The sequence below is a fragment of the Nitrospirota bacterium genome (assembly GCA_040752355.1).
Taxonomy (GTDB): domain Bacteria; phylum Nitrospirota; class Thermodesulfovibrionia; order Thermodesulfovibrionales; family Dissulfurispiraceae; genus JBFMCP01.
The window spans coordinates 173015-223276 of record JBFMHE010000002.1 but is presented as its reverse complement, the minus strand read 5'-3'; the positions used below and the strand labels follow the sequence as shown (position 1 = coordinate 223276).

Sequence of the window (50262 nt, the reverse complement as noted above, 5' to 3'; positions counted from 1 at the left end):
AGCCTCTACGGCCCTCACCGCCCTGATTCGTATCTCTTCAAGTGCCGCATGCGATATTTTTCGTCCGTCCAGTTCTTTCATGAACGGTATTATACAATGTCGTCTTACCTATGTACACATTAGTAAATATTATACTGCATCGGACGCGAAATTGCCAACGGAACGCAGTGAGAAATAGGATAAAGGCGTCAGACGAGGGGAGGTTCAGATGAACCTCCCCTCGTCGTTTATTGGGGAGGGTGGTCTATTCCCAGCTCGCTATGTCTTTGTCTTCACCTTCGCCGCCGGGCTTCCCGTCCCTGCCGTACGAGAAGAGGTCGTACTCGCCATGCGTGCCGGGGCTCTGGTAGTTGTACGCTTTTCCCCAGGGGTCGAGGGGGAGCGTCGTCTTCTTCAGGTAGGGGCCCTCCCACTTCTCTTCGCCGGGATTGGTCACGAGCGCGTTGAGCCCCTGATCGGTGGTCGGGTAATTGCTGGTGTCGAGACGGTACTGGTCGAGGGCCTGCCCGAGCAGCTCGATCTGTGCCTTTGCCGCCGCCGTCTTTCCCTTGCCCAGCTTGGGGAAGAGGCGCGGAGCAACGAGCGCGGCGAGGAGCCCGATGATGACCATAACGACCAGAAGCTCGACCAGAGTAAATCCCCTATGATCGCCGTATATCCTGTTCTTCATTTTCATGCACACCTTCACTTGCGGATGGTAATGCCCGCCGCGTACAGCGGGCCAAACTTCTTTATGATACTACAAATGTTTGTTCTCTTCAACGTGCGCCGTCTTTTTGTTTTTTCTCTCTCGTGCACTGCCGTTCATCGGCGCTGTTTCGGCACATTTTTCCTTGACACCTCGTGGTAAATGCTTTATCTTAAAAAAGTAAGTAGAAGGAGGCATCTTTGCGGCTGAAGCAACCGTTTGCGATACACTGCGTCTTCCTTTTCCTCTCGATACTCGTGCTGTGCGCAGCCGCGCCCGCCTATGCCGCTCTCGGGACTTCGGAGCGCATGCCGCTCCTCACCCAGGCTCCGCCTGATGAAGGAGGAGCGCTTCCGCCGGATGGCATTCCCGAGCCGCCTCCGCCACCCGCTCCTGATACAGTACCTCCGGATATCCCTGCTCCAGCTCCATCACCAGCTCCATCACCAGCTCCTGCGCCGGCGCCGTCTCCGCCGTCTCCGCGCACGCCGCAACAGCCGCGGCAGCCTGCCCCCGCGGGTTCCAGCTTCTTCTTCGACGATGCCGATATCTTCGAAGTGGCGCAGACAGTCTTCGGAGAAGTGCTCAAGGTAAACTACATCATCGACCCCGCGGTAAAAGGCAGGGTGAATTTCAGAACGACCACTCCCATTCCCCGGGACAAGATACTGCCGGTCATGGAGATCATCTTCAGACTGAACGGCGTCGCGATCGTCGAGGAGAGCGGCCTCTACCGGATCATCCCCATCGGCGGCATCGCGAAGGAGCCTGCGCCCGTGCGCTTCGGTAAGGACCCGGAGTCGGTCGAGCTGAGAGGCACGGCCCTGGTGCAGGTCGTTCCGATCGAGTTCATGAACTCCGCCGAGATGGCGAGGATTCTGACGCCTCTGCTGACGCAGGGAGGAGCGGTGCTCGATGTGCCGAAGAAAAATTTCCTGATCATCGCCGACACCGATGCCAACGTGAGGCGCCTGCTGCAGCTCGTCAACATGTTCGACGAGAATGCCGCACAGGACATAACGCAGCCCAAGATTTATGTCTACCCGCTCCAGAACAGCAAAGCAGACCACATCTCGAAGATCCTCCAGCAGGTCCTGCTCGGCACGTCAGGAGCGGCAGCAGCCCCGCGCCGCACCGAGACCACACCTGCTGCAACCCCGGCAGGCCAGCGCCAGCCCGTAACGCCTCCTTCTCCTACTGCCCAGCCGGCAGGAGCCGGCGAGCCGCTCGTTGCGCCGGGAACGAAGATCATCCCCGACGAGGTCACCAACTCTCTCGTCATCTTCGCCTCACCCGGCGATTACGCGCTGATACAAGCGGCGATAAAGCAGCTGGATACGATTCCAAGACAGGTCATGATAGAGGCCGTTGTAGCTTCCGTAACACTTACCGATAACCTGAGTTTTGGCATGCGGTGGAATCTTGATACAGATATAAATATAACTAACATCGGCTCCCTGAAGAATGATGTCAATATTGGCGGAACTTTGGGCTTCCAAGGGCTGGCCAGGCCTGATTCAGGGTTTAGTTACTTTGCTGTCGACTCAAGAGGTAACGTCAGATTGCTTATAGAGGCGCTTGCTGGAGAAAGTAAAGCTAAAATACTGTCCAACCCTCATGTCCTTGTAGCTGATAATCGTGAAGCAAGAATACAGGTTGGAAGACAAATACCGATTGCGACCTCGACAACGACCACACCTCTCGGGACTGGGACTGGGTCGACTAATACAACAACCGCAACGATCCAATATAAAGATACAGGCACAATTCTTAAGGTAAAGCCTCAAATCAACGATAGCGGACTGATATCTCTTGAGCTTTCGCAGGAAGTTTCAAACTTTGAAAACGCGTCTGTCCTGGGCACCACGCAGTTCGTTATTATAAAGAATGAAGTAACAACTAACCTAGTCGCGCAGAACGGACAAACGATTGTTATCGGAGGACTGATCGATGAGTCAGGTAGAAAAACAAAATCGGGAGTCCCCTTTCTCAGCAAAATCCCGATTATCGGATATCTCTTCGGAACAACTTCTGATGATGTAACACGGCAGGAGCTCATTGTTCTCCTGACACCTCGCGTTGTTAGAAACCAAGATGAGGCCGAACAGATGTCTTCGGACTATCGTGAGCTACTAAGAAACGTCACGAGAGAACTGCAACTGGAAAGACGATTCCAGCAGTCGCGGCCTCCGCAAAAATAGCCGCACAACACAAATCAGCTCTCAGCCATCAGCCAGTCTCCAGCTATCAGCTATGATCATTTCGACCATTAGATAAAGAGGTCGGAAGACTATGCCTTCGGGCACTGAATTCTTTTTTTTCCTCGATGCTGAGGGCTGATTGCTGACTGGCCCTTACTTCCCCCACACAAGCTTAACCTGGTACAGAGCGATCAGGGGGTCTGACGTTATGACCGGCATATCTTCAAGCTGCGCCTGAACGACAAGCATCCGATCGAAAGGGTCACGGTGAAGAGCAGGAAGGTTGAACACATGAAGCGCATGGCTGGACTGTATGGGAAGGCTCTGGATGCCATTGAGAGCGAGCTGGTCTGCGATGAAGACCGCGGGCTTATCGGGAAGCATCAATTTGCCGAGCTGGGCCTTGATCGCTATTTCCCAGCAGCCTGCAGCGCTGAAATAGAGCTCGTTGCTCCCCTCGGCGATGATATCGCGTACAGCCTGCGGCAACTGAGGATCATCGGTAATCCACCATAGGAAGGCATGGGTGTCCAGGAGAGCTCTCAATCACTTCTCGAAATCGTTCAGTATTTCGTCAGGCAGCGGCTCGAAGAAGCTCTTGTCGATCACGATCCGTCCCCTGGCCGATCCGGGCTCCCGTTTTTTAACTCCTCCGGCCAAGGGGACTATGCGTGCGACAGGTTTGCCGGCCTTTGCTATGATGATCTCCTCCCCGCTCTCGACGCGCGTGATCAGCCGGGAGAAATGGGTCTTTGCATCATGCATATTAACGGTAGTCATGCCCCTATACTAGACTAACCATCGGACTAAGTCAAGGAAAAAATAGCTCTCAGCCATCAGCAATCAGCCACAATCAACTGAGATTACTGAGATAAATAAGCAGGCAGAGCATGTCTCTTATCTTTGCTTGAGGCTGACAGCTGATGGCTGAGAGCTGAGGGCTGATTGCCGACGGCTGCCGCTCTACTGCACCTTCTCTACTGCCGTCATTCTCTCGATGTAGGAGTGCAATGCTTCATTGTCGGGATATCTGTTCGAGGCGAGGGTGAGGATATGGTTCGCTCTCTCCGGGTTGCCCTCCTCGAAGTAGTAGTACGCCGCATCCTTGAGAAGCTCCGGTTTCATGGGGTGCTCTTCGGGAACCGACTCTATAAGCGCCTCGTATTTCACCATCTCGCCGAGATTGCGATAGACCATCCTGAGCGTCTGGAACGCCCCGATTTCGACTCCCGCCATGTTCGTGATCGATTCGGAAATAAGATTGGTGAGAATGTCCCGCGTCAGCTTCAGATGGCCCTCGCGGTAGAGCGTCTCCCCGAGGACAAGGCGGAGGTCGCCCTCGCAGCGCGCATCGGGCTCCCGCTCGGTGATGTAACGGCACATCTCCTCATCGCCGATCGAGTTGAAGAGGTCGCGGGCAGCAGGCCCGTAGTTGTTGTTGTAAAGCGCCTCGGTGAGCTTCAGCTTTGCCGTAATGTCGCGGTTCCCTTTCTGCAGGCCCTTCTCGATGACTGCCTGGATATCCTGCGGCGCAACACCGCTCATCGATGCTTCGTACTGGCTCACCAGGTTATCCTGCATGGCGCCCTCCGCGCCGCTCGCAACCGCTTCCCCCGGCTCTGCGACCGTCTCTTGCTGTTGCATATCACGCCCGGTCACCTCGATCCTGCTGGGGCCTGTCCAGTACAGATATATGCTTACGAGAGAGGCGATAGCCACAATGACTATCGAATATCTCTTTACTGCGTCCATCTTCTCCTCCTCTTTCTCTTTATCGGCGGTGCTTGTCACCAGTGGAGCAGGGCTCCGTAGTGACACCGCACTGCTGTCTGAAGCCGGACTCACTATCAGCAAGGCGCGTGCCAGGTAAAGGCGCATGATGAAAAGACCGTTGTTTCACAGACGGTTTCGAACAATCAGCAGCCCCCTGGTGAAGACAACCTGTCTGGATTGTCCTTCACCGTGATGACCGTTGCCACGATAAAACCGCTGGCGGTCGCACTTTTTACGGCACTTCGGCCTGTATGGTCTTTCCTGCACTGCGCGAAAAACGGAAGGGGTGGGACGCGCATGCGATAAATGAGATGGTGATGCGGGTTACCGGACTCGAGAGAAAGCCGGTCGTACTGAGAGGGACGCTAGGAGCCGTCGAGGACGGAGCGTATCTTCCTCAGGAGAGCATCGGGGGCGAGCGGCTTTCTGATGAAGCTGACGGGTTCGCCCGAAATGCCTCTGCTCTGGAGCATATCGGCCGTATACCCGCTCATGAAGATCGTCCTGATATCGGGCTTTTCCCTGAGGATGAGGTCAGCGACCTCCTTGCCGCCTTTCCCGGGCATCACCACATCGAGGAGAAGCACTCCGATACGTTCTTTGTGCTGTTCGAACGCCTGAATCGCTCCGTCGCCGTCAGCCGCCTCGATAACGGTGTATCCGGCGTCTTCGAGAACAGCCTTCGAGAGCTTCCTGACCGCTTCGTCGTCCTCGGCCAGGAGGACCGTCTCGCTGCCGCGCACGGCATCAACCACCGGCGCTGCCTCCTTCTTCGCCTGCTTGTCCCTGCTCAAGGGCAGGTAGATGCTGAAGGTGGTCCCTTGATTGCGCCCGCTCGATACGGTAACGAATCCTTTATGCTGCTTGACGATGCCGTAGACGATCGAGAGCCCGAGGCCCGTCCCTTTTCCCGGCTCCTTCGTGGTGAAAAAAGGCTCGAAGACCCTCTCCTGCGTCGCCTGATCCATGCCGGTCCCGTTATCGGAAACCGAAAGCAGCGCATACTCACCGGTATCATCGCAGTCGTGGGTCTTGAGCAATTCCCTCTCCGGTGCCGTCTTCTGCAGCGCGACCTGCAGCCTGCCGCCGCCGGGCATCGCATCCCGGGCGTTTGCAGCGAGATTCATGACGACCTGCTCGAGCTGGGAGGCGTCGGCAAGGACCGCCAGGTCGTCTTCAGGCATCGTGATCGTGAGCTCCACATCCTCGCCGATGATCCTGGCCAGGAGCCGTTCCATTTTGCGTACAATGTCGTTCAGAAATACCTGCTCCGGGTGTGATATCTGCTTCCTGCTGAAGGCGAGGAGGCGGCTGGTGAGATTCCCTCCCCGCTCCGATGCCATGATGATCTCGTCGATAAAGGGGACGAGCACGCCGTCGCGGCCTGTCTGCTCCCTGAGGATGTAGGCGCTCGCGAGGATGGCGGAGAGGACGTTGTTGAAGTCATGGGCGATGCCGCCGGCGAGGACGCCGACCGCCTCCATCTTCTGGGACTGGTGGAGCTGCTCTTCGAGCCTCCTCTTTTCGGTGATGTCCGTCAGCACCTCGATGGCGCTCACCACGGCGCCGCTCTCGTCCTTGAAGGGGAAGGACCTGGTCTCCATATAGAACGGCCGGCGGTTGCCGTCGTAATGCGTATGCAGGACCTCCTTCGGCTCGCCGGTCAGGAACGTATGCCTGACCGCGCACTCCTCGCCCTCAGTGAAGCAGGGAGCTTCGCGCTGATGGGTCACGCGGTAGCACTGCTTGCCGATGATATCCTGGGGTGCGGTCTGGACGAAGTTGCAGAACGCCCTGTTGGCCGAGACGATCCGGTAGTTCCTGTCGATGATGATGAAGCTCTCGTCCACCGTCTCGAGGATGTTCCGGGCGAAGTCCTCGGCGCGCTTCCGGTCCGAAATATCGATGACCGCAGAGCGGATGCTGCCGACCGTCCGGTCGGCCTCCAGCACGGCGATGCTCTCGATCTGCGCGGTGAATACCGTGCCGTTCTGTCTCCTGATCTTTATCTCGCAGGCGGTCCTCCCCTTCTTCTCCGTGATCTCGCGGCAATGGAAATAGAAGGTGTCCTGGAACGAGGGGAGTATGAAATGGGTAAAGGGTCTGTTGACGAGGGCCGAGCGGTTGGCCCCGAGCTGCTGCGCGCCGGCCAGGTTGATCTCGGTAATGGCGAGCCGGCGGTCGAGCGTAACATAGCCGATGGGGGCGAAGTCGTAGAGGTGGTTGTATTTCCGCACTGTCTCTTCGAGCTCGTACTGTATCCTCCGCAACTCCTCGTTCTGGAGCTCGAGCTCGATCTGGTGTATCTGGAGCTCGTGCACCAGTTTCGGCACCGCCTGCGCATCGGTACCGCCCAGCGCGACTTCGCGCTGCGCCAGGATCTCGAGCGCTTTCTTCCGGATGAGGTCCTCTTCCGGCAGCTGGCTGCTCATTCCGCCCCCGCCTTCCGCCAGCAGGTGTCGTTTATCGCGTCAGTGATATCGTCAATGCTGAAGACCGCGCCGGTCACCTCGCCGCGCTCGTCGAACTCAGGGGCGCCGTTCAAGAGCAGCCGCAGCCTGCGCCCGTCCGCCCCTTCCATGAAATACACGTAGTCGCGTATCGGGAGCTTCGTACCGATAATCAGCTTGAAGGGGTCCTTGTCGTCGGACAGCCGGGCCCCCTTTGCATCGAAGATCCTCCATGCGGGCATCGTATAGATACCCCGGATCATCATCGCCTTGTCCAAGCCGAGGATATCCCCGGCCCTGCGGTTGGCGAAGGTGACCTTTCCCTCGCGGTTCACCATCACCTTGCCGACCGGGCTGCTCTCGAGCACGCGGATCAGGAGGTCCCGTTCCCTCCGCAGCTGCTCTTCGAACTGTTTCCGCTCATTGATATCGATAAAGGTGATGACGATGCCGCCGACCGCGTTTTCGAGGGTCCGGTAGGGGATCACCTTGATCAGGTACCAGGTCTGGTTCTTCGTCTGCACTTCGAGCTGCCGGGGAACGAGCGTCCTGAGCACTTCCCCGATATCGTCGAAGAAGCCGTCGCAGCTGAAATTGTGGGAGATGTGGTGAACGGGCCTGCCGATGTCCATGTCCATTATGTTCATCACCGGGGAGACGGCAGGAGTATATTTCCGTATGTGCAGGTTATTGTCGAGGAAGACCGTGCCGATGCTGGTATTCCTGAGCAGGTTGAGGATATCGTTGTTGAGCTCCGTCAGCTCGTCGATCTTCTTCTGGTATTCCGAATTGACCGTGTAGAGCTCCTCGTTCGAGGTCTCGAGCTCTCCGATCGTCGCCTGGAGATTTTCCCGGGTATACCGGAGCTCCTGCTCCAGGTCCCGGATCCGCTGGTCCTTCGCGTCTTCGGCACTATACAGCTCCACGTCCTCCAGGGAGTAGACCTTGTGCGGCGCCGCGGGGTTCACCTTGAGCGACGACGTATCCCTCCGGAAGGTATGGGTCAGGGCCGGCGGGAACTGCCCTGCCTTGAAGGAGTCCTTATGCTGGTACACCTTCCCCTTGCTGTCCACCGGGAGGTAAACGGACGTGAGGTCCCCGATGGTTTCGCTGTTGCCGAGCAGCAGGCAGCCCCCGCGGTTGAGGGCGAAGTGGAACGACGAGAGCACCTTCTTCTGCATCACGGGCTGGAAATAGATCAGGAGGTTCCGGCAGCTGATCAGGTCCATTCTCGAGAAGGGCGGGTCGTTGATGATATTGTGGAGCGCGAAGACGACCATGCGCCGGATCTTCTCGTTGATCTGGTAGCCGCCGTCCTTCCGGGAGAAGAACCGCTTGAGCCGTTCGGGGGAGACATCGGCGACAATGCTCTCGGGGTAGAGCCCCACGCCGGCGTACTCTATCGACTCCTTGTCGATATCGGTGGCGAAGACCTTCACGTCCATGCTCAGCCCGGCCTCTTCGAGGTACTCCCTGAAGAGGATCGCGAGCGAATACGTCTCCTCGCCGGTCGAGCAGCCGACCGACCATATCCGTAGCGGCAGGTGCGCGCCGCCCTGCTCGCAGAGCTTGGGGATGACCTTCGTCCTGACGGCATCGAACACCTCCGCATCCCTGAAGAACTTCGTCACCCCGATCAGGAGCTCCTTATGGAGGGTCATCGCCTCCTGGCAGGACTGGGAGAGAAAGTCGATGTAATCCTCTATCTTCTCTATCTGATTGATGCTGATCCTGCGCTCGATTCTCCTGACGATCGTGTTCGGCTTATAGCAGGTGAAATCGACATTGGTGCGGTCGCGGATGATGCTCAGGATCTTCGAGAGCGTGTCTTCGTCCTTGAGGATCGGCGACTCTATCCTGTCGCCCTTGCGGATGAAGGGATGCTCGATGTATTTCAGCAGCTCTTCCGGCATCCGGCCGGGCGACAGGATAGAGCCGCCCAAGCCGGTCGATATGGCGCTCCGCGGCATGCCGTCGAACTTGGCCGATCCCGCATCCTGGGTCATCACGATGCCGCCGGCTGTATCATCAAAAAAAGGGTCGTCCATACATACTGCTCACTTTCCGAGACCGTGACGGTTCGTATGCATAGTGCATTATACGACATTACACAACTGATACATAGGGGTAAGGTCTTTCTGTCTGGAGCCCGGTCAGGGCTGAGAGGAGATTATTGAGGATCGCCTTCGTACCGGTACTCTATCGCGAGCAGCTTCCCGATCTCGTGCAGGAGCTCCTGCATGCGATAGGGCTTCCTTATGTAGCCGTCCGCCCCTGCGTCGATCGCCTCCTGCCGCCTGTCCTCGAATACGCTCGCCGTAACCATGATGACCGGCGTCGCCCTGCCCTCTTCCGAAGACTTGAGCGCCCGGGTAGCTTCTATGCCGTCCATTTCGGGCATTCTGCGGTCCATCAGCACCAGGTCGGGCCGCTGCTGCCGGAACGCCTCGAGCGCCTCCCTGCCGTTTACCGCCTCGGTGACGACGAAGCCGACCATCTCGAGCATCTCGCGCAGGACCTCCCGGTTGGTGCCGGTATCGTCTGCGACCAGCACCTTCGGTGCGGGCCGGCCGGTGCCTGCCAGGCCGATCACCCGACGATCGCAAGACCTCGGCGCCCGGCTCCCGGCAGAGGAGAGCGGCTTCGCGCCAAAGACGAACCGGAAGGTGGCGCCCCTTCCTTCCTCGCTCCGGACCGTGATATCTCCTCCCATCATCCTCGCGTACCGGCGGCTGATCGCCATGCCGAGCCCGGCTCCCTTATTGACAGCCTTCACGTTCTCCGCCTGCTCGAATATCTCGAACACCTTGCCGATCTCATCAGCCGGTATCCCCTGCCCGGTATCCTCGACCTCGATGCCGATGACCCAGTCCCGCGTGCCGTGTCTCTCCTTCTCCGCCGCGTCGAGGCGGATCACGATAGAACCCTTTTCGGTAAACTTGACGGCATTGCCCAGCATGTTGACGAGCACCTGCCGTATCTTGCCTTCATCGCCGTTGAGGCACCGCGGGACCTTCTCGAGCCCCTCCAGCCTGAATGCCAGGTGTTTCGCCTCGATGCGGGGCCTGAACATGGTATCGAGGTCGCCGACAAGGGCGTGGAGGTCGAAATCGGCATTCATCAGGCTTACACGTCCCGCCTCGATCTTGGACATCTCCAGGATATCGTTGATGAGGGCCAGGAGGTGCTCCCCGTTGGTGCAGATGGCATCGAGGTACTTCCTCTGCGCGGCTGTCAGCTCGGCGTCGCTCCCCATGATCTGTGCGAAACCCAGCACCGCGTTCATAGGGGTCCGGATCTCGTGGCTCATATTCGCCAGGAACTGGCTCTTCGCCCGGCTGGCCGCCTCGGCCCTTTCCTTGGCCCGCACCAGGTCCTCCTCCATCGCCTTTCGTTCCGATATGTCCTGGACCATCCATATCACTCCCTTGCCGAGGTCCTTCGGGTCCATGGCGCTGCCCGAGCATTCGCACCAGAATGCGCTCCCGTCCTTGCGCCTGAGCCGGTACTCCGTGACCACGACCCCGCCCGACGTCTTCTGGTAGAACAGGCGTCCGAACTCCTCGTACGCCTCCCGGGACCGGTGTATCAGCAGTACGGGCTTCCCGAGCATCTCATCGGCAGCGTAGCCGAACATCCTGCACAAACAGGGGTTTACCTCCGTAATGATCCTGTCGCCGGTCACAACAAGGATGCCGATCGAGCTGTTATTGAGTATGGAGTCTTTCCATGTCAGCGATTTCCGGAGCATCGCCACCATGCCCTCCCCGGTCTCATTGAAGACGAGGCGGGAGAGTGGGTCCGGACCGCCGGAGGCAGTATCCTGCCTATGATCATACTTTCTCATGCCCATGAAACGTTTATCGACGGGTTTCCCCATTCCCTTGAGCGCACTGTGTTCAGGGCCGCTATGCTGAAGGAGTCAGCCCCGTGTGATCACCCGGGTGATCAATTGAAGCGCCGGGGCGGCGGTGGTATCCTGTAATTACCTATGTATGCGAGGATCCTTGCCGCGGTAAACGAGTTCACCAATTCCGAAATAGCGGCGCGCTACGCCCTGGCGCTCGCAAAGGCATGCAGGGCAAAGCTGCTGCTCGTCTTTGTGGCGGAGGCGCCGGTCACTCCCTCGGCGTTCAGGCGTGCCGAATCGGCCCTCGAGCGCCTGTTTATCGAAGCAGAACGGCAGGGGATAGAGGTCGAGAGCATTACCGAAGAGGGCGATCCGGTACGAAAGATACGGGAGACGGTACGAGAGCAGGATGTCGATCTCGTTGTCATTGCAACGAGGAGAGAGGATATCGAACGCCGCTTTTTCATCAGGACCCGCGCGCGGGATCTCATGACGCGGCTGCCCTGTTCGGTGGCGATGGCGAGAGTCGTGCATATGGGGAAAGGACATCCACGGGATATCCTGGTGCCGCTCAAGGGACGCCTCTCCTATATCGACGAGCGGGCCTATTTCATTGGAAAGCTCGCCGAGGGGCTCGATTCCCGTCTGACGCTGTTTCATCTTCCTCGACCGCTGACCACCCTTTTTCGCGGGGAGGCGCCGCTCAGCGTCGCGGAGAGGGAGCAGCGCCCCTCCCGGGATATCGAGTGCTTTATCGAGCACCTGAAAAAGTACGGGGTCGTCCATGAACGCAGGACAGGGAGCGGCCGCATAGCCCGCTCGATCACGACCGAAGCTGCATTCAAGAAGAACGACCTCATTATCATGGGAGCGAGCGAGCGGAGCCTGCTCCGGAGCATGGTGAGCGGGAGCCCCGTGGAACAGGTGCTCAGGGAGGCGCCCTGCAACCTCATCATTTTCAAGCCACGGCTGAGGCCCCGGCAGAAAGAACGCAGGGGCAACCGGCCCCCCTGTCCATGAAGAAAATATACGCGTTGACAGCCGGCGAGGTTCTGCATGCGCTCATCACTTCAGAACAGGGACTTGCCGAAGACGACGCCCGGCGCCGCCTGCATGAGTACGGCTTCAACGAGATACAGGAGGTGAGGAGGACGCCTCTCTACCGGAGGCTCCTCTCTCAATTCACCCATTTCCTCGCCGTGCTGCTCTGGATCGCCGCAGGGCTCAGCCTCTTGTCGGAGTATCTCCGTCCCGGCGGGGGAATGCTCTTCCTCGGCCTCGCGATTATCGGCGTCATTGTCGTCAATGCGGTCTTTACGTTCATACAGGAATACCGCGCCGAACGGGCGGTGCAGGAGCTCGAAAAGCTCCTGCCTTACACCGTGAGGGTCGTCAGGAAGGGTGTCCTGAAAGATATCCCCGCACGGGAGGTAGTCCCCGGAGACCTTATTCTCCTCAAAGAGGGAGACAGGGTTCCTGCTGACGCACGGCTGATCCGTTCGATACGTCTGTCGGTAAACAACGCTCCGCTCACCGGCGAGTCCGAGCTGAAGCCGCGGAGCCACGAGCCGTTCGACGGTGACTACTTCGAAAGCCCCAATATCGTTTTTGCCGGCACGCTCGTCGTGGCCGGTTCAGGAACAGCAGCGGTCTTTGCCACCGGTATGGCGACAGAGTTCGGGAAGATAGCCCACCTGACCAGCAGTGTGGAGCCGGAGCTGAGCCCCCTCCAGCGAGAGATCGCGCGGGTAACGAGAATTGTTGCCGTTATCGCACTGACAACAGGAATAGTCTTCTTCGGGGTCGGCCTGCTGACCGGCAAGAGCTTCTGGCAGACGCTCCTCTTTGCGGTCGGCATCACCATCGCGAATGTTCCGGAAGGGCTCCTGCCGACTGTCACCCTGTCGCTCGCCATGGGGAGCCAGCGCATGGCAAAGAGAAGAGCGCTCGTAAAGAATCTCACCTCGGTAGAGACGCTCGGCTCGGTAACGGTCATCTGCACCGACAAGACAGGCACCATTACCCAGAATAGAATGGAGGCCCGCAGGGTGTGGCTCCCCGGTATCGGCTTTCTTGATGCCGGCGCAAAGGAATGGAACCGCTCCACCGAGAGGATGGATATGCTCATGACAACCTCCCTGCTCTGCAACAATGCACGGTACGAAAACGGCGCCTACCATGGAGACCCGACCGAGACCGCGCTGCTGAAGGCCGCACACGCGTGGGACGCAGCCCTCGCCGCGAAGCGTATCTACGAGATTCCCTTCGATGCGGAGAGGAAGCGGATGACCACCGTGAATAGTTTTCGCGGCACCCCCTACGTCTTTATGAAAGGAGCGGTCGAGACAGTCCTGCCGCTCTGTACCGCACTGAAGGTGAACAGCACCGTCAGCGCGCTGGATGAAAGACAACGGGCGGCACTGCTCGACGCTTCCGCAGCGTTGATGGAGGAGGGCCTGCGGGTAATCGCTTTTGCCTACAGGAGAAGAGATGATTTTGTACCGGAAAGGCTGGGCAGTCTCCCGGATGCGCAGCTCGAGTCGGAAATGATCTTTGCGGGGCTCATAGGACTCGAGGACCCGCCCCGGCCCGAGGTGTTCAAGGCGATCGAGACATGCCGCACCGCGGGCATACGGGTCATTATGATAACCGGTGATGCGAGCAGGACTGCAGCGGCGATCGCACGCCGGACAGGCATTGCAGGAGAGCACCCGCTCGTTATCGAGGGCCCCACGATGAGCAGCCTCACTGACGAGAAACTGGGGGAGATGCTCGGGTCCGGCGACGTGATATTCTCGAGGATGACGCCTCACCATAAGATGCGTATCGTCTCCGCCCTCATGGACAGGGGAGAGCGGGTGGCGGTGACCGGAGACGGGGTCAATGATGCACCTGCCCTCAAAAAGGCCGACATCGGCATCGCCATGGGGATCACCGGCACCGACGTGGCGCGTGAGGCTGCCGACGTCGTCCTGCTCGACGATAATTTTGCGACTATTGTCAATGCCATCGAGGAGGGGAGAGCCGTCTTTGAAAATATAAAGAAGTTCATCAACTATATCTTCGCCTCCAACATCCCGGAGATCGTCCCTTATATCGCCTATGTCCTCTTCAGGATTCCCCTTCCCCTCACGATCATCCAGATCCTTGCCATCGATCTCGGCACCGATATGTTCCCCGCCCTCGCCCTCGGTGCGGAACGGCCCTCACCGGAGATCATGAAGCAGCCGCCCCGGGGCCGCCGCGAACGGCTGGTGAATTTCGACCTGCTCGGCCGCGCCTACCTCTTCCTCGGTCCTATCGAGGCCTTTGCAGGACTCTACGGCTTTTTTTTCGTGCTGGACGCGGGGGGATGGCAGTGGGGCGAAACGCTCTCCCCTCACACCCTTCTCTATCTCGAGGCGACGACCGCCTGTTTCGCCGGAATCGTGATAACGCAGGTCGCCAATGTCTTCGCCTGCCGGACATTCCGCGAATCGGTATTCACCATAGGCCTTCTCTCGAACCGGCTGATCGTGATCGGCATTGTCCTGGAGATAGCGATCACCGTCTTCATTATCTATACGCCGTGGGGAAACGCGCTCTTCGGGACAGCGCCTCTGGGGCCGCACGTCTGGCTCACGCTCCTCCCCTTCAGCGTCCTCCTGCTCGCGGCAGAAGAAGGGAGAAAGCTCCTGGTGAGGAAGTTCGCTGTATGAGGAGCGGTGTCCGATCTCACGAGACAAAGAAAGCCGGGAAGAAGAGTTGCTGAACGAGCTGATTGCAGACTCCACAATAGCAGATGATATCGTCACCAATCTCAAGGACGCAGAGCTGCAAAGACTGCCCCTGAACGACCGGATTACCCTGTCAACGGCCATAGGCCATGGAGCCGATGCCTTCGTGACCGGCAACCATAAAGATTTTAAACGTCTCTACCATAAAAAGGTTCTCAACACGCTCATACTCAGACCTCTGGATTTCTTGAACAGGGAATTTTGAAAACTGCGCAGACATTCGCCCGCAGAATATGAGCTGCCGGGTAACCGAGAAACAATACCATCTGCGGAAGGTTTGACCTCCACTCCGAGCCGGAGCTTATCAGGAAAGAGCTCAAGGTCGCGATAGCCTCAGTTCTCAGGGACGTTGATGAATTAGTTGACTTGTTTAATGGATTGCATGCCACGGCAAGCGAGACTCGACTATCCCGGCACACTGCACCACGTAATATGCAGGGGAATAGAAAAGAAAGCTATAGTCTCTGACGACAGAGACAGAGACTATTTCATTGAGCGTTTTGGGAATCTTGCGGCAAAGACAGATACGGCGGTTTATGCCTGCGAAAGATACGGCATCCCCATGGCGCTGGTGGCACGTGAAACAGGGGGGCACCACTTCGGCTATTTCAAAACTCATGATCCAATGAATAGCTCAACTAATTCATCAACGTCCCCACAGCTCTACCTAATAGAGAGCAATACGAGAACAGGCAAAGAGCCCGATTGCAAGTCATTGAATAAAGAAAGCCGGGAAGCGGATTCGAACCGCCGACCTGCTGATTACGAATCAGCTGCTCTGCCAGCTGAGCTATCCCGGCATGATGGAAGGAATAGTATACACCAGATGCCCTTCCGAGATGAAGAAGCTATATTGTATCAAATTCCTGCCTGAAATAGCCAAGGGTCTGGTCGTCGAAGATGCAGAACTCGACGACCTCGAGTGAGGAGGCAGGATGCTCCTGGAGGAACTTCCGCGCCTCGGCCACAAGAATGCGGGCGCAGCGGTCTTTCGGGAACCCGAATATACCCGAGCTTATGGCGGGTAGCGATACGCTCCTGAACCCCTTCTCCGAAGCCAGGGTGAGCGTGCTGACGACAGCGTTCCTCAGCTTGTTCTCCTCATCGCCCTCCCCCATCCTCGGGCCTACGGCGTGGATGACATACTTCGCGGGCAGCGCGCCGGCGGCAGTGAGCGCGGCATGCCCGACCGGCACGAAACCGATCCTGTCGCTCTCCTCCTGGATGCTCCGGCCTCCCTTGCGGACTATGGCGCCGGCAACGCCGCCGCCGTGCTGGAGGCGCGAATTGGCGGCGTTCACGACCGCATCCACATCCCGCTCGGTGATATCTCCCCTGACGAGACGCAGCCTCTTACCATTCACCATACGCTCTGCGATCACGTGCATGGGACCTCCATAATTAGCACAACAGCCATCAGCTATCAGCTCTCAGCTTTCAGCTGAAGGATACGAGAGGCACGCAGCTCCGTAAAATGCCCCTTGTCTCAGGCTCGATCTCGGTCGTCATGACTGACAGCTGAACGCTGACTGCTGACGGCTGATGGCTTTCTTTATAAACAATACCTGCGGCGATGGTTGTTGTCAATCGTCTACTGCATAGAATATTCTCTTTGCATGCCAGACGCTTACCGTGTAAAATACGTCAATGCGGATAGCCTATTTCGACTGCGCCGCCGGTATAAGCGGCGATATGTGCCTCGGCGCCCTCGTTGATGCAGGGGTCTCTCTCGCATCCCTCAAGAGGGCGCTGAAGCACCTGCCCGTGGAGGGCTACAGCCTCCGTGCAAGGAAAGTAGTCCGCGCCGGTTTCGCCGCCACAAAGGTCGATGTCGTCATCGATAAGAAGAAGCCCGCCCGTGAGGTGCAGTGGAAGGACATCGAACGGGTCGTTGCGCGCTCCTCTTTCGATAGGAACCTGAAGGAGCGGGGGTTGAACGTATTCCGGAAGCTCTTCGAAGCGGAAGCCGCTGTTCATGCTGAGGCCTTCGATACGGTTCACCTCCACGAGCTCGGAGGGACGGACTGTCTGGTCGATGTGTTCGGCACCCTGATCGGGCTCGACACGCTCGGCGTCGGGAAGATTTACTCATCGGCTATAAATCTCGGCAGCGGCAGCGTCAGGACCAGGCACGGCACTCTCCCGGTGCCTGCTCCTGCCACTGCCGAGCTGCTGAAGGGCTTTCCGGTCTATGCGTCCGATATCCCCTTCGAGCTGACCACGCCCACCGGCGCGGTCCTTATCGCGAGTCTCGACCCTGCTTTCGCTCCCCTGCCCGCAATGAGCATCGAGCAGATCGGGTACGGAGCCGGCGCCAGGGACCTCCCGTCAATGCCGAATACCGTGCGGCTGATCCTCGGTTCGCCTGTGGAGATGTCGGGATATTCCATTGCCGACGACCGCGTGGCCGTGGTCGAGACGAACATCGATGACATGAATCCCCAGATCTACGAGGATGTCATGGACAAGCTCTTCGCCGGAGGCGCGCTCGATGTGTTTCTCGAAACGGTGATAATGAAAAAGAGCAGGCCCGCGGTGAAGCTGTCGGTCATCGTGAGGCCGCAGGACATCGACAAGGCGGCGGAGATTCTCTTCCGCGAGACGACGACGATCGGCCTCAGGTTCTCGATAGTCCACCGTAAGACGCTCGGGCGCGAGAGCAGGACCGTCACGACGCGATACGGCCCGGTGAGGATAAAGGTCTCCCGGACCGGCGGTGCGGTTGCGACCGCGACACCCGAGTATGAGGATCTCAAAGCCCTCTCCCGGAAGACGAAGCTCCCGATCAAGAGGCTGACGGAGCATATTCTCGAGGATGCCCGGGAGGATATCCGCTAGACGGATTACGGACCGCGCATTACGGCCGTACCGTCATTGACAGCGCGAAGAGGGTACAGTAGAATTGAAATGTGTTTTTGCGCCTTTCCTTATATTTACTAGAGGGATGAGCGCTCGCCGGTGCTGCATCGGCATAGTTTCTCGCGTGTGCGTGGAAAGGTAGGGGTCGAAGGTCGTGCATAGAAAAAGCATGCTGCTGTTCATCCACACCGTCTTGCTGGTCCTGGCGAGCGCTACTGCGCTCATCCCGGCCTTTGCCCTGGACGCTTCGCCGGAGGGCGCGCCCGTACCGGCGCCGTCGCCCGCCTTCGTCGCTCCTCTCACGCTTGACGATGCCATTACCCTGGCTGCCGAACATCTCCCCTTTTACCAGGCGGCACGGCTGCGGGTGGCATCGACCGAGGCGCTCTACAACGCCGCGCTCGGACCCTATTTTCCCCGCTTCGATGCCGCGGCTGCATACCGGAGGTTCTACACCTCCGCGGAGGATTTCGATACCAGGAATTATGAGCTTTCCCTCTCCTATCTCCTCTATGACGGGGGGGAACGGCGGGCGAACAGGACCCTTGCACGCCTCAATCTCGAGAACGACCGGCTCGAAGTGCGGAATACGCTCCTCGAGCTCTACTACGCGGTCCGGACGGCCTTTTATACCGCCCTCGCGCAGCAGGAGCTCGTGACCCAGCGAAGAGTTCAACGGGGAGATGCGCAGACCGACTACGAGGTCGCCCAGGGGCGGTACAAGTTCGGCGTAGCCAGGCTCTCCGACGTGCTCCAGGCGTCGGTACGGCTCGAGCAGGCCCGCTTCAACCTGATCCAGGCCGAGGGCGACCTCGTCAAAGCATTCTCCGACCTGAATTCGCTCGTCGGCAGGCCGCTCGAGAGCAGCTATGCGCTGGCGGGAACGCTCGATCCCGAGGTAAAGCTGCCGGAGCTCCGGTACTTTTACGAGGCGGCGCTCGACAAGCCGGAAGTGCTGCAGGCGGAGAACGACATCAGGCGCGCCGAGCAGAACCAGGCCCTGGTGCGGAGCACGTTCAAGCCCCTGGTCACCGCCGAAGCGGCCTATCAGAGGACGAGCGGCGGCATCTTCAGGACCTCGTTTCCCGATCAGCGGTTCGCCGGTCTGACGGCCACCTGGAATATCTTCGAGCTGGGCAAGTTCTTCAGGTACAAATCGGCACGGATCGAAAAAGACATCGCCGCGCAACAACTCAGCGAAGTCAAGCGGCAGCTCCTGCTCGCCGTGAACAGGGCTTATGAGGATGTGCAGATATCCTCGAACCAGATCGGGGTAGCGCGCCAGCAGGTGAAGCAGGCGGAACAGAACTATGAGCAGGCCTACGGCGAGTACAAGGTCGGGAAAGGCGACATCCTCTCCCTCGTTCAGGCCGAAAGCTTTCTCGCCGAAGCCCGCGAGCAGCTCATCACCGCCCGCCTGAACTTCATACTCTCGCTCTCCCTGCTCCAGCGTACTGCCGGCACCCCGTGGACAAGCAGATAATCGGCGGATACCATATCCTTGCGGCTATGATGGGCAGCAGATGAAGAAAAAACTCCTCCTGGGACTGCTCGCCGTCGCGCTCGTTGCAGGCGGCATTGTCATCTATAGGCATTTCTTCGCCGGGCCGGAGATAACGATTCTCGAAACCGCGAACGTCGAGCGCCGCGGCCTCAGAGGGGTGCTCGTCGCGACCGGCATCATCAAACCCCAGGTAGGCGCCCTGGTGAAAATAGGGACGCGGGCCACGGGGACGATCGTCTCGATGAAGGTAAAAGTGGGTGACCGCGTTGCCCAGGGGCAGCTCATTGCGCTCATCGACGACCGCGAAATACGGCGGGGCATCGAACAGCAGCAGGCTGCGCTGCAGTCGGCCGAGAACACCCTCGTGCAGGTGGAGCTCACCTATCCCGAGCGCATCAAGGAAGCGCAGGCGAACTATGACTACGCAAAGACGACCTACGAGCGGGAGCAGCAGCTCCTCACGCACGAGTATACGACGAGAGACGCCGTCGACCGGGCGAGGAGCCAGTTCGAGGCAGCCGAGGCGACGCTGAAGCGCCTCAGGGACGAGTACCGGACCCAGCTCAAGGTCGCAAAGGCCAATGTGGGAGACAGGAAGGCGCAGTTGGAGCAGCAGCACACGCGGCTCTCCTATACGCGGATCTACGCTCCGATCAACGGCGTCGTCTCCGACGTCACCGCGCAGGAGGGGGAGACCACCGTGGCGGGGCTCCAGGTCGCCAACCTGGTGACCGTCCTCGACCCCGCCCGCCTCGAGATGTGGATCTACGTGGACGAGACCGATATCGGGAGAGTCAAGCGGGAACAGAAGGTCGAGTATTATGTCGACACGCTCCCCGATACGCTCTTTCACGGGACGATCGAGCGCATCAACCCCCAGCCCGTCGTGAAGGACAACATCGTCTATTACCTCGCTATCGTCAGGGTAGCGCCGGACGACGCCCTCTTCCTCAAGCCGGAGATGACGACCCACGTAAAGGTCGTCTTCGCCGAGCGGCAGGGCATCCTCACGGTGCCGAACGCTGCCGTCAAGTTCGAGAGGGGCAGACAGATCGTTTACAAGGTGCGCGAGAAAAAGGATATCCGGAAGGCCGAGGTGAAGATCGGCATCCGGGGAGAGGAGCGCACCGAGATCGTCGCCGGCGCTGCCGAGGGCGAGGTGATCGCCACGAAGCTCATCCTCCCCGCGACGGAGCAGGAGCAGAGGCCGAACGGTCAGAAGAAGCGGTGAGGGAATGAAGATGTCCTTTTGCCTGATGGAAGACATACGAAAGACCTACCGGATCGGCGAAGAGGATGTCGAGGTCTTGCGGGGAGTCGACCTCCGGATCGATGAGGGAGAGTTCGCGGCGATCATGGGGACCTCCGGCTCGGGCAAAACGACTCTCATGAATATCATCGGGTGCCTCGATACCCCGACCTCGGGCCGCTATGAGCTGGCGGGCCGGGAGGTCTCCCGCCTCTCGGACGATGAGCTCTCGGTGATCAGGAACGAGCATATCGGCTTCGTCTTCCAGAGCTTTTATCTCCTGCCCTACGCAACCGTGCTCGAAAACGTCCTGCTGCCGACGCTCTATGTCGAGCGGCCGAAGGGCGATCGTGAAAAAAGGGCGATGGAGCTCCTCGCGCTCGTGGGGCTCGGGGAGCGCGCCCGCTTCAGGCCGAGCCAGCTCTCGGGAGGACAGCAGCAGCGGGTCGCGATCGGAAGGGCGCTGGTCAACGATCCCGAGCTGCTCCTCGCCGACGAGCCGACCGGACAGCTCGACAGCAAGACCGCGACCGAGATCATGCGCCTCCTCGCGCAGATGAACGAGCGGGGCAAGACGGTGATCGTGGTGACCCACGATCAGGCGGTAGCGGCGTATGCCAAGAGGATCATTACCATCAGAGACGGCGTGATCGTTAAGCGGTGATCAGCCTTCAGCTGCCGGTAATCGGCTAACTGCCGGGAGCTCCGAAAGATTTTAGTTGCGGAGGCCCCCCTTTTTCTGCTTTAATATTTCTAAGAGGACGGTTCTGCCTACCCTGTAAGTGATTAGGTAGAAATTGTTGATCCGACAAATTAGACCTTTAGGGAGCCGGAGTAAGGCATGCAGTGTGCAGGTCTCCCTCTGTGCAAGGGACGGAGAAAGCCTAAGCCGCCTTCGAGGCACCCACGTGACGAACGTTAGGATCTAATTTCGCTTACACGACAGGGTGGGCATTATTTTATAGAGAGAGGCCATGAGTGATTACCAGCGCAGAAGGGCTCGCTGCATTCTCCGGTGGCAATCACTGATGGTGGTGACGGGGCAGCAGCGCGTACTGTTGAAATAAAGGAGTCAGGGTCATAGCAAACAATGTATAATCAGCTCCATACCATACATTATTTCCTCACTGCCGTACATGGTTCCGCAGACAGCGTGTACGGTGATGGCCGTCCTGCTCCTCCTGTCTGTGTCTTTTAACAACAGCACATTCGGCTCATTGCTCTCTCCCGTCGCCTCCGCGCAGTTGTTGTAATGCGTCCGGAGCGCATGGTTGCGTTTCCGCCCTTCGGCCGCGCCACACTACTAAGAGAGGAGGGGGAACATACCCATGGAAAACATCGTAATCGCCGCACTCATCGCCGTCGTCGTCGGAGTCGCCTGCGGCCTGATCTTCTCACGAATTTATAAAAATACCCTGAAATCAGAGAAAGAGTCCATTCAGCGGGAGCGCGAACGGACGCTCGAGGACGCGAAAAGAGAGGTCGAGGCGATAAAGAAAGAGGCTGCGATCGCCGCGAAGGACCAGGCCTACCAGGCGAAGGTCGAGGCCGAAAAAGAGATCAGGGAGCGGACCAGGGAGCTCAACCAGCTGGATAAGCGGCTCCGCCAGAAAGAGGAGCAGCTCGAGAAGAAGATGGACCAGCTCGAAAAACGGGAACATGACTTCAACCGCAAGGAGCGGGAGTTCGGTTCCCGGGAGCGTGCGCTTACCGATAAAGAGAACCACTATACCCAGCTCATCAAGGAGCAGACCCAGGCCCTCGAACGCATATCCGGTGTCAGCTCGGAGGATGCCCGGCGCGAGCTCTTCCGGCGCGTCGAGGAGGAATCCAGGTTCGAATCGGCAAAACTGGCAAAGAGGATCGAGGACGAGGCGCGGGAGAATGCCGAGCGGAAGGCCAAAGAGGTCATCAGCATGGCGATCCAGCGCTACTCCAGCGATTACGTCGCCGACGCGACAGTCTCGGCAGTGAGCCTGCCCAACGATGAGATGAAGGGCAGGATCATCGGCCGGGAGGGGAGAAACATCAGGGCCTTCGAGGCTGCCACCGGCGTCGATATCATCATCGACGACACCCCCGAAGTGGTGACCCTTTCGGCACACGATCCGGTGCGGCGCGAGGTTGCGCGTCTTTCGCTCGAGCGGCTCGTCGGCGACGGGCGCATCCACCCGGCACGGATCGAGGAGATCGTCGAGAAGGTGAAACGCGAGGTCGACGGCACGATCAGGGAAGAGGGAGAAAAAGCGGTCTTCGATCTCGGCGTCACCGGCATGCACCCGGAGCTCGTCAGGACCATCGGCAGACTGCGGTACCGCTCCTCCTACGGCCAGAACATGCTCCAGCATTCGAAAGAGGTCGCCTACCTGGCGGGCATGATGGCAGGAGAGCTGGGCGTCGATATAAAGCTCGCCAAGCGCGGCGGCCTGCTGCACGATATCGGCAAGGCGATCGACCACGAGGTGGAAGGGTCGCACCAGGACATTGGCGCGGCGCTCGCAAAGAAGCACGGCGAAGGCGACAAAGTCATCAACGCCATACTCGCCCACCACGGCGAGACCGATTTCACCTGCGTCGAGTCCGCGCTCGTGGCTGCGGCCGACGCCCTCTCGGCAGCGCGCCCGGGCGTCAGGCGGGAGAGCATCGAGAACTACCTGAAGCGCCTCGAGAAGCTCGAGGAGCTCGCCATGTCCTTCAACGGCGTCGAGAAGTGCTACGCCATTCAGGCGGGCAGAGAAATACGGATCATCGTCAAGCCCGAGAGCGTGAACGACGAGATGTGCGCCGTCGTCTCACGGGACCTTGCGCGGAAGATAGAGTCGGAGATGACCTATCCCGGCCAGATCAAGGTGACGGTTATCCGCGAGGCGCGCTATGTCGATTACGCAAAGTAGCAGGCCGTGATGCGTAATGCGTGATGCGTGATGCGTAATGCGTGATGAGTTAAGAACTACTCTATAAGCCAATAAGCCATAAGCCATAAGAATGAAGGCGCTATCACATACCTCTCCTCTCACCGCTCTTCAGGAGAGTGAGGTGGGGGGAGAGATTCCAAGACAGATCACGCCGCATTACCTATGACGGTCTTTATATGAAAGCGCTCTTTATCGGGGACATCGTCGGAAAGCCGGGGAGGGATGCGGTCCGGGCCCTGCTCCCGAACCTCGTCAGCAGGTACAAGATCGATCTCGTCATCGCCAACGGAGAGAACGCCGCCGGCGGCTTCGGCATCACCGACAAGACGGCGGCGGAGATATTCGAGAGCGGCGTCCAGATCGTCACCACCGGCAATCATGTCTGGGACAAGAAGGAGACCGTCTCCTACCTCGCCAAAGAGCACAGGGTACTCCGTCCCCTCAACTTTCCTCCGGGCACTCCCGGCACGGGCAGTATCGTCCTTTCACTCGCTCCCTCCCTGCCCTCGGTAAAGGTCGCGGTCGTGAGTGTTATGGGCAGGGTCTTCATGGCGCCCCTCGACTGCCCCTTCAGGACGACCGACGCCGAGATCGAAAAGCTCAGGGAATCGACGAACATCATTATTATCGACCTCCACGCAGAGGCGACTTCCGAGAAGATCGCCTTCGGCTATTACCTGGACGGCAGAGTCAGTGCGGTCATCGGGACGCACACCCATGTGCAGACGGCGGATGAGAGGATCCTGCAGCACGGCACCGCCTACATCACCGACGTGGGGATGACCGGCCCCCAGGTTTCGGTGATCGGCATCGAGAAGGAGCAGATCGTCGAGCGGTTCCTTACCCAGATGCCCCGGAAATACGATGTCGCCGGCGGCAGGGCGATTCTCTCGGCCGTCGTTATCGAAATAGACGAACAGAGCGGCAGAGCCACCGGCATACAGAGAGTGCAGCTGACGTATCCTTGAGATAAAGAGAACTTTTCATTTTCCAGAGGAGGGCGTATGCTTCATGCAAAAGTAAAATGGGTCGAAGGGCTTCAGTTCGTGGGCGAGTCGGAGACGAAGCATGCCATAGTGATGGATGCCGACCCTGAAGTGGGCGGCGGCAACACCGGCATGAGGCCGATGGAGCTCCTCCTCGTCGGTCTCGGCGGATGCTCCGGAATGGATGTGGCGTCGATACTCCGGAAGAAGCGCCAGCAGGTGACCGGCATCTCGATCAACCTCAAGGGCGAAAAGGCGGACTCCTACCCCAAGAAGTTCACCGCGATAGAGGTGGAGTTCATCGTTGCAGGAAAGGACCTCTCCGAGGAGGCGGTGCGGAAAGCGGTAGAGGCCTCGATGGAGAAATACTGCTCCGTCAAGGCGACCCTCGAGGGGGTGGCAAAGATCACCCATAGTTACAAGATCGTCCCGGCGTAACGTAGTCAACCTCTAAAAGCGAAGTACGAAATCCTAACCCTCTTAGTCTTTGTCCAGCACTTCGCGGACTTTCCGCAGGAGGTCGCCCGGCGAGACCGGCTTTGCTATATACCTGAGCTCGCGATCGAGCAGGCCCCTCTTGTGGATGATCTCGTCCGTATAGCCGCTGATGAAGAGGGCCTTTATTGCCGGAACCTTATTTCGTATCGCTTCGTACACCTCTCTGCCGTTCATCTTCGGCATGATGACATCGAGGATGAGGAGCGCTATCCCGTCCTGCTGCTCATCGAACCGGGCAAGGGCGTCCTCTCCGTCGACCGCCTCTATGACGAGATAGCCGAACTCTTCCAGGATCTCCCGCGTGCCCTGCCTCACCTCCGGGTTGTCTTCAGCAAGGAGCACCGTCTCCTTGTTTCCCTTGGGGATCGCCTCTGGCGCCGCCGGCATCTCCTCTATCGCGGAAGCGCTGATAGGCAGGAGCAGCCTGAAGGTGGTCCCCCTGCCCGGCTCGCTCTCGACGGTGATGTACCCGTTGTGCTGCTTGATGATGCCGTAGACCATCGCAAGGCCGAGCCCTGTCCCCTTCCCTACCTCTTTGGTGGTGAAGAAGGGCTCGAAGATCCTCGATCTCGTCTTTTCATCCATGCCGGTCCCGGTATCGGCGACGGATATCAGCGCATAGGGGCCCGGTCTGCCGAAACCGTGCTTTGCCGTGAAGTGTTCATCGATAAAGGTCCGCCCGGTTTTAATGGTGAGGCTCCCGCCCTGGGGCATCGCATCCCGCGCGTTCGCTGCAAGGTTTATCAATACCTGCTCGATCTGAATGGAATCGGCCATGACTATGAAGTCCTCGCCGGCGAGATCGGTCCTGAGCTCGATATCCTCTCTGATGATCCGGGACATGAGCCTTTCGACGCCCCGTACGATACTGTTGGCGGGCACGGGCCGGGGGTCGATGATCTGCTTTCTGCTGAAGGCGAGGAGCCCCTGGGTGAGGTGGGCCGCCTTCTCTGCCGAGGCGAGTATCTGGCTCACGTACAGGCGCAGGGGGTCGCCGCCCTCCATCTTCATCTCGAGAAGCCCGCCGTAACTGATGATCGCCGTCAGGATATTGTTGAAATCGTGGGCGATGCCGCCCGCGAGCTGCCCTACCGCCTCCATCTTCTGCGACTGAATGAGCTGGGCCTCGAGCGTCTCCTTCTCGGCCTCGATCCTCCTCCGCTCGGTAACATCGATCAGCACCGCCAGGGAGCGGACCATCTCTCCGGCGGCATCGCGCTCGGCCACTGCTGAGAGGAGCACGTCGATGACCTCGCCGCTCTTCGTGACGAACTGATAGGGGATGTCCCTGCAGTACCCGTTCTTCATGAAGAGGGGCAGGCTCGTCTCCTCGGCATACCGCCGCGACGACCCGGTCATGAAGTCGGTAAGCCTGCGTCCTATCACTTCGCCCTGCTCGTAGCCGAGCTTCCCGAGCCAATACAGGCTCACGCTCACCAGCCTGCCGTTCCGGTCGATGGAATGGAGCATGACGGGAGTATGGTTATAAAGGGAACGGTACCGCTCCTCGCTCGCCTGGAGCTGCTCGTTGGCGAGGATCAGCTCCGCGGTGCGCTCCTTTACGATGTCCTCGAGATGGGCCCGGTAGTCGCGCAGCTCCCGCTCGCTCTGCTTCTGCCGGGTGATATCGAAAATGACGCCGACGATGCCTGCTATCTTGCCTTCGGAGTCAGTATAGGTGGCCTTGCTGAACAGGGCGTACCGGGCCGCCCCGCCGGGATCGAGAGAAAGGAGCTCGTACTCCTGCGTGCCGGGATAGGCAAACAGTTCCTTATCCATGACAACATAACGGTCGGCAATCTCTTTGGGAACGACATCGTGCGCCGCTTTTCCGATGATCTCTTCCTGTGGCACACCGGTGAATGCTGAAAAGGCCTTGTTGCACCCCCGGTAAACACCGTCGGTATCCTTGTAGAATATCGGCGTGGGGATGGCGTCGATGAGGTTCTGGAGGAAGCTGAACTGCTCACGCGCCCTGCGCTCGGCCTGTATGCGCCTCCCCAGCTCGTCGATGAACTGCCGATGCATGCGCCGGTGCCGCCGTAATACGAAAAGGGACGCGGCAGCCGCGACGACGGTGCTGAAGACGATGGTAACGATATGGGACCCCCAGAGCGAGATAGCGGGGAAAAGCGCCTGCTTGAGCGCCTCATAGGCGGTCATGCCGGCAAAGGTGATCAACGCCACCGCTGCCACACTCTTCATCACGGCGGCGCCGGAACGCCCGCCGGCTCCGCGTTCCGCTAACGGCTCCATGACCCCTGTTCACCGGCACGCAGCGATACGGAGCCCCGGGGCTCGAACGTGCTCCCCCGTGGAATAAAGAGAGGGGAGCCCGCTGCTTGGGGGGAGTATGCAGGGGCCCCCTCTCCGCAGCCTCCGGAGCGAGTCCGGAGGCTGCATCCTGTTATCGCCGGGTGAAGAGATGATCCTGCCACGTTATGGTACCCTGTCCGCCGCGTTATTTCCTTTTCTCATCCTTAACAGATACCTGTCTTCAAACTCTGAACTGTCCTACGATCTCCGCGAGCTTCGTCGAAAGCCGTGCCAGGTCGGAGGCGGACTGGGCGATCTGTCCTGAGCTCGACGAGGTCTCTCTCGATACCGAAGCGACCGCCTCTATGTCGCCGCTGATCTGCTCGGAGACGGTCGACATCTGCTCCGTGGCCGAGGCGATCTGCTGCACCATCGACTGCAGGCCGTTGACGCTCGCGACGATACCGCTCAGCGCCCCGCCCGCCCTGGTGGCGTAGTCGACGCCGATGCCGACCCGCTTGGTGCCCTCCTCCATGGAGGCCACCGCCTTCCCCACTTCGTCCTGAATAGCCGTTATCATGCCGCCGATCTCGGAGGTGGCCTGGGCCGTGCGTTCGGCGAGCTTTCTGACCTCGTCGGCGACCACGGCAAAGCCTCTGCCCTGCTCCCCTGCCCTCGCCGCCTCGATCGCCGCGTTCAATGCCAGCAGGTTCGTCTGGTCCGCTATATCCTGGATCGTCCTGACGATCTCGCCGATCTGCTTCGAGCGCTCGCCGAGGGAGGTCATGAGCTGGGCAGACTCACCCACCGTGGTCGCGATCGCCTTCACCTCGTCGACCGCCTTGCTCACGATCGTCTCGCCTTCCTGGGCGATCCTGGTCGTATCGAGCGCGGAGGAGGCGATCTCGGAAGCGTTCTTCGCTACGTCGACCACGGTCTGCGACATCTCTTCCGAGGAGGTGGCGATCTGCGATGAGCGGGAAGACTGCTCGGTGACGCCCCGCGACATCTGCTCCGAGCTGGCGCTCAGCTGCTGGCTCGCCGAAGCGACGTTATCGGCGGTGGATTTTATATCGGCGATGATATCTTTCAGCCTTTCCGACATGGCGCTCATCGAGGAAAGCAGCTGGCCTGCCTCGTCGCTCCCCTCGGCCACGATATGTACGCTCAAATCGCCCCCCGCCAGCTGCTGCGAGACCCTCGTCGCCTCGCCCAGAGGCGCCGTTATGCTATGGGCTATGTAGTATGCAAGGAACGCACCGACGGCGAGCGCGATGCCGCTTATGATGAGGAGGAGCATCTTCGCCCGGGTTGCACTCCTGTCCATCTGCTCCTCGGTCCGCCTGCTCTGCTCGGTCTGAAGATGAATGTTCTCTTCGAGCAGGTCCTGCAGCTTCTGGGTAGCGGGCCCTGCCTCCCGCAGGATGACCTGAACCGCCTCTGCGTCTCTATGGGAAAAAGCGAGGTCGAGCGCCTTATCCGTCAAAGGCCGCGCAGCGGCGAGCGCCTCTTTCAGCCGGACCCGCTGCTCCCTGTCCTGCGGGTCAGCCGGCAGCTTTTCGAGCTCTCCCCATGCCTTCTGGTATCGGCTGCGCGCCGCGTCGATCTTCTCTCTCTCGGCCCGCATAGCGGCATCGTCGTGCAAGAGCACTATTGTCCTCGCAACACGCGCGATGACATGCACCGATGCGGACATATCCTGCAGCAGGCCCATCTCCTTTACATGCTCATGGAGGACATCGTCCATCGCCTGCTGCATCCGGCTCATATCCATAAACCCTATTAGAGCGACTATGACCATGAGCGAGAGCAGCAGTGCGAAGCTCACTCCCAGCCTCTTTCCTATCCTGACCTGGTTGATACGCAGCATTACCTCTCTCCTTTGGGGTTTATTCGAGCCGGCGACGCCTCGGCAATACAGGCGCCCGGCAGTCTTCGATGAAGTGCAGGCATTTCATGCTGTCCTCCTTTGCCTCTTCCTTCCGACCTGACAGCGAAGGAATTGCAAAGAGGATGCCAGAAATCGTTTCTTTGGTTTTCAGGCAGTTATAACCGGGCACGATGAAGAGAGGTGGGGAGTTGTTCCAGAGATAGGGAATAATTCCAGAGGAGAGAGGCGCGGGCGCTCAGAGGCCGTACTCTTTTACTTTCGAAAGGAGGGTCTTGTAATCGATTTCGAGGAGCGCGGCGGCCTTCGATTTATTGCCGGCCGAGATGGTGAGCGCCTGCCGGACCGCTTTCATTTCGATGCCCTTCACCGCCGTCCTGAGCGGGAACAAAGGCGCCGCCTCGCCGGCGTCGCTGCGCTCGAAGGCGAGGAACTGGAGGTGTTCGGGACGTACGGTGCCGCCGGCAGCGAGCAGCGCAGCCCGCTTCATGAGCCCTTTCAGCTCGCGCACATTGCCGGGCCAGGAGTACCCGATCAGAAGCTCGAGGGCGTCCTCGGCGATCGTCTTCACCTCTTTCCCCAGGGCTCCCGCAGCCTCGCTCAGGAGCTGCTGCGCCAGGAAGGGGATATCCTCGCGCCGCTCCCTGAGGGGAGGAAGGGTGATAATGAATTCACCGATGCGGTAGAAGAGATCTTCCCTGAACTTCTTCTCGACAACGGCCCGTTTGAGCTCGCTGTTGGTAGCCGCGATGATGCGGACATCGACATCCACCGGCGTCGCCGTGCCGAGGGGAAAAATCCTCCGCGCCTCCACGGCGGTGAGGAGCTTGCCCTGCACCAGGCCGGACATGTTCTCGAGCTCGTCGATGAAAATCGTGCCCCCGTGGGCGGTCTCGAAATACCCTCTCTTCTTCCGCTCCGCTCCGGTGAAGGCGCCCTTCTCGTGGCCGAAGAGCTCGCTCTCGACGAGGGTCTCGGGGATCGCGCCGATATCGACGGCGACGAACGGCCGCTCCGAACGGCCGCTCACGCTGTGGATCGTCCGGGCTATCACGGACTTTCCAGTGCCGGTCTCGCCCTGAATGATGACGGAGAAATTGCTCGGCGCGACCTGGAGGATCTGCCGTATGATGCCCTGCATCGCCGGGCTCTTGCCCAGCCAATCGAAGGAGGAGCCGGCAGCATCCCGGACCTCGCGGTCAAGCTTCCGTTTCTCTATGGCTCGCCTGAGGACAACGGCGAGATGGTCGACAGCAGGCGGCTTGAGAAAGAAATCATGAGCGCCGCGCTTGATCAGCTCCACGGCGGTGGGCACATCGCCATGCCCGGTGAGAATGATGACCGGGAGCTCGGGGTCGATCTTCTTCAGCTCCTTCATCGTCTGGGAGCCGTCCATGCCGGGCATCTTGAGATCGAGCAGCACCGCTGCCGGAAGTTCCGATCTCGCGATTTCGAGGGCCTTCAGGCCGTCCCCGGCCCTGAACGAGGGGAGTCCGTGCGCCTCCAGCAGCTCGCCGAGACCGGCTCTCACGCTCGCATCGTCGTCCACGATCAGGATTCGATCCATGCGCTTCCGCTCCTCATCATCCACAGCGTTCAGAATAACGTTACCGTGACCTTTTCGCCTGCATCGAGCCCCAGCTGTTCGGGGGCTATCCTCACCACGCCGTCCGCCTTCACCAGCGTCGTGATGAGACCCGATTTCCCGAGGACCGGGACCGCGATAAGCGCACCCCCCTGCCTCTCGAGGGCGACCCGTATGTGGTCCTCTCTTCCTGCAGCCGAAGCGATGCTCTTCGCCATGGAGGCCCTGACGGTCCGTGCGTACGGACTGCACGGCGCGTGGCCGCTCAGGCGTTCCAGAAGGGGACGTATGAAGAGGTCGAAGCAGACGACGGCAGCGGCAGGATGCCCCGGGAGTCCCAGGACCGGCGTGTTGTTCACCACGCCCCCGATCATCGGCTTGCCGGGCTTCAGGGCAACGCCGTGGAACAGCACGCCCGGGGCGCCCATATCGTTGATGATGAGGGCGGTCATGTCTTTCGTGCCTGCCGAGGTGCCGCCGCTGACGAGCACCATATCCGCATCCTGCACCGCTTCCTGCATGGCCTTCCGTATCAGTCCATACTCGTCCCTGAATATCCCCTTTTTGACCGGGACGCCGCCGTGTTCGGCGATAAGGCCCGCCAGCGTATAGGAATTGATGTCCCTGACCTGTCCCGGCTGGAGGGGGCGGTCCGGCGGAACGATCTCGTCGCCGGTAGAGACGATCGAGACCACGGGCTTCCTGAAGACCTCTATCTCCGTTACTCCTATTCCTGCAAGGGCGCCGGCGTCCTGCGCCCGCAGCCGGCGGCCGCGTGTCAGGACCGCAGCGCCCGCGCGCACATCCTCTCCCCGCTGTATCACGTTTTCGGTCGGGGCCGCCGGACGGAGCACCTCGATCATATCATCAGACACCGTCTGGACGTATTCGAGCATGACCACGGCATCGGCGCCCGTGGGCAGCATCCCCCCTGTCGGGATCTTCGCCGCTTCTCCCCTCCTGAGCGCGAAGGCCGGCGCCGCGCCCATGAGCACCTCGTCCTCGAGGAGCGTCATATACGCCGGCGCGGTCTCCTTGGCGCCGAAGGTATCGACGGCGGCCACGGCATAGCCGTCGACCGTGGAGCGTGAGAACGCGGGAAGGTCTTCGGAGGATACGATGTCATCGGCAAGAATGCGGCCGTAGCACTGCGGGAGGCCGCACCGCTCCCGCTCCGGCGGGTCTCCCCGGAGGGAATCCAGAACGCGCTGCAGCGCTTCGGCGGGGAGGAGATACTGCTTATCGAACATCGGTCGACCGTGATACGTAATGCGTGATGCGTGATGCGTTAAAAAAACATACTGCGTCAAGAATAACACATGGCAGGTGACAATCGTGCTCTCTCTTGTGTGTTTTACGCATCACGCGGTACGCAGTACGGTAGTTTAGAGGGGGCTTTTCTTGAGCACCTCGGCATCTTCGCCGTTCTTCAGCAGGTCGATCATCCTCGTTATCGACTCGTCATGGAGCTGTACGATCTGCTCCTTGTCGATCCCGCGCTTCCGCCGTTTGTTCAGCAGCGAGAGGAACACGATGCTCTTGTAGATTCTCTTGTTCATATTGAACGAGAAGATATAGCTGTCGAGCGAGCCCGCGAGGAACTGGTCGTTCCGCTGCTGCACCGCCTTGCTGATCGTTACGGATTGGAGCCAGTAGACCTTGTCGATCATGCTGTCTGCCTTGAGCTCGAGCCAGGTATGCTCCACATCGAGGGCGTCTTCGGTAAGGGTCTCGTGGGCTACGGTATCGGCGGCGAGGTGGCTCAGGTAGCCGTAGGCAAAGGCCCGCTTGGGCCCCTTCTTCGCCTGGTCGAGCAGGCCGAGGGCGACGTCCCAGTTGTGTGAGCTCTTGTGGTCGGGGAGGTACTTCTTCCCGATGATCGTATCGGCCATCAGGTTGCCGTAGAGGAAATCCTGCCGGTATTTGCGTATGAGCGCGACCAGTCCCGCGGGAAGGAGCGGCGCATACGCGAAGAGCTCGTTTCCGAGGTACATGTGCGTCAGGGGACCCCAGGCAAAAGCAGCGGAAGGGACGAGCAGCACGCCGAGCACGATCAGTATATAATGCATCTTTCCGAAACCTCTCACCAGCCGGGAGCAGGCGCTCTGCCGGCGGTCGACACTCTTCGTTTTCAGGGGCGAAGCCCCGTAAGGAGATTGAGCAGCAGCCTGACGCCGATCCCCGAAGCGCCCTTCGGCAGATAGGGCTTGTCCTTGTCGTTCCAGGCGGTCCCCGCTATATCGAGATGCACCCAGGGGACATCGCCCGCAAACTCTTTAAGGAAATACCCCGCGGCAACGAGGGACCCCTTTCTTCCCCCGGCGTTCTTCATATCCGCCACATCGCTCTTCAGGTATTCCTTGTATTCGTCGTACAGGGGCATCTGCCAGACCCTCTCGCCTGTCTCGTCCGCCGAGCGCTTCAGGCGCTCCATCAGCTCGGCGCCGGTCCCCATCATGGCGATCGCCTCGCCGCCGAGGGCGATGGAGCAGGCGCCGGTGAGGGTCGCGATATCGATGATCCCCTGCGGCTTGTAGTATTTTATTGCATAGCCGAGCGAATCTGCAAGCGTAAGCCGTCCCTCGGCATCGGTGCTGATGATCTCGATCGTCTTGCCGCTGAGCGCCCGGACCACGTCTCCCGGCTTCGATGCCCTGCCGCCCGGCAGGTTCTCGGCGGCCGGGAGGATGCCGACCACGTTGACCGGCAACTGCAGCTCGGCAACGGCCTTCATCACTGCGAGCACCGCTGCGCCGCCGGCCATATCGTACTTCATCTTCTCCATCCCTTCGGCAGGTTTTATCGAAATACCGCCGCTGTCGAAGGTGACCGACTTGCCGATGAGGACGACGGGAGCGCCCTTTCCTTTTTTGTATTCGAGAACGACGAACCGTGCGGGCTCGTTCGATCCCTGGGCAACGGAGAGGTATGCTCCCATACCTTCCTTGATGCACTCCTTCTCATCAAGAATGCTGACCTTGAGCGCTTTTCCCCCCAGCTCCTTCGCGTATGAAGCGAGCAGGCGCGGTGTCAGGTCATTGGAAGGCGTGTTGACGAGATCCCTCGCCCGATCAACGGCTGCAGCGGCGACCTGGAGCTCCTTGAGGGGGAGCCCGCGCTCGTCGCTGAGGACGGTCACGGTTTTGATATGCCTGCTGCCGTCAGGGCTGCTGTCAGGCTTTTTATAGCGGGTAAACCGGTAGAGGCTCAGGAGGCCGCCTTCGAGGAAATAGAGGACCTGCGGATACTCCGCCTTCGTCGCCTGGCCGAACTCCCGGGCGGTCTGCCGGAAGAGCGCCGTCGAAAGCGCCGCATAGCGGACCCCCAGCGACCTGAGACAGGGGAAGGCCTTTCCTCCCGCCTGCCTGAGGCGTTCGGGAGAGAGGTCCTGCTGCTTGCCGAGGCCTACCAGGAGAATCCGCTCGGCGTTGATCGACGGTACATGGAGGAGGGACACCTGGGCATGCCTGCCGGTAAACTCCTTTGCGGCAACGACCTTCCGGATCAGGCCGCCGATGAGCTCGTCGAGAGATGCATAGACATCGGGAGACGAGCTCTCGAAAAAGGGGAGGACGAGCGCATCGGCCCTTACCGTCTCTTCGGCGATGTTCTTGGTGACGATTTCCATTGTCTATGCCTGACGCCTATAGCCGTGCTTTTCCGGGCTGCGCCGGGCGGTTATAGCGGTTCATCGCTGTATCGATTCCCTCGGTTACGATTACGGCAACCGCTTCTGCTGCCCTAATTATAGCATCTTTTATGAGACGCGATTCGGCCGGAGAGAAAGAACCGAGGACATACTTCTCGACCGGGACAGCCCTGTCGCGGCCGATACCCACCTTTACCCGTATGAAGTCTCTCGTACCCGTCTCCTGCATGATCGACTCGATCCCCCGGTGTCCGCCCGAGGAACCGCCCTTCCTGATCTTGACCACGCCTGTTTCGAGGTCGAGATCGTCATGCACCACGATAAAGGCGTCCCCTCTATTGTCGGACGAAAAGGCGGCTCGCTTGAGCACCCGCTTGACGGCTGTGCCGCTCCTGTTCATGAAGGTCAAAGGCTCCAGCAGTACCACCCGCTGTCCGTCGATAGTCCCCCTTCCCAAACGGTACTGTTCCTTTTCTTCGAGCGTCATGCCGTACGTCTCTGCGAGATGATCGATGACCTTGAAGCCTACGTTGTGGCGTGTGCGGGTGTATTTGGTTCCGGGATTGCCGAGTCCCGTGACGATCCACATATCGCGTTTATCGCGTTATGGCGTACAGCGTTATAGCGTAAAAGACGATGTCTGCAACGCGATAAACGCTATAACGCGATGAACGCTGTACGCTGTGAACGCTTATTTTTTCTCTTCCTCTTCGGTCTTCTTGCCCTTCTTTATGACTTCCGGTTCGACGGTTTCGGCAACCGCTTCTGCCGGCGCAGCTTCCTCTTTGACGCCGACCACCGAGACGAGGACCTCGTGCGGGTCGGTGAGCAGGCGGATACCCTCGCCCGGCTTCAGGTCGCTGACATGGAGCGCATGCCCGATGGTGAGGCTGGTGACATCCACCTCGAAGTGCCCCGGGATGTTCTCAGGCAGGCACTCGATCTCGACATCCCTGATGCCGTGCTGGAGCATGCCCTTATCTCTTTTGACGCCGATCGCCTCGCCCTTGACGATCACATGGACCCTGACCCTCACCGTTTCGGAGGCGGAGATCTCCTGGAAATCGACATGGAGCAGGCCGCCCGTCGTGGGATCGAGCTGGTAATCCTTCACGATCGCCTGCTTCGTGTCATCGGAAAACCTAAGGTTCACGATCACCTGCTCTCCCGCGGTCCTGGCGATAAAGGTCGAGACCTCCTTGCCCGAAAGCTGGAGGGGAAGCGAATCGCCTCCTTTATACATGACAGCGGGAATGCCGCCGCTGCTCCGCAGAGACCGTGCACCGCCCTTGCCCAACCGGGCTCTTTTTTCCGCATTCAGAGTTACCCTCTCCATTGTTCCTCCTTTTTCATTAGTGCGTCTATCGCGCTGGAGCGTCGAGCGCCAGGCTCCCGGCCTTCAGCGCGGCATTACTCCGTTTATACGAACAGCGAGCTTACCGACGACTCCTCGTGTATCCGTTTGATCGCCTCGGCGAGGAGCTTCGAGACGCTGAGCACCGTGAGCTTCTTGCAGGCGCTCACCTTGTCGTCGAGCGGGATCGTATCGGTCGTCAAGACCTCCTCCAGCACCGAGGCGGTTATCCTCTCGAGCGCCGGACCCGACAGCACCGCATGGGAGCAGGCGGCGAAGACGCGTCGGGCGCCGTTGTCGGCGAGCGCCTGGGCCGCCTGGGTGATGGTGCCGGCCGTATCGATCATGTCATCGAGCAGTATGACATCCCGGTCTTTTACGGTACCGATGACGTGCATGACTTTGGAGACGTTGGCCGCCTCGCGCCGCTTGTCGACGATCGCCAGCGAGGCGTCGAGCCGCTTTGCAAAGGCGCGCGCCCGTTCGACGCCGCCCGCATCGGGCGAGACGATGACGAGGTCCCTGAACTCGCTCTTCTTGATGTGGTCGAGGAGCACCGGCGCTGCATAGAGGTGGTCCACCGGTATATCGAAGAATCCCTGTATCTGGGCGGCATGCAGATCGATGGTGAGCACCCTCCTCGTCCCCGCAGCGGTGAGGAGGTCCGCGACGAGTTTTGACGATATCGGCACCCGGGGCTGCACCTTCCTGTCCTGGCGCGCATACCCGTAATAGGGGATGACGGCGGTAATCCGCTTTGCCGACGCCCGCTTCAGCGCGTCGATGATCAGCAGCAGCTCCATGAGATGCTCGTTGACCGGCGAGGAGGTGGGCTGAATGACGAAGACATCGCATCCGCGAATGTTCTCGTTGATCTGGACCATAATCTCGCCGTCACTGAACCTGTTCACCACGGTGTCCGTCAGGGGAACCCCGATATGCCCGCTCACCTGCGCGGCAAGGGGCCGATTGGCATTTCCGGTGAGCAGCTTGATCCGATCAGACATTGTTCCTCCTCGAAAGGAAAAGTTAAAAGCAAGAACTGAGAAGTGAGAAGTGGGAGCTGAGAAGTAGGAAATGAAGACAGGAGCCAGAATAAAAGAACTCCCCTAAGCTCCCCCTTCTTCTTACTTCTTACTTCTTACTTCTTACTTCTATTCTACTGGGGCGCCAGGATTCGAACCTGGGAATGGCAGATCCAAAATCTGCTGACTTACCGCTTGTCGACGCCCCAAAAGACCGTTCATCAAGACCGTTCACCGCGTACAGCGTTTATAGCGTTTATCGCGTTTGTCGCGTACAGCGTTATGGCGTAATTTATAATAAGCTCCTCAACGCGATGAACGCTATAAACGCGACAAACGCTATAAACGCTATAACGCTGTCGTCAGCGTCTCGGCAACCCTGCAAAAGTGCTGAGGGAAACGCCGGGATGCGCTGAGCGCCGTCTCCCGGTCCTCGAAGAGCCCGAACACCGTTGAGCCGCTTCCGCTCATGAGAGCGGGCAGGGCACCGCAGGCGAGGAGCCCCTCTTTGATCGCCCTGATTACGGAATACCGTTTAAATACAATTCCTTCAAAATCGTTATGCACGAGCGACGCGAGGCGCGCCCTATCGCCTGATTTCAGGGCTTCATAAATTAACTGGATATTATTAATGGTCTGGCGCTCCTTTGTCAATTCCTCGGCAGGCGACATCGCGCCCCCTCTACCGAGGGCGGATGCCGACAGCTCCCGGTAGGCCCATGCCGTCTCGACCGAGAGCGCGGGCTTTACCAGCAGGAGCGTATAGGAGCGCGAGAGGGACAGCGGGGTGAGCAGCTCGCCTCGTCCCTCTGCTATGGCCAGGGGAGCATCGAAGAAAAAAGGGACATCAGAGCCGAGCCGGCTCCCGAGGGCCTTGAGCTCCGCTCGTTCCATGCCGAGGCCCCAGAGCTCGTTCAGGCCCTTCAGCGCAGCCGCAGCGTCGCTGCTGCCTCCGCCGAGGCCCGCGCCGGACGGTATCTCCTTGACGAGGGTTATCCTCGCACCCCGGTCTGTTCCCGCGTGCGACCGGAGCAGTTCCGCAGCGCGATAGACGATGTTCTGCTCGGGAGGAAGCTCCATGGCGGAAACGAGCTCGATCGTACCGGTGGAGCCGGTATCACTGAACGTAAGCGTATCGCAGAGGCCGACGCAGTGCATCAGCGACCGGATAGCATGATAGCCGTCGTCCCGCCGGGTGAGGACATGCAGCGACCAGTTTATCTTGGCAGGAGCCTTTACCGTCAGCATAGGATGCAACGAAGAGGGTCCATTGCGCTTGCCGGAATCCTCAGGGAAGGATCATCGTCTTTCCGCGGGTGTTCCGGATCTTCAGCTCCACGCGCTCTTTCAGCCCCTCTTCCTTGCCGGAAAACTTCAGCGCCTCCTGCCACGCGCCGACAGCCTGATCGTATTTCCTCATCGCTTCGTAGACATCGCCGATGTGCTCATGGAGGACGGGATCGTCCTTTACCGAGGCAAGGGCCTTCAGGAGCGTCTTCAGGGAATCGTCCAGCCTCCCGAGCTTGAAGTAGACCCAGCCGAGGCTGTCGATGATATAGCCGCTGTCGGGTTTCAGGTCGAGCGCCTTCGTGATCAGGGAGAGGGCTTCGTCGAGATGCACGCCCCTGTCGGCATAGCTGTAGCCGAGATAATTCAGGGCGTCGGCATGGGAGGGGTTGAGCGCGATCACACGCTTCAGCGCCGCTTCCATCTCCTCGAATCTCCCCGTCCTCTCGTAGAGGACGGCCAGGTTGAAGTAGAGGTCATCGCTGTCAGCGAAGAGGCGCGTTCCCTCTTTGAGCACCTCCTCCGCCTTCTTCTCGTTCTTCAGCTGCAGGTAGGCGGCGCCCAGGTAGCCGTAGATTTCGGGCTTTCCCTTTTCGAAGCTGAGCACCTCCTCGTAGATATTCGCCGCGTCCTCGTAGCGGTTCTGGCGGGTATAGACGAACCCGAGATTTACGAAGGCGTTGATATTCTTGGGATCGATCGAGAGGATCCTCTTCAGCACGACGATCGCCTCGTCATAGCGCTTCAACTCCTCGAGAGCGAGCGTCTTGTAATACATAAGGGCGACATCCGCGGGCCGCGCTTCGAGGGCGATCGTGAATTCGGAGAGGGCCTTCTCGTGCGCGCCCTCCTGGAGGTAGAGCAGTCCGAGCTTGTAACGGATATCGACATTGCCGGGCAGCCGCTCCCGTGCGGCCTCGAGCTCCTGTATCACTTTGGCGAAGGCCTTCTGTGAGAGATAGAGCTGGATCAGCTTCTCTCTGGCAAGCGTGCTGTTCGGGTTCATTTCGAGGGCCTTCCGGTAACTCTCCTCGGCCCCCGGGATATCTCCTTTCAGCTCCCGGATGAGGCCCGCATTCAGGTAGGCGACATCCAGGGATGGCTGGACCTCGATCATCTTCCGGAAAAGCGCCTCCGCACGATCATATTCTTTATGCTCCATATAGATCGATGCGACGGAATAGAGGGCCATGATATTCTCGGGGTCCTTCTTCAGGACCTCCTCGAAGAGGGCATGCGCCTTCTTCGAGGCGCCCTGCGCGACATAGAGCGCGCCCAGGAGGAGCCGCGCTTCATCCCTCGACGGGTCGAGCGCTATGACCCGCTCGTAGATGCGGACTGCGTCATCGACTCGCTTCTCGGTGTTATACACATGCCCCAGCAGAACGAGGGCAGGGACATACTCCCGGCTGCCGCGCACCAGCTCTTCGAGGGCATCGCGCGCGTCGGGAATTCTTCCGAGCCTGATGAGGACCGCGCTGAGCTGGGTCTTCAGGTGCAGCGATTCCGGGTCATGCGAAAGCGCCTCACGGTAGTGCTGCAATGCCTCGTCCCACCGCTCTTCTCGTTCGGCCTCATAGGCCAGCATATATTCCAGGTAGGCCTTCTGGGTGGAGGCACTCCCCTCCTCTCTGCCCGAGACCGGGGCGGGGACGGCGAGGCACGATGCGCTGAACATGAGCAGCGCGGCAATGAGCGATGCTGCATACGATAGAGACATGGCTTATTATTGCATAATGAAAAATAAAAGTTAAAGAAAAAGGGAGGCGGCTCCGCCTCCCCTCTGCGGCATGAAAATGCCTCTACGCGCTCAGCACGATCCCTTGCATTTGCAGGTCGTTGCTCCCTTTTTGGAAACCTTCTTGATGACCATGGTGCGGATCCCCCTTTCAAAGGAGCGGTTCCCGGGCTTCATGTCCGGGCAACTGGTAGCTAAATTATATCATACGCATGACACCGGTAGAGGTCGCGCCGCATGCTGAGAGCGTCAGGGCGCTCTCCTGTGCCGGCATATGAGTCCTCACTGCCCGTTACCGCTGCCCGGTACCGGCATCCTCCCCTGCACTGCTCGATGACCGCACAGGAGAGCGCAGCGCACTCGAGATCCGCCAGCTTGACCGGGACGAGCCGGGACCAGCACTCCTGCAGCCCCTCGGCGAGCGTGCCGAGGGGGGCATCGGCGTAGAAGGCGCATTTGGCGATCCGCCCGTCGGCAAGGACCGACAGGAGGTGCAGACCGCAGGCGAATCCCTCCCCTCCGCCGTGCAGCCCCGCGCCGAACCCGTAGTTGAGATACCTGCCGGCCTCGCGGGGACTCACCTGCAAGAGTGAATGCTCTTTCAGTGAGCCCGCAGCGCACGGAGCATCGACGGTCCAGTCCTTGATGCCGAGAGCGGTGAAACGAGCTTCCATGGCATCGAACTCATGCAGGTTCCCTCGGTGCACCATGGTGGCGACCGAGACCGAAAACCCCTCTGCCAGCGTTTCCTCGACAGCCCGCATTACCTTCCGGTAGGCGCCCTGCCCTCGCAGCGCATCATGGCCCTGCTCCATACCGTCGACGCTGAACTGGACCTCCTCGACGGCGAGACCCCTCATACGCGCCCTGTCCAGAAGAAGCCCGTTCGTAAAGAGGACCTTCCTGAACGCGTAGCGCGGCAGGAGCCGGTTGATATCGTCGAACCTGCGGTGGAGCAGCGGCTCGCCGCCGGTGATGAGGAGGCGGAGGCCCTGCACTGTCTCGAATTCGTCCAGAACCCGCGTTAGGGCATCGAGAGGGAGCTCCCTGTCCCCGGACCTGCCGATATAGCAATGCCCGCATTGCAGGTTGCAGCGATCGGTGATCTGGAGCTCGAGATAGCGCAGCGAAGGCGCTGGAGAGGGCCTGACCGGCGGCCTTTCGCGCCTGCACGGCACAGCGCCGATAATCCCTTCCCCGATGCAGTAATCCAGAAAGGCCTTATCGACGGCGCTGCCGTCGCCGCCCCCGGGAGCAGCGCAGGCCTGGAGGAACGAGAAGGCCTCTCGATCGAGCTCGTAAAGCTCATCGGCGAACAGATCGTATACGGAAGGGGTTTCGAGCCATTTGAGCACGCAGTGCGGCGAAAGATAGCAGGTCATATTCTATTCTACTATACTGAAGCACAGCGCGCGGAACAGGAGCATCATGGCGATGCGGCAGCGTTCGGAAAGGGCGTCCCTTACGAAATCGCTATGCTCACGATCCTGTTCTTCCCGCTCCCCTTCGCCCGGTAGAGGGCATCATCCGCCCGCTTTATGAAGCTGTCGGTACTGTCGTTGCCGTGGTAGCCGGCCACGCCGATGCTCACCGTCACCCGTCCTATGCGGGGGAACAGGTAACTCTCTACGGCTTTCCGCACCTTATCGGCGAGCTCGTACGCTCCGTCGAGGGCTGTTTCCGGGGCGAGGATGATGAACTCCTCGCCGCCGAACCGGGCGAAGATATCCGACTTCCGTATGGCGCCCTGGACAATGGAGGCGATGGTGATGAGCACCATGTCTCCTTCGGCGTGGCCGAAGGTGTCATTCACCCTTTTGAAGTCGTCGATATCGAAGAGGATAAGCGAGAGGTGCTTGCGATAGCGCAGTGCCCGCTGGACCTCGGTGTCCAGCAGGTCGTAGAGCTTCCTGCGGTTAAGAATATTGGTGAGCGGGTCTCTCTCCGCAAGCTCCTTCAGCCGCGCCTCCATCATCTTCCGCTCGGTAACGTCACGGAATATCCCCCTGGTCGCGACGGGCTTATTGTCGTCGAGATTGCAGTTGACGCTCCCCTCGACAATGATCGTTTCACCGCTCTTGGTGACGAAGGTGACCTCGATGGAGCTGAAGCTCTCTCCCGAGAGAATACGCCGGAATATCTCGCTGCAGTGGTCATGGCAATCGGGATGAATGACATCGAAGATGGTCAGGGCCCGGAGCTCCTCACTCCTGTAGCCGAGCGCCCTCAGCCACGCCTCGTTGACGTATTGGAACCTTCCGTCGGGAGCAACGCACTGGATGAGATCGTCCGCATGCTCGAAGAGGTCACGGTAGCGCTCCTCGCTCTTCCTGAGCGCGTCCTCCGCCAGCGTACGTTCGATGATTTCCTGCCGGAGCTCGGCATTCGCCTTTTCCAGGGCATCGGTGCGCTCCTGCACTCTCAGCTCGAGAGTGCTCCGGGTGCGCTCCAGCGCTGCCCGCGAGCTCCGCAGCTGCCGGTTCAGCCTCAGCACTGCTATCGTCGTAGCGGCCATGATCACCAGCGCTGCGACAGCGAAGGCGAACCAGTGCCAGTACGCCAGCAGCACGTCTGCAGGACTCACCGTTCCGAGCTCCTTATAAGGCCCGGCCTTGAGCTCTCTCAGGCAGTCGTGAACAGGCTGATAGTCGAGGGGGATCGTCCATCCCGCGATGCCGGCCGCCCGTGCTGCGGGGCTCTCTTCGCGCATGGTGAGCAGGGCAAGGGCCACCGCTTTCGCCTGCTCGTCGGTGGTGTCCTTCATCTTTGCTATCGGCCACTCCGGGTAGAGCATGGTGCTGTGGAGAAAGGGAAAGCCGGCGGAGCTCCGGGGGTTGAGAATGCGAATGTCCCGGAGCGCTACACGTCCTTCCTTCGCCATCCGCTCGAGAATCCCGGTGCGGACGGTCCCTGCGTCGGCGGCGCCGCTCAGCACCGCCTTTACGACCGCATCGTGTGTTCCGCTGAAACGCACTGCCGCGAAGTGGCGGTAAGGATCGATCCCGGAGCGCTTCAGCTCGCGCTGGGCCATCAGCCAGCCGCCGAACGAGCTCCTTCCGACAGCCGTAAAAGTTTTCCCTTTAAGATCGGCAAGGTCCCTGATCCCGGAACGGTCCGCTCTCGTGAAGATCACCCCGCCGAAGCGCGTGTAGCTGCTGCCGTCCTCCCTATTCCTCAAGGTGAGAATCCTGCTGGCGCCGTACAGGGTCTCCATGGAGACATAGTCGGCGCTGTTGGTAATGACAAAATCGACCTTCCGGTCCCGCACCGCTTCCTTGACCTCATCGAAGGTGAGGGGCACGATGGCAAACGAGTGCTGCGGTATCCTGGAAGAGAGATACGCGGCGGTGGGAGACCACATGGCCAGAGCCCTCTCCGCGCCTCTATTGGCAAGAACTCCGATCCTGACCTCCTGCTTCGGTTCCGGTCGCGCTGCCTGGGCCCGCGACGATAGGAGCCCGGTGCAAAGAAGGACCGCCGCAGCGGCGAGGAGAAGGACCGACGCAGCGCCGCTCTTGCGTATCGGAACCGAAGCCCTTTTTATCCGAGAATGGTACAGTATGCCCTCCTGCGCTTCCCGTCATCAATCCGGTGAGAGGGCCGGCAGTTTCCCTCTGCAGCCGAACCTCCGTCAGCTCCCGGACGGGCCGTCACGTGCGGTGAACAGCATTTCCGCGGTATGCTGCTTGAAGCGGACCACCGCATCCATGAGCGGAAAGAGCTCCTTTTCGTCCAGAGCGACGGGTGTAATGAGGATGATTTTTCTATGCGCCGCCTTCTTCGCGACCAGCGCCGCGAGCATCCTCTTCGAGCCGGCGGCCATCTCGTCGAGATCGTCGACAATGACCACCGACGGGCGGTCCTCCGCACCGTCCAGGTCCGGGAGAGTCTCCAGGTCGGCTACCCTCACGACCCCCTCGCTGTACTGCTCGACAGGAATGCCGGGGCTCGCGGCCGACTCGCTGTAGTAGTATGCGGCCCCGATCCCGCTGCTCGACTTGAGGGCGGTGACGGTCTTTCCGGTCCCGGACCACCCTTCGACCATGACCGCCGCATGCGTCCTCACGACGTTCCTGAGTATCTCTTCCTTTACCGCCGACGCCAGCCGGGGGTCTACCGGTTCCATGCGCTGATTCTGCATAGGAGCCCTGCGGCTCAGTACCCTTGTTTCTGCCTGATCGCCATGACGGTCTGGTCACGAAGTATTTTCAGGTAGCTCAGGTGTCCGCCGGATATCCTCTGAAAACCCTCCCGCTCTCCTTCGACATAAAACATCCCGATGGGCTTGGAATTGATGATGATGGGAAGGAGCACGAGGAAGATGCCGTCCGCCGCCCTGCTCCGGTACCATGCGGGAAGGAGCTTCCGTATGTCGGGGGCGTCCATATCTTTGACCACGAGATCGTTCTGCTTCACGATCGCCATCGTAAAGATATCGCCCGCATCGCCGTAGGTGATCTTGAGCCACTTCTTCAGCTCCTCGATGTCCGAGCCGAACCCGAACCTGATCTGCATGAGCGAGGCATGGGGGTCCTTGATCAGGAACAGCGCCTTCGACCTTCCCGAGAGCTGCATGCCGCGGTACATGGTCTCGAGCACGATCCTGATGATGTCGTTCAGCGAGAAGTTGCTGAGTATGGAGTTGTTGATGTCCTGGATCCCCTTGGTGAAGATGCTCTCCGGGGTGTCGGCCCGCTCGGACTCGAAGATGACGTCGATGGTCTTCAGGGAGTCGGAGATGAAGTCGTCGCGCGGCGGCTCGGTGACGATCCTGGCGTCGCTCGGCGCGGTGGTGTCGGACCACTTTACGAGCTGCCTGTTGAAGGCGATGTCCTTCATCCCGAGATCGAAGATAGCGGAAAACTCCGTCATGTCCTGAATCGAAGCGCCGAGCCAGCTCATGACCTTGTCTTTCATCTCGCCGAAGTGGTTCCTGAATGTCTTGAGGAGCTCATCGATCTTCCGGTCGGCGTCCGTGCGGTCGGCGCTGGTCGCCAGGATCGCGGCGAGCTCGTTGGCGAGGGTAGCGATACTGTTCAGCTTGTCGAGGTCGCTGGGGTTGGGGAGGATCTCCTGGCCCCGCATCCGGTGCATGCTGTAGACGATCTTGTGCGGGAAGTGCCACTCCCGGGCAATCGCCATGCCGATATCCTCGAACCGTGCGCCGAGGAGGGCGAGGGCCGCGGCATCGCCGGTGCAGCGCCGCTCCCTGCTCATCTCTTTGATCTCCTCCATCTTGCGCGGCAGGGCGAAGGCGACCATGATCCTGCCGAAAGTGTGGAACAGGGCGCAGATGAAGGCCTCTTCCTTGTCGGGGAAATTGATACCGTAGGCGATCTTCTGTCCCAGCACCGCGCTGTAGAGCGACTGCACCATCGAATTGAGGTGTTCCGTGTGGGCGCTGTTCTTCTGCATGTGGTCGAAGAGCATCAGGGTGAGTGCGAGATTCTTGATGTTCTCGAAGCCGAGGAGGATGATGGCCCGCGAAATGGTCGTCACCTCGCCGAACTGCGAGTAGTTGACGCTGTTGACGATCTTCAGGATCTTCGAGGTGAGCGCATAGTCCCGCAGGATGACATTGGCGAACTCCGAAACCGAGGTCTCCTCGGACGATCTGAACTGGTTGAGCAGGCTGATGGTGCTCGACATGGCCGGGAAGTCGCTGTGCTGCTGAAGGCGCGCCAGGATGACGTCTTTTATGGTACTCTGTCTGCTCTCCTGCTGCACGGGGCTCTCCGACCTCTGTTGTATTGGTAACGGCGCTCTCGGGGCGCCGCGGGGAAGGGCCGGCGGGGGATAACGCACTGCCGGCGCCTCGTATACATTATCGGGGATACGGCGGGAAAGCTTACTTCTTTTTCCGTTTCCCGGTCAACCGCAGGCCGCCCCCCCTCCGCAGGCGCCCGAGGGCCTTTCCTCTGCCGCCCGTCAACAATTATTGTGAGGGTCTGTAGTATAATTCAGGATGTGCTTCCACGGGAAAGATCATCACGGTGTCTGAGCAAACCCCTTTGATGAAGCAGTATTTCGGCATCAAGGAGCGCTATCCCGATGCCATCGTGCTCTTCCGGCTGGGCGACTTCTACGAGATGTTCGGCGAAGATGCGAGGACGGCTTCGCGTATCCTGCAGATAGCGCTCACGAGCAGGGACAAGGGCAAGGACGACCCCATGCCGATGTGCGGGGTGCCCTATTTCTCGGTCGATGCCTACCTCTCGAAGCTCGTCAAAGCAGGGTATAAGGTAGCCCTCTGCGAGCAGATGGAGGACCCCAAGGCAGCGAAAGGCATTGTCCAGCGGGACGTAGTCAGGGTTATCACCCCCGGCACCCATGTTCCGGACCAGCCGAAAGAAAATGCCTATATAATGAGTATTTATTCGTACCAGGGGAAGGCCGGGATCGCCCTCGCCGACCTCTCGACCGGCGAGTTCATGGTCTACGAGACGGACAAGCCGATCGACGACGAGGTCGGCCGCTACGAACCGAAAGAGCTGCTCTGTCCGCGGAGCGCGAAGGACAACCTCCACTACCAGGAGGCCTTCAGGGGGCTTTTCGTCTCCTATTACGACGACTGGCACTTCGATTACCCCGAGGCGTACAAAGCGCTGCTGACCTACTTCAAGGTCTCGTCCCTCGACGGGTACGGCTGCAGCGGGCTCACGACCGCGATCTCCGCCGCAGGCGCGTTGATCAAGTACCTCGAAGAGACCCAGAAGGTCCTCTCCTTTAAAAGGATAGTCGTCCTCAACCAGTCCTCCTGCATGTTCCTCGATGCTGCCACGAAGCGGAACCTCGAGCTTACGCACAACCTGCGCGACGGCTCGGTCGAGGGCTCACTGCTCTGGGTGCTCGACGAGACCCTTACGCCGATGGGGGGCCGCTTCATGAGGAACGCCGTCTCGACGCCGCTGCTCTCCCTCGAGGATATCCGGCAGCGGCAGGCTGCGGTCGAGGCCCTGATCGAGGAGTACGAGATCATGGAGGGCCTCCGGACGCTGCTCAGAAAGATACAGGATCTCGACCGCCTCACGGCCCGCATCATCGCCCGATCGGCGAGCCCGAGGGACGCGGCGGCGCTCAGGAGCTCCCTCGAGCCGCTGCCGGGCATCAGGAAGTATCTCACGGCATCGGCGAGTGCGTTGGTCAAAGAGGCGGGCAAGGCGATCGCCGATTTCGGAGAGCTGATAGAGCTCATCGCAGCGAGCCTGGTGGATAACCCTCCCCTCACCCCCCGCGACGGCGGCATCATCAGGAAGGGGTTCCACCCCGAGATCGACGAGCTCAGGCATATCTCGACGAGCGGCAAGGACATCATCGCCCGCCTCGAGACCGAGGAGCGGCAGCGGACCGGCATCACCTCGCTGAAGGTGGGCTTCAACAAGATATCCGGGTATTACATAGAGGTCACCAAGCCCAACCTGCATCTCGTGCCCGGGGACTATATAAGGAAGCAGACCCTGGCGAATTGCGAGCGCTTCATCACCCCTGACCTGAAGGAGTACGAGACGAAGGTGCTGGGCGCCGAAGACAAGCTCAAGGAGCTCGAGTATACGCTCTTCCAGACGATCCTCGAGCGCATCCACAAGTTCTCCGGCCAGCTGCTCCAGACCTCGGCCCGGATAGCGCTCGTCGACTTCCTGCTCTCTCTCGCGGTGGTCGCGAAGCGGTACGACTACGTCCGCCCGGCGGTCACCGAAGAATGCTCCCTCGAGATCGTCGACGGGCGCCACCCCGTCATCGAACGGCTCATCACCACCCAGGGCCTCGCCCCCCTCGACGAGAAGTTCATTCCGAACAGCGCGGTCATGGACTGCGAGGACAACCGCCTGCTCATCATCACGGGACCGAACATGGCGGGCAAGTCGACCTATATGCGCCAGGTCGCGCTCATCGTCCTCATGGCGCAGATGGGCTCCCTCGTCCCCGCGGCGAGCGCCGTCATCGGGCTGGCGGACAGGATATTCACGCGCATCGGGGCATCCGATTACATTACCAAGGGACAGAGCACCTTCATGGTCGAGATGATCGAGACGGCGAATATTCTCAACAATGCCACCGGCCGGAGCCTGGTGCTGCTCGACGAGGTCGGACGGGGGACCAGCACCTTCGACGGCATCAGCATCGCCTGGTCGGTCGCCGAGCATCTCGCGGGCAGCATCAAGGCGCGCACCCTCTTCGCGACGCACTACAACGAGCTGACCGACCTCGCGCTCACCATGGACGGCATCAGGAACTACAACGTGGTGGTAAAGGAGTGGGGAGACGAGGTCATCTTCCTGCGGAAGATCGAGAAGGGGCCCGCGGATAAAAGCTACGGGATACAGGTCGCCCGTCTCGCCGGGCTCCCCGAAACGGTCATCGAGAGGGCGAAAGTCGTCCTCGACAAGCTCGAGAAGAAGGAGGCGAAGGCGTTGGTGCCGCGCCACGCGCAGATGGACCTCTTTTTCAGCGGCGACCCGGTCACCCGCGAGCTCCTCGGCCTCGACCTCGATGCGCTCACACCACAGAAGGCCCTCAAGGTGCTCGCTGCACTGAAGAAAAAGGCCGAGGGGGCGCAATGATCATCGTCGGCCTCACCGGTAACTACGGGATGGGGAAGAGCACGGTAGCGCGCCTCTTCAGAGAGCTCGGCGCGTTCACGATCGACACGGATGCCGTCGTGGGCGAGCTGCTGGGGGAGCAGCCGGTCATCGATGCGGTTAAAAATGCCTTCGGCGAGGAGGTCGTGCGGGACAGCACTATCGACCGGCAGCGGCTGGCAGGCATCGTCTTCCAGTCCGCGCCGCTGAGAATAGCGCTCGAAAATATCCTCCACCCGAAGGTGTTCGATGCCGTGAAGGAGAAGATCGCCGCCCTCGGCTCCCGGGCGGATGTCGTGATCATAGAGGCGCCGGTGCTCTTCGAGCGGAGCTACCAGAGCAAGTTCGACCGGATAATCACCGTCTTCGCCGATGAGGAGACCACGTTGAAGCGGCTTCAGGAGAAAGGGGTATCCGAGGAGGAAGCGATGAGAAGGCTCTCGAGCCAGTTCCCGATCGAGATGAAGGCGAACAGGGCCGACTTCACCATAGACAACAGCGCCGGACTCGAGAGCACGAGGCAGCAGGTGCAGGCTATTTACCGCAAACTGCAGGCGCTCTCCAGGGGAAGCGCGGGACATCCATCCCTGCCCGGCTCGACGCCGTATGGAAATAATTAAGACCCTCGATCAGACACTGAGCTTCCCGAACCCCGTGGTGACCATCGGGAACTTCGACGGTGTCCATCGCGGCCACCAGAAGATATTCAGGCGCGTTGTCGAGAAGGCCCGGGAGATCGGCGGCACTCCCATCGCCATCACCTTCACCCCCCACCCGGTGCGCGTGCTGGCGCCGGAGCGCGGGCTGAAGCTCATCAATACCCTCGAGGACAAGCGGGAGCTCATTGCCCGCACCGGTATCGAGGCCCTCATCTGCATCAGCTTCGACCGCGAGTTCGCCCGTACCGAGCCTGACTCCTTCATACGGGACGTTCTCGTCGAGAAGCTCGGCGCATGCTGGGTCATCGTCGGCCACAGCTACTCGTTCGGCAAAGGCAAGAAGGGGACGACCGCCATGCTCCGGCTCCGCGGAAAGAAGTATGGATTCAAGGTCTCGGTCGTGCGCTATGCGACCGTGACCGGCGATGTCGTCAGCAGCAGCAGGATCCGGAGCCTGGTGCTGCGCGGCCGGGTGTGCGAGACGGCCCGGATGCTGGGCAGGGCTTACCACATCAACGGCACGGTCATTAAAGGCGCGGGCAGGGGCGGACCACTGCTCCATACCCCGACCGCCAACCTCCTCACCCCGAACGAGCTGATCCCGAAAGAGGGGGTATACGCGGTGCGCGTATCGCTCTCCGAACCTGCGGCAGGAGACTGCATGCCTGCAGGCGCCGGTACGCCGGTCCGGGTCTGCGACGGCGTCGCGAACATCGGCGCCAATCCCACCTTCGGCGACACCGGCATGAGCTGCGAGGTGCATCTCTTCGACTTCAACAGGAACCTGGTAGGGGAAGCGATACGGCTTCACTTCATCGACTGGATACGGGACGAAAGGAAGTTCTCCGGCGCCCGGGAGCTGGAGGAACACATAAAGAGAGATATCGAAACGAGCAGAGAAATCCTCGCCCGAAAGACGCCCCCCCTATATCTTTAGCGGATCGACGTCGACCGCCACCTTTATTCCTTTTACAGCCTGGAGCTTCCGGAGCAGCGCCGCTGCCGCACGGTGGAGGAATATCCTGCTCTGGGATCTCATGAGCAGCTGCCTGCAGTGGCGATAGCCCTTGACAGTGCAAGGGACCTCGACCGGGCCGAGCAGCTCGACCCCGTGCAGCGCTGCCGCGGCGATGCTCTCGTCCAGGGAGCCCTGCAACTGCGCCGGCGCCCCTTTGGTCATGATATTCATGAGCACGATTTTCGAGAAGGGGGGATACCCCAGCAGCTTCCGCTGCGAGAGCTCATGGGCATACAGGCCCTCGAAATCGTATGTCTTGAAGAGCTTCACCACCCCGCTCCCGGGCATCGAGGTTTGAATGAGAATAATGCCGTCGGGCTTTACCATCTGGCTTATCTGCACGATCTCCTGGAAGGCCCGCTCGTACGCCCTGAAGTCGGGCTGCGCCCAGAGGGAGTCCATGGTGAGGAACGCGGCAGCGCCGAAGGACTCTTCGGCAGCGCCCGAGTATTCGAGACGCTTTGCGTACGCGGTG

General features: G+C 60.0%; 39 protein-coding genes, 2 tRNA genes and 1 other RNA gene (1 of these 42 running past the window's edge). 15 read left to right on the top strand and 27 right to left on the bottom strand.

Going from position 1 to position 50262, the window contains the following annotated elements:
- Positions 1-244 precede the first annotated feature (244 nt).
- Positions 245-670, bottom strand: a complete 426-nt coding sequence (gene gspG / locus AB1805_02970; GenBank protein MEW5744391.1) for a type II secretion system major pseudopilin GspG — start codon at positions 668-670, stop codon at positions 245-247.
- Between the two features lie 336 nt (positions 671-1006).
- Positions 1007-1132 carry a hypothetical protein gene (locus AB1805_02965; GenBank protein ID MEW5744390.1) on the bottom strand — a complete coding sequence of 42 codons (126 nt, stop codon included), beginning with the start codon at positions 1130-1132 and terminating at the stop codon, positions 1007-1009.
- On the opposite strand from AB1805_02965, the gene AB1805_02960 reads away from it, so the two are divergent.
- Positions 1102-2889, top strand: a complete 1788-nt coding sequence (locus tag AB1805_02960; protein MEW5744389.1) for a secretin N-terminal domain-containing protein — start codon at positions 1102-1104, stop codon at positions 2887-2889. The genes AB1805_02965 and AB1805_02960 overlap by 31 nt on opposite strands.
- Positions 2890-3042: 153 nt before the next feature.
- Here the strand turns inward: AB1805_02960 and AB1805_02955 are convergent, their stop codons facing one another.
- From AB1805_02955 to AB1805_02930, 6 genes are all read right to left on the bottom strand, one after another.
- A complete protein-coding gene (locus AB1805_02955; GenBank protein ID MEW5744388.1) occupies positions 3043-3435 on the bottom strand; it encodes a type II toxin-antitoxin system VapC family toxin in 393 nt (130 codons plus the stop codon).
- Positions 3436-3669 (bottom strand): type II toxin-antitoxin system Phd/YefM family antitoxin, encoded by a 234-nt coding sequence (locus AB1805_02950; protein ID MEW5744387.1) that lies wholly within the window; start codon positions 3667-3669, stop codon positions 3436-3438.
- Between the two features lie 183 nt (positions 3670-3852).
- The gene (locus AB1805_02945; GenBank protein MEW5744386.1) at positions 3853-4641 is read right to left on the bottom strand and encodes a hypothetical protein; all 789 of its coding nucleotides are present in this window, start codon (positions 4639-4641) and stop codon (positions 3853-3855) included.
- Between the two features lie 386 nt (positions 4642-5027).
- Positions 5028-7094: a PAS domain-containing protein gene (locus tag AB1805_02940; GenBank protein MEW5744385.1), complete on the bottom strand. Its 2067-nt coding sequence runs from the start codon at positions 7092-7094 to the stop codon at positions 5028-5030.
- On the bottom strand, positions 7091-9160 hold the full coding sequence (locus AB1805_02935) for a CheR family methyltransferase (protein MEW5744384.1): 2070 nt from the start codon (positions 9158-9160) through the stop codon (positions 7091-7093). The genes AB1805_02940 and AB1805_02935 overlap by 4 nt, the downstream gene beginning before the upstream one ends.
- Before the next feature lie 122 nt (positions 9161-9282).
- Positions 9283-10965: a response regulator gene (locus AB1805_02930; GenBank protein MEW5744383.1), complete on the bottom strand. Its 1683-nt coding sequence runs from the start codon at positions 10963-10965 to the stop codon at positions 9283-9285.
- A gap of 138 nt (positions 10966-11103) precedes the next feature.
- Between AB1805_02930 and AB1805_02925 the strand changes: the two genes are divergently transcribed.
- The 3 genes from AB1805_02925 to AB1805_02915 are packed head-to-tail and all read left to right on the top strand — an operon-like array spanning position 11104 to position 14943.
- The gene (locus AB1805_02925; GenBank protein ID MEW5744382.1) at positions 11104-11982 is read left to right on the top strand and encodes a universal stress protein; all 879 of its coding nucleotides are present in this window, start codon (positions 11104-11106) and stop codon (positions 11980-11982) included.
- On the top strand, positions 11979-14660 hold the full coding sequence (locus AB1805_02920; GenBank protein MEW5744381.1) for a cation-transporting P-type ATPase: 2682 nt from the start codon (positions 11979-11981) through the stop codon (positions 14658-14660). Before AB1805_02925 ends, AB1805_02920 begins: the two co-directional genes overlap by 4 nt.
- Positions 14661-14706: 46 nt before the next feature.
- Positions 14707-14943: a hypothetical protein gene (locus AB1805_02915; GenBank protein MEW5744380.1), complete on the top strand. Its 237-nt coding sequence runs from the start codon at positions 14707-14709 to the stop codon at positions 14941-14943.
- 522 nt (positions 14944-15465) lie between these two features.
- Here AB1805_02915 and AB1805_02910 read toward each other — a convergent pair.
- Together AB1805_02910 and AB1805_02905 are read right to left on the bottom strand one after the other, a co-directional pair.
- Positions 15466-15538 (bottom strand) — tRNA-Thr (locus tag AB1805_02910).
- Between the two features lie 48 nt (positions 15539-15586).
- Positions 15587-16126, bottom strand: a complete 540-nt coding sequence (locus tag AB1805_02905) for a macro domain-containing protein (GenBank protein ID MEW5744379.1) — start codon at positions 16124-16126, stop codon at positions 15587-15589.
- Positions 16127-16385: 259 nt separating this feature from the next.
- Between AB1805_02905 and larC the strand changes: the two genes are divergently transcribed.
- The 8 genes from larC (at position 16386) to AB1805_02865 (ending at position 24689) form a co-directional block, all read left to right on the top strand.
- On the top strand, positions 16386-17576 hold the full coding sequence (gene larC, locus AB1805_02900) for a nickel pincer cofactor biosynthesis protein LarC (protein ID MEW5744378.1): 1191 nt from the start codon (positions 16386-16388) through the stop codon (positions 17574-17576).
- Positions 17577-17751: 175 nt separating this feature from the next.
- On the top strand, positions 17752-19080 hold the full coding sequence (locus AB1805_02895; GenBank protein ID MEW5744377.1) for a TolC family protein: 1329 nt from the start codon (positions 17752-17754) through the stop codon (positions 19078-19080).
- A 40-nt stretch (positions 19081-19120) separates the two neighbouring features.
- The gene (locus AB1805_02890; GenBank protein ID MEW5744376.1) at positions 19121-20332 is read left to right on the top strand and encodes an efflux RND transporter periplasmic adaptor subunit; all 1212 of its coding nucleotides are present in this window, start codon (positions 19121-19123) and stop codon (positions 20330-20332) included.
- A gap of 10 nt (positions 20333-20342) precedes the next feature.
- The gene (locus AB1805_02885; protein ID MEW5744375.1) at positions 20343-21014 is read left to right on the top strand and encodes an ABC transporter ATP-binding protein; all 672 of its coding nucleotides are present in this window, start codon (positions 20343-20345) and stop codon (positions 21012-21014) included.
- A gap of 101 nt (positions 21015-21115) precedes the next feature.
- A non-coding RNA gene (gene ssrS / locus AB1805_02880) (6S RNA) lies at positions 21116-21308 on the top strand.
- Between the two features lie 370 nt (positions 21309-21678).
- Complete coding sequence (gene rny, locus AB1805_02875) at positions 21679-23244, top strand: ribonuclease Y (protein MEW5744374.1); 1566 nt, start codon at positions 21679-21681, stop codon at positions 23242-23244.
- Between the two features lie 197 nt (positions 23245-23441).
- Entirely contained in the window at positions 23442-24233 is a 792-nt protein-coding gene (locus tag AB1805_02870) for a TIGR00282 family metallophosphoesterase (protein MEW5744373.1), read from the top strand.
- Between the two features lie 36 nt (positions 24234-24269).
- A complete protein-coding gene (locus AB1805_02865; GenBank protein MEW5744372.1) occupies positions 24270-24689 on the top strand; it encodes an OsmC family protein in 420 nt (139 codons plus the stop codon).
- A gap of 42 nt (positions 24690-24731) precedes the next feature.
- Here the strand turns inward: AB1805_02865 and AB1805_02860 are convergent, their stop codons facing one another.
- From AB1805_02860 to AB1805_02785, 16 genes are all read right to left on the bottom strand, one after another.
- Positions 24732-27005, bottom strand: a complete 2274-nt coding sequence (locus tag AB1805_02860) for a PAS domain S-box protein (protein ID MEW5744371.1) — start codon at positions 27003-27005, stop codon at positions 24732-24734.
- Positions 27006-27246: 241 nt separating this feature from the next.
- Positions 27247-28875, bottom strand: a complete 1629-nt coding sequence (locus AB1805_02855; GenBank protein ID MEW5744370.1) for a methyl-accepting chemotaxis protein — start codon at positions 28873-28875, stop codon at positions 27247-27249.
- A gap of 256 nt (positions 28876-29131) precedes the next feature.
- Positions 29132-30460: a sigma-54 dependent transcriptional regulator gene (locus AB1805_02850; protein ID MEW5744369.1), complete on the bottom strand. Its 1329-nt coding sequence runs from the start codon at positions 30458-30460 to the stop codon at positions 29132-29134.
- A 29-nt stretch (positions 30461-30489) separates the two neighbouring features.
- Positions 30490-31728, bottom strand: coding sequence for a gephyrin-like molybdotransferase Glp (gene glp / locus AB1805_02845; protein MEW5744368.1), 1239 nt, complete (start codon positions 31726-31728; stop codon positions 30490-30492).
- 135 nt (positions 31729-31863) lie between these two features.
- Entirely contained in the window at positions 31864-32547 is a 684-nt protein-coding gene (locus tag AB1805_02840) for a zinc dependent phospholipase C family protein (GenBank protein MEW5744367.1), read from the bottom strand.
- A gap of 62 nt (positions 32548-32609) precedes the next feature.
- Positions 32610-34106 (bottom strand): leucyl aminopeptidase, encoded by a 1497-nt coding sequence (locus AB1805_02835; protein MEW5744366.1) that lies wholly within the window; start codon positions 34104-34106, stop codon positions 32610-32612.
- A 16-nt stretch (positions 34107-34122) separates the two neighbouring features.
- Complete coding sequence (gene pth / locus AB1805_02830; GenBank protein ID MEW5744365.1) at positions 34123-34716, bottom strand: aminoacyl-tRNA hydrolase; 594 nt, start codon at positions 34714-34716, stop codon at positions 34123-34125.
- Positions 34717-34818: 102 nt separating this feature from the next.
- Positions 34819-35463, bottom strand: coding sequence for a 50S ribosomal protein L25 (locus tag AB1805_02825; GenBank protein ID MEW5744364.1), 645 nt, complete (start codon positions 35461-35463; stop codon positions 34819-34821).
- An 83-nt stretch (positions 35464-35546) separates the two neighbouring features.
- On the bottom strand, positions 35547-36488 hold the full coding sequence (locus AB1805_02820; GenBank protein ID MEW5744363.1) for a ribose-phosphate pyrophosphokinase: 942 nt from the start codon (positions 36486-36488) through the stop codon (positions 35547-35549).
- A gap of 155 nt (positions 36489-36643) precedes the next feature.
- Positions 36644-36715 (bottom strand) — tRNA-Gln (locus AB1805_02815).
- A 139-nt stretch (positions 36716-36854) separates the two neighbouring features.
- A complete protein-coding gene (gene ispE / locus AB1805_02810; GenBank protein MEW5744362.1) occupies positions 36855-37754 on the bottom strand; it encodes a 4-(cytidine 5'-diphospho)-2-C-methyl-D-erythritol kinase in 900 nt (299 codons plus the stop codon).
- 40 nt (positions 37755-37794) lie between these two features.
- Complete coding sequence (locus AB1805_02805) at positions 37795-39513, bottom strand: tetratricopeptide repeat protein (GenBank protein ID MEW5744361.1); 1719 nt, start codon at positions 39511-39513, stop codon at positions 37795-37797.
- A 212-nt stretch (positions 39514-39725) separates the two neighbouring features.
- A complete protein-coding gene (locus AB1805_02800; GenBank protein MEW5744360.1) occupies positions 39726-40913 on the bottom strand; it encodes a radical SAM protein in 1188 nt (395 codons plus the stop codon).
- Positions 40914-40993: 80 nt separating this feature from the next.
- Complete coding sequence (locus AB1805_02795; protein ID MEW5744359.1) at positions 40994-42934, bottom strand: diguanylate cyclase; 1941 nt, start codon at positions 42932-42934, stop codon at positions 40994-40996.
- A 228-nt stretch (positions 42935-43162) separates the two neighbouring features.
- Complete coding sequence (locus AB1805_02790) at positions 43163-43657, bottom strand: hypothetical protein (GenBank protein ID MEW5744358.1); 495 nt, start codon at positions 43655-43657, stop codon at positions 43163-43165.
- A gap of 29 nt (positions 43658-43686) precedes the next feature.
- Positions 43687-45258, bottom strand: coding sequence for an HDOD domain-containing protein (locus tag AB1805_02785; protein MEW5744357.1), 1572 nt, complete (start codon positions 45256-45258; stop codon positions 43687-43689).
- Positions 45259-45524: 266 nt separating this feature from the next.
- Between AB1805_02785 and mutS the strand changes: the two genes are divergently transcribed.
- From mutS to AB1805_02770, 3 genes are read left to right on the top strand one after another with little or no spacing between them, the layout of a single operon-like run.
- Positions 45525-48092, top strand: coding sequence for a DNA mismatch repair protein MutS (gene mutS, locus AB1805_02780; GenBank protein MEW5744356.1), 2568 nt, complete (start codon positions 45525-45527; stop codon positions 48090-48092).
- Positions 48089-48730 carry a dephospho-CoA kinase gene (coaE, locus tag AB1805_02775; GenBank protein MEW5744355.1) on the top strand — a complete coding sequence of 214 codons (642 nt, stop codon included), beginning with the start codon at positions 48089-48091 and terminating at the stop codon, positions 48728-48730. Before mutS ends, coaE begins: the two co-directional genes overlap by 4 nt.
- Positions 48717-49706, top strand: a complete 990-nt coding sequence (locus AB1805_02770) for a bifunctional riboflavin kinase/FAD synthetase (protein MEW5744354.1) — start codon at positions 48717-48719, stop codon at positions 49704-49706. Before coaE ends, AB1805_02770 begins: the two co-directional genes overlap by 14 nt.
- Here AB1805_02770 and priA read toward each other — a convergent pair.
- On the bottom strand, positions 49695-50262 hold the 3' end of the coding sequence (gene priA / locus AB1805_02765; protein ID MEW5744353.1) for a primosomal protein N'. 1481 nt of this gene lie beyond the right edge of the window; only the last 568 of its 2049 coding nucleotides appear in the window; its start codon lies beyond the right edge, outside the window — the gene reads right to left on this strand; its stop codon occupies positions 49695-49697. The two genes, AB1805_02770 and priA, sit on opposite strands and share 12 nt — an antisense overlap.

What these genes read in the sequence shown, in the direction of transcription:
- AB1805_02835 (MEW5744366.1), bottom strand. Translation starts at nt 34,106, where the DNA reads ATGGAAATCGTCACCAAGAACATCGCCGAAGAGACGGTAAGGGCCGAT.
- AB1805_02840 (MEW5744367.1), bottom strand. Translation starts at nt 32,547, where the DNA reads ATGCATTATATACTGATCGTGCTCGGCGTGCTGCTCGTCCCTTCCGCT.
- AB1805_02860 (MEW5744371.1), bottom strand. Translation starts at nt 27,005, where the DNA reads ATGGAGCCGTTAGCGGAACGCGGAGCCGGCGGGCGTTCCGGCGCCGCC.
- AB1805_02855 (MEW5744370.1), bottom strand. Translation starts at nt 28,875, where the DNA reads ATGCTGCGTATCAACCAGGTCAGGATAGGAAAGAGGCTGGGAGTGAGC.
- AB1805_02885 (MEW5744375.1), top strand. Translation starts at nt 20,343, where the DNA reads ATGTCCTTTTGCCTGATGGAAGACATACGAAAGACCTACCGGATCGGC.
- AB1805_02850 (MEW5744369.1), bottom strand. Translation starts at nt 30,460, where the DNA reads ATGGATCGAATCCTGATCGTGGACGACGATGCGAGCGTGAGAGCCGGT.
- AB1805_02800 (MEW5744360.1), bottom strand. Translation starts at nt 40,913, where the DNA reads ATGACCTGCTATCTTTCGCCGCACTGCGTGCTCAAATGGCTCGAAACC.
- AB1805_02965 (MEW5744390.1), bottom strand. Translation starts at nt 1,132, where the DNA reads ATGGAGCTGGTGATGGAGCTGGAGCAGGGATATCCGGAGGTACTGTAT.
- AB1805_02865 (MEW5744372.1), top strand. Translation starts at nt 24,270, where the DNA reads ATGCTTCATGCAAAAGTAAAATGGGTCGAAGGGCTTCAGTTCGTGGGC.
- larC (MEW5744378.1), top strand. Translation starts at nt 16,386, where the DNA reads ATGCGGATAGCCTATTTCGACTGCGCCGCCGGTATAAGCGGCGATATG.
- coaE (MEW5744355.1), top strand. Translation starts at nt 48,089, where the DNA reads ATGATCATCGTCGGCCTCACCGGTAACTACGGGATGGGGAAGAGCACG.
- ispE (MEW5744362.1), bottom strand. Translation starts at nt 37,754, where the DNA reads ATGCTGACGGTAAAGGCTCCTGCCAAGATAAACTGGTCGCTGCATGTC.
- AB1805_02790 (MEW5744358.1), bottom strand. Translation starts at nt 43,657, where the DNA reads ATGGAACCGGTAGACCCCCGGCTGGCGTCGGCGGTAAAGGAAGAGATA.
- AB1805_02825 (MEW5744364.1), bottom strand. Translation starts at nt 35,463, where the DNA reads ATGGAGAGGGTAACTCTGAATGCGGAAAAAAGAGCCCGGTTGGGCAAG.
- AB1805_02820 (MEW5744363.1), bottom strand. Translation starts at nt 36,488, where the DNA reads ATGTCTGATCGGATCAAGCTGCTCACCGGAAATGCCAATCGGCCCCTT.
- AB1805_02890 (MEW5744376.1), top strand. Translation starts at nt 19,121, where the DNA reads ATGAAGAAAAAACTCCTCCTGGGACTGCTCGCCGTCGCGCTCGTTGCA.
- AB1805_02770 (MEW5744354.1), top strand. Translation starts at nt 48,717, where the DNA reads ATGGAAATAATTAAGACCCTCGATCAGACACTGAGCTTCCCGAACCCC.
- AB1805_02945 (MEW5744386.1), bottom strand. Translation starts at nt 4,641, where the DNA reads ATGGACGCAGTAAAGAGATATTCGATAGTCATTGTGGCTATCGCCTCT.
- AB1805_02925 (MEW5744382.1), top strand. Translation starts at nt 11,104, where the DNA reads ATGTATGCGAGGATCCTTGCCGCGGTAAACGAGTTCACCAATTCCGAA.
- AB1805_02870 (MEW5744373.1), top strand. Translation starts at nt 23,442, where the DNA reads ATGAAAGCGCTCTTTATCGGGGACATCGTCGGAAAGCCGGGGAGGGAT.
- AB1805_02950 (MEW5744387.1), bottom strand. Translation starts at nt 3,669, where the DNA reads ATGACTACCGTTAATATGCATGATGCAAAGACCCATTTCTCCCGGCTG.
- AB1805_02930 (MEW5744383.1), bottom strand. Translation starts at nt 10,965, where the DNA reads ATGGGCATGAGAAAGTATGATCATAGGCAGGATACTGCCTCCGGCGGT.
- AB1805_02940 (MEW5744385.1), bottom strand. Translation starts at nt 7,094, where the DNA reads ATGAGCAGCCAGCTGCCGGAAGAGGACCTCATCCGGAAGAAAGCGCTC.
- AB1805_02920 (MEW5744381.1), top strand. Translation starts at nt 11,979, where the DNA reads ATGAAGAAAATATACGCGTTGACAGCCGGCGAGGTTCTGCATGCGCTC.
- AB1805_02905 (MEW5744379.1), bottom strand. Translation starts at nt 16,126, where the DNA reads ATGCACGTGATCGCAGAGCGTATGGTGAATGGTAAGAGGCTGCGTCTC.
- AB1805_02805 (MEW5744361.1), bottom strand. Translation starts at nt 39,513, where the DNA reads ATGTCTCTATCGTATGCAGCATCGCTCATTGCCGCGCTGCTCATGTTC.
- glp (MEW5744368.1), bottom strand. Translation starts at nt 31,728, where the DNA reads ATGTTCGATAAGCAGTATCTCCTCCCCGCCGAAGCGCTGCAGCGCGTT.
- gspG (MEW5744391.1), bottom strand. Translation starts at nt 670, where the DNA reads ATGAAGAACAGGATATACGGCGATCATAGGGGATTTACTCTGGTCGAG.
- AB1805_02935 (MEW5744384.1), bottom strand. Translation starts at nt 9,160, where the DNA reads ATGGACGACCCTTTTTTTGATGATACAGCCGGCGGCATCGTGATGACC.
- rny (MEW5744374.1), top strand. Translation starts at nt 21,679, where the DNA reads ATGGAAAACATCGTAATCGCCGCACTCATCGCCGTCGTCGTCGGAGTC.
- pth (MEW5744365.1), bottom strand. Translation starts at nt 34,716, where the DNA reads ATGTGGATCGTCACGGGACTCGGCAATCCCGGAACCAAATACACCCGC.